Origin of the sequence: Arthrobacter sp. 'calajunan', from assembly GCF_046940185.1 — a bacterium.
Classification (GTDB): Bacteria; Actinomycetota; Actinomycetes; order Actinomycetales; family Micrococcaceae; genus Glutamicibacter; species Glutamicibacter soli.
The window spans coordinates 283,878-326,205 of sequence record NZ_JBKZDY010000005.1; the positions used below are offsets into that span (position 1 = coordinate 283,878).

A 42,328-nucleotide genomic window follows, 5' to 3' on the forward strand; every position below is an offset into this window, starting at 1 on the left:
CCCCGGGCTGCAGCCGCCCAAAGGGTACGGAAAAGGCCCCGCCACCCGGGAAAACTTCCCGGGTGGCGGGGCCTGATTCCGGCCGTCTACAGGGTAGACAGGGCCTTCTTCGGATCGGTCATCGCATCGGCGACGTAGCGCAGGAATCCTGCAGCGGTGCCACCATCGCAGACACGGTGGTCGAAGCTCAGGGTCAGTTCGCAGATGGAACGGACCTTGATCTTGCCGTTGACAACCCATGGCTTCTCAACGATCCGGCCCAGGCCGAGGATGGCAGCTTCCGGGTAGTTGATGATCGCCGCGGAGCCGTCCACGTTGAACACCCCGTAGTTGTTGATGGTGAAGGTGCTGCCGGACAGGTCGGAGACCCCGGCCTTGCCTTCGCGGGCCACGCCGGCCAGTCGGGCGAACTCGGCCGACAGCTCGTTGGCGTTCAGCTTGTGGGCGTCGCGCACGTTCGGGACCACCAGACCGCGGTCGGTCTGGGCCGCGAAGCCCAGGTTGACCCCGTCGAAGATGGTGTGGCGCAGCGAGCCGTCGTCCTCCACGTCGATGCGGCTGTTCAGCTCAGGAAAGCGCTGCAGGCCGGCCACGGCGAAGCGGGAGATCAGCGCCATGATGCTTGGCGCCTGGCCCTCGGATTCCTTGATCTTTCCGCGCAGCTTCAGCAGCTTGGTGACATCCACGTCCACCCACACTGTCGCTTCCGGGATTTCCCGGCGCGAGGTGCTCATGGCGGCGGCAATGGTCTTGCGCACGCCGGAGAGCACCTGGCTGGAAGCGACCGGCAGGCCGGTGCGCTTGTCTGCGCCTGCGGCAGCGCCCTCGGACGGCTTCTGCGGTGCCGGCGCGGCGGCCGGAGCGGGAGCTGCCGCCGGGGCTGCCGGGACAGCGGCCGCTGCGGCTGGCTGGCCCTGGCTGATCAACGCCTCCACGTCGGCACGCAGGACCAGGCCCTCGGGGCCGGTGCCGCGCACTGCGTGGAGGTCGATGGAGTTCTCGCGGGCCAGCTTGCGCACCAGCGGGTTGATGACGCGCACGGCCTGCGTGGAGGTCTCGCTGGACGCGGCCGCGGTGGTGATGCCTGCGCGCGGGCGGCGACGGCGGCTGGTGCTCGGCTTGGAGGCGCCGGTGCCGTAGCCGATCAGCACGTTGCCGCTGGCTTCGTCCTCTTCGGCCTCCTCCGGCACCTGGGTGCCGGCCATTTCCTCTTCGCGGTAGGACAGCGCGCCCTCGGCGGCAGGTTCGGCGGCCGCAGGGGCTGCGGCTTCCGGCTCGCCGCCTCCGGTGTTCACGGAGATGAACGGTTCGTCCACCAGCATCATCTGGCCGGCATCGCCGTGCAGGGTCGAGACCACGCCTTCGAACGGGCACGGAATCTCCACCAGCGACTTGGCGGTCTCCACCTCGGCGATGGGCTGATCGACGATGACCGAGTCGCCCTCGGCGATCATCCAGCGCACCAGTTCAGCCTCGGTCAGGCCTTCGCCCAGATCGGGCAGCAGGAACGTCTTAATGCTCAATTTAGGCCTCCCACTGGAGCTGGTCGACCGTATCAAGGATGCGCTCGACGCTTGGCAGGTTGTACTTCTCCAGCGTTGGCGCCGGGAACGGGATGTCGAAGCCGGTCACGCGCAGCACCGGAGCCGCCAGCGAGTGGAAGCAACGCTCCTGCACGCGGGCAACGATCTCGCTGGCCACGGAGGCGAAGCCCTGGGCTTCGGCCACCACGATGGCGCGGCCGGTCTTGCGCACCGAGGCTGCCACCGATTCGTCGTCGAACGGAACGATGGTGCGGATGTCGATGACTTCCAGGCTGATGCCCTCCTCCGCGGCGACCTTGGCGGCCTGCATGCAGGTGGAGACGCTCGGGCCGTAGGTGATCAGCGTGGCATCGGAGCCGGCGCGCGCAATACGTGCCTTGCCCTCGGTTTCCGCGGCCTTGCCGGCCTCGTACTGGGCGGCCAGCTCTTCGAGGTTGACCTGCTCCTTGGACCAGTACAGCTTCTTCGGCTCAAAGAAGACCACCGGGTCCTCGGAGTCGATGGCCTCGCGCAGCATCAGGTAGGCGTCGGCCACGGTGGCCGGGGTGAAGACCTTCAGGCCCGGGGTGTGGGCGTAATAGGCCTCGGAGGAATCGCAGTGGTGCTCCACGCCGCCCACGCCGCCGGCGTACGGGATGCGGATGACCATCGGCAGCGGCAGGCGGCCCTGGGTGCGGTTGCGCATCTTGGCCACATGCGAGGCGATCTGCTCGAAGGCAGGGTACGCGAACGCGTCGAACTGCATTTCGATGACCGGGCGCATGCCGTTCATTGCCATGCCCACGGCCATGCCCACGATGCCGGACTCGGCCAGCGGGGTGTCGAAGCAGCGTTCGTTGCCGAAGCGGGCGGTCAGCCCGTCGGTGATGCGGAAAACGCCGCCAAGCGTTCCCACGTCCTCGCCGAAGATGACCACGGACTGCTCTGCGGTCAGGGCATCGGCCAGCGCCGTGTTCAGCGCCTTGCCGAAGGTGACCGGCTGGTTCTCGGTGGCGGCCTTGGCCGCTGCACGGGCGGTAGCGTCGGAGACGTTCGGGTTCACCCGCGAAGTGGTGGTAGTCATGCTAGGCCTCCTCACGGGCTAGTTCGTCGGCGAGCATTGCCTGCTGCTCGGCCATCTGTGGGGTCTTGGAAGAGTAGACGTGCTCGAACAGCTCGCGCGGATCGGTGTCCGCGTCCTGGTTCATGCCGTCGCGCAGGGTCTTGGCCACTGCCTCGGCCTTCTCGGTGATCTCCGCGGTGGCCTGCTCGGTGAGCAGCCCGGCATCGTCCAGGTAGGACTGGATGCGGATGACCGGATCCTTGGCCTTCCACTCGGCGACCTCGGCGTCCTCGCGGTAGCGCTTGTCGTCGTCCGCGTTGGTGTGGGCCTGCATGCGGTAGGTGTGGGCCTCGACCAGCAGCGGGCCGTTGCCCTCGCGGGCCAGGCGCACGGCGCGGGTCATGACTGCCATCAGCGCCATCAGGTCGTTGCCGTCCACGCGTTCGCCGGCCATGCCGTAGCCCACGGCCTTGTGGGCCAGAGACGGGGCGGCGGACTGCTGGGAGAACGGCACGGAGATCGCGTACTTGTTGTTCTGCACGAAGAAGATCACCGGCAGGTTGAACACCGCGGCGAAGTTCAGCGCTTCGTGGAAGTCGCCTTCACTGGTGGCGCCGTCGCCGCACATGGCGACCACAACGGTGTCCTCCCCGCGCAGCTTGGCCGCGTGGGCGACGCCCACCGCGTGCAGCAGCTGGGTGGTCAGCGGGGTGGCCATCGGCGCGCAGTTGTAGGCCTTCGGATCGTACCCGCAGTGCCATTCGCCGCGGAAGCTGGTCATGACTTCCATCGGGGCGACGCCCTTGGTCAGCACGGCCACGGTGTCGCGGTAGGTCGGGAACAGCCAGTCGCCTTCTTCGAGGCACAGCGCGGCGGCGACCTGGCAGGCTTCCTGGCCGTGGCTCGACGGGTAGACGGCCATGCGGCCCTGGCGCACCAGGGCGGAGTTCTGGTCGTTGACGCGGCGTCCGGTCACCAGGGCGGAGTAGGCCTCCATGAGACGAGCGGGGCTCGGCAACGGGTACTCATGGCCCGGTTCGGTGCCCTGCTTGTCCTGTGGACGGAGGGTTCCATCCGGGTCCAGAAGGTTGATCATGTGCCGTGCTGGCAGCATGTAGTCTTCCGGGGTGATACCGAATTTGTCGCTGACTTCAGTCATGCGACCCGCGTGTGCATCGGTGCTCATGTTCTCCCACCTTTCGTAGTGCTGCGAAGGTCCCCCGTCACGCATACCTGTGACTGGCTTCACCCAAACATCATTTGCAACTAATTATGCGTATCAGTGGCAATCTGTATCCACTCCGGGCGCTAATCATGGAAAGTTGAGCATGGGATGCGTATACTTGTAGACGATTCGTATCAAGAAAATGGGTTTGGCGATGACTCGTCCGACCCGCTCGCAAGGAGTACTAATGACCGCTGACGCGGAACTGAAACTGGATGATGTCGACCGCGCGATCTTGGCCGAACTCACCAGCGACGGCCGGCAGTCGGTCACCACGGTCGCACAGAAGGTCCATGTCTCCCGGGCCCATGCGTACTCGCGAATCGCCAAGCTCCAGGATGCAGGGGTGATCACCCGCTACACGGTGGTCATCGACCCGGTGAAAACCGGCCTGAAAGCCAGTGCCTACGTGACATTGAAGCTGCGCCAGCACTCCTGGCGGGAACTGCGCGACCATCTGGCCTCGATCCCGGAGGTGCACCATATCGGGCTGGTTGGCGGAAACTTCGACGTGATCCTGCTGGTGCGTGCCAAGGACAATCTGGACCTGCGCCGGGTGGTTTTCGAGGAGCTGCAATCGCTGCCCACCGTGCTGGATACCCAGACACTGCTGATTTTCGAAGACACCGATACCCGCTAAACGGGCAAGCACGCCCGAAGACGAAACGTCCGCCGGATCAGATCCAGCGGACGTTTTGTCGTTGCTCCGAAAATTCTCGCACGGCAGGCCGCTTCTCGTTCAACATCTAAAGTCGCAGCCGTCCCCTGGCCAATACTTGCTATGCCGAACTGGAACAACAGCGTATTGAGGGGCCCGAGATGAGCACCGCCCCATGGAAGAACGCAAAGCTGTCGACTGGTCCCCGAACGAGATCGATAGCATCGCTGTGCGGATTCCGTTGACCGGTCATGAAGTCTGTTGTTGTCATGCACGGTACATGCGCGGTCCAGCTGGGAAAACTGTGAAACAGGGTGCTTGGTTCTACGCAAGTTCAACCTGCGCGTCGGCAATTTCGTTGCCGGCGTGGCGGCGTTGGCCTGCAAGAAAAAACTTTACGGACGGCAGCCTCGGCGGCCCAGCCTGAAAGTCTATTGATGCACCAAGCGCCCGCCAGAATCAATCTGGCGGGCGCTTGGCTTCAAGTACTTACTTCTTGCCAGTGAACACCGGCGGGCGCTTCTCCTGGAAGGACTTGAAGCCCTCCGCGTAGTCCACGGTGTCGCACAGTGCCGCCTGCGCGCGGTTCTCGGTGCGCATGGAGTTCCACAGGCCCACACGCTGGTCGCGGATTTCCGCCACCAGCTGCTTGGACGCGACGAACGCCTGGGTAGCGCCCTGGGCGACCTTGGCGATGATCTCCTCGCCGCGCTCGGCGAGTTCCTCGGCCGGGAAGGCGCGGGAGAACAGGCCCGAACGCACGGCTTCGGCACCGGAAATCAGCTCTGCGGTGTAGATCATGTCAAGAGTGCGGTGGGCACCCAGGCGCTCGGTGAACAGCCAGTGTCCCCCGGAGTCCAGGGTCGCGCCCAGGTTGGCGAACGGTGAACCGATCTTCGCGTTTTCCGCCACGTACACCACGTCGGTGGCGACTGCCAGGCCAAGTCCAACACCCAGGCAGGCACCCTGCACCAGGGCGAAGGTCGGAGCCGGGAAGCTGGACATCTTCTCCAGCAGCGGCTGCACCTTGCCTTCGAGGTAGCCGATGACGTCGTCATCTGCCGGGTTGACCCCAGAGATGTCGCGTCCTGCGCAGAAGCCGCGGCCTTCGCCGGTCAGCACCAGGGCGCGGACTTCTCCGGTTTCCACGGCCGCCGCGGCCTTGTCATAGGCCTCGGACAATTCGGCAAGTGCCGCCTCGTCCAGTGAGTTCATCTTCTTCGGCGCATTCAGCACCACGCGGGCGATGGAGTCGGCAATCGTCAGTTCGATCATGAAGTCATCCCGTTTCTAGGCGTCAAAGTCGACGCTGAGCTTTTCGGTGGTCGGGTGCGACTGGCACGTCAGCACGTAGCCGGCCTCGACCTCGTCAGGCTCCAGCGCGTAGTTCTCCGCCATGGTGACGGTGCCGCTGGTGACCTTGGCGCGGCAGGTGCCGCACACGCCGCCGGCGCAGGCGAACGGAACGTCCGGGCGGACGCGCAGCGCCGCGTTCAGCACGGTCTCGTTGGCGCGTACCGGCGACTTGACCTCGCCCTGCAGGCCGTCGAGGGTGAAGCTGATCTCGTAGCTGTCCTCGTCTTCTTCGACGTTGACCGGGCGGCCGATATGGCCCTGGGGCTTGGTCGGCTCGCCGGTGGAGAACAGCTCGAAGCGGACCTTCTCGGCCGGGATCTCCATGCCGGTCAGCTGGTCGCGGACCAGCTGCACCAGCTCGAACGGTCCGCACAGGAACCATTCGTCGACGCTCGGCGCCTGAACCACGGTCTCAAGCAGCGTGGACAGCTTGTCCGCGTCGATGCGCCCGGAGAGCAGCGGGGAGATGCGCTGTTCGCGGCTGAGCACGTGGTGCAGGGCCAGTCGGGACGGGTAGCGGTCCTTCAGGTCCGCCAACTCCTCCAGGAACATCACGTCCATGGCTGCCTTGTTCGCGTAGATCAGGTCGAAGCGGGTGTTCTCGTTCGCGGCCAGGATGGTGCGGGCGATGGCGAGCACCGGGGTGATGCCCGAGCCTGCGGCCACCGCGACGAAGCGGTCCTGGTCAGCGGTGTCGATCTTGGACGGATCATTGATCTCGGTCAGGCGGTGCTTGGAGATGAAGGCGCCGGCAGGGCTCATCACGTCCATCTGGTCGCCTGCGGCCAGGTTTTCGTTGGCCCAGGTGGAGAACAAGCCGCCCAGGTCGCGCTTGATGGCGACCTTGATCTCGCTGCCGGTTGGCTCGGCGCAGATCGAGTAGGAACGGCGCAGCTCGTGCAGCTCGCCTTCCGCGTTCGGGATCTCCTTGCGCAGCGCCACGTACTGGCCCGCCACGTAGTCGTATTCCTCGCTCAGTTCCTCGGGAATCGCGAAGGTGACCTCGATGGAGTCCTTGGTCAGGCGGCGGACGTTGGAGACGGTCAGCCGGTGGAAGGAGGCACGGCGACGAGTTGGTGTGGTTTGGTCGGTCATGAGAGCACCTTGAAGTAGTCGAAGGGTTCCAGGCAGTCTTTGCAGGTGTAGAGCGCCTTGCAGGAAGTTGAGCCGAAGCGCGCCAGCTCGCGGGTGTTCAGCGAATGGCAGCGCGGGCACTTGACGCTCATGCCGAGCGTCACGCGTCCGGCATGGCCCCGCCCGGTGGGCGGGGCGATGCCGTAGGCTTCCAGCTTGGCCTTGCCGCTCTCGGTCATCCAGTCGGTCGACCAGGCGGGGGTGAGCACCAAACGGATGTCGACCTGTTCATGGCCTGCCTCCTGGAAGACCCTGTGCAGGTCCTCGGTGATGACGTCCATGGCCGGGCAGCCCGAATAGGTCGGGGTGATGACCACGTGGACCGCGCCGTCCTCGTCCTGCTGGACTTCACGCAGGATGCCGAGGTCGGCGATGGTCAGCACGGGAATCTCCGGATCCGTGACCTTCGAGGCGATGGCGAACAGATCTTCGGTGTTGGCGATCAGGTTGCTCAAGACTGCTCCCCCTTAGCGGGCGAAAGGGTTGGTGTGGTGGCTACCAGCTTGCACCGGGGTGCTTGCGGGCAAGGACTTGCATTTCAGCCAGGATGAATCCGAGGTGCTCGGAGTGCTCTCCGCCGCGGCCGTTGGCCATGGCCTGGCCGGTCTTCGGGATTTCCAGGCCGGATTCTGCCAGGACGGCGTTGATTTCCTTGTCCCAGGCTTCGCGCAGCGAAGACGGAAGCACTGCAATGCCGTCCAGCTTGCGGTGCAGCTCCAGGTCCTGGAACATCTCGTCGACGTATGGCCAGAGGATTTCCAGCGCGTGGCGCATCTTGGCGGCCGATTCCTCGGTGCCAAGGCCCAGGCGGATGGTCCACTGGATGGCGTGGTCGCGGTGGTAGTCGACTTCCTTGACTGCCTTGGCGCAGATCGCGGCCAGGGTCTCGTCTGCGGATTCGGTCAGCTTGGAGTACAGCAGGTGCTGGAAGACCGAGACGATCAGCTGGCGGATGATGGTCACGCCGAAGTGGCCGTTGGGCTGCTCGACGATCCACAGCGAGGTGAAGTCGTCTTCTTCGCGCCAGTAGGCCAGGTCGTCTTCGGTCTTGTCCCAGGCCAGGCCGGCGTAGGTCAGGAACGAACGGGCGTGTCCGAGCACGTCCAGGGCGATGTTGCCCAGGGCGATGTCCTCTTCCAGCTCAGGTGCGCGGGAGATCCAGTGCGACAGGCGCTGGGCCAGGATCAGTGCGTCGTCGCCCAGGGTCAGTGCGTAGCGTGCAACGTCTTCGCTCGGCTTGGCACCGCCCACGGCGATGTCTTCCGGACGCAGCGCGTTGCCCGGGGTGACGCGGGTGGCCGAGGCCAGCGCGTCGCCGAAGCTGTCGAGCTCGGCATCGAGTTCGTCGTGGTTCACAGGTGCTTCACTCCCTCGCTGGCCTTGTAATAGGTCGCGTGGCGGTAGTCCTTGCCCTGCGGGGATTCGAAGAAAGCGTCCTTCTCATCCGGATCGGAGCTGATGATGTCCTCGGACTTCACAACCCACAGGGACACGCCTTCATTGCGGCGGGTGTACAGGTCGCGGGCGTTGCGCACTGCCATCTGGGCATCCGGAGCGTGCAGCGAACCTGCGTGGACGTGCGAGAGTCCACGGGAGGAACGAACGAATACTTCCCACAGGGGCCAATTGTTCTGTTGGCTCATGTTAGGCAACCTCACTTTGTACTTGCTTGGCGGCGTATGCTGCGGCGGCTTCGCGAACCCAGGCACCCTCGCGGTGGGCTTCGCGGCGGCGCTCCATGCGCTGCGCGTTGACTGGGCCGTTGCCCTTGATTACTGCCATGAACTCATCCCAGTTCAGATCCTTGTGGATCCACTGCTTGGTCTCTTCGTCGTACCGCAGTTCGGGATCCGGCAGGGTCAGTCCGAGGACCTTGACCTGCTCGGCGATCATGCCGACGAAACGCTGGCGCAGTTCGTCATTGGAGAAACGCTTGATGTTCCAGGCCATGGACTGCTTGGAGTTCGGGGACTGCTCGTCCGGTGGGCCGAACATCATCAGCGCAGGCTCGTAGAAGCGGTTGACGGCATCCTGGGCCATCTTCTTCTGAGCTTCGCTGCCGCGGGACAGCGAGAGCAGGATCTCGAAGCCCTGGCGCTGGTGGAAGGACTCTTCCTTGCAGACTCGGACCATGGCGCGGCCGTACGGGCCATAGGATGCGCGGCACAGCGGCACCTGGTTGGCGATGGCCGCACCGTCCACGAGCCAGCCGATGGCGCCCATGTCGGCCCAGGAACGTGCCGGGTAGTTGAAGATCGAGGAGTACTTGGCGCGTCCGGTCAGCAGCTGGTCGTTCAGCTCGTCGCGGTCGGTGCCGAGGGTTTCGGCCGCGGAGTACAGGTACAGTCCGTGCCCTGCCTCGTCCTGGACCTTGGCCATGAGGATCGACTTGCGCTTCAGCGACGGCGCGCGGGTGATCCAGTTGGCCTCAGGCTGCATGCCGATGATCTCGGAGTGCGCGTGCTGGGAAACCTGGCGAGTCAAGGTCTTGCGGTAGGCATCCGGCATCCAGTCGCGTGGCTCAATACGCGAATCCTTGCCGATCAGGGCGTCAAAACGCGCCTGCGACTGCTCTTCTTCGTAGCTTGGGACGGCACTCAGTCCCGGCTCCTGCGGTGTGGTCGGGGCCATGGGTTCACCTCACTGAAAACTATTTACATACTGACCGTTCGTTCAGTATGTCAGAGTGGGTTCGGTCACGTCAACATCACCACCGAAACCGGCATCACGCAAGCACCCCAGGCCAGCCAATCGTCCGCTTAAATGCCCGGGCACCCGAAAGATGCTCTTTCGGGTGCCGGGCTTGACTATCTCCTAGGCGTTCGACATCGACCCGACCGGGGCCGTCCGGCCGAAGACCAGACGGTCCACCGAATAGGAGCCCGGGCCGGCCAAGGCCAGAGCCGCGGCAGCGGCAGCCAAGATGGCCACCAGCTCATATCCTCCGTTGTCGACAAAAATGCCGGCAGGAAGGTGGACCAGGAACAGCGCACCGAGCATATCCAGGGCCAGCAGCCCCGCGGCGACACGGGTCACCACCCCGAGGACCAACGCGATGCCGCCGGCGAGTTCAAGGGTGGCCACGGCGGGAGCCACCATCGAGGCCAGCGGGACGCCCATTTGCTCGAAGGAGGCGGTAGCCCCATCGAGGGTGTACTGGAAAAACTTCTGCCAGCCATGGGCGGCCAGGATAATGCCGAGCACGACGCGCAGCATCAGCAGGGCGGCGGAGGTCATCGGCGGGTTGTTTCGGGTGGTCATGTCATTCTCCATCGGCGGATCTTCGGGGATGAGCGGCTTCGCAACAACTCGGGATCAACCCTAGACTTAAAACTTGAAGCTTCAATGATAATTTTCTATGTTGTTCCTGTGGATTGACCCGCACATGGCAAAACCGCCCGGAAATGAACAATTTTTTTGTTCATTTCCGGGCGGCCTGCGGAATAAAGCGTCGCGACTACGGACGCTGCGTCGCTACAGCACCTTGGACAGGAAATCCTGGGTGCGGGCCTGCTGCGGGTTGCCGAAGAGGTCCTCCGGCTTGCCCTGCTCGCAGACCACGCCGTCGGCCATGAAGACCACGCGGTCGGCGACTTCACGGGCGAAGCCCATCTCGTGGGTCACCAGCACCATGGTCATGCCCGAGTCGGCCAACTCCTTGATCACCTGGAGCACCTCCCCGACCATTTCAGGGTCCAGCGCGCTGGTGGCCTCGTCGAAAAGCATGATGCCCGGGGACATGGCCAGCGCGCGGGCGATGGCCACTCGCTGCTTCTGGCCGCCGGAGAGCGAGGCCGGGCGGGCATCGGCCTTCTCCTTCAGCCCCACGCGCTCCAGCAGCTCCAGCGCCTTGGCGCGGGCCTCGGTGCGGTTCATCTTCTTCAGCTCCACCGGGGCCAGCATGATGTTCTCGGCCACCGACATGTGCGGGAAGAGGTTGAAGTGCTGGAAAACCATACCCACGTGGCGGCGAACCTCGTTGATGTCCACCTTCGGGTCGGTCACGTCGAAGCCGTCGACAACCACCGTGCCGGAGGTGATGTCCTCCAGCTTGTTCAGGCAGCGCAGCAGCGTGGACTTGCCCGAGCCCGACGGGCCGATCACGCACAACACCTCGCCCTCGCGGATCTCCAGGTCGATGCCCTGGAGCACGTTGTTGGATCCGAAGGACTTGTGCAGGTCGGTGACCTGGATCTTTACCTGCGAGTTCATCTCGCTTGCGGTGCTCACTTGTTGAACCTCTTATCGGCATAGTTGGCCAGCTTGGTCAGGGCCATGATGGCGACGAAGTAGATGACGCCCACGATCAGCAGGGTCTCGGTGACGCGGAAGTTCGCCGCGTAGATCTGCTGACCCTGGTAGAGCAGTTCGGCGAAGCCGATGGCCAGCAGCAGCGAGGAGTCCTTCAGGCTGATGATCAGCTGGTTGATCAGCGACGGGGTCATCATCTTGAAGGCCTGCGGGATCACGACCTTCTGCATGGACTTGCCGTAGCCCAGGCCCAGCGAGCGGGCGGCTTCCAGCTGTCCCGGATCCACCGACTGGATGCCGCCGCGCACGATCTCGGCCACGTAGGCGCCGGCGTTCAGCGACAGGGTGAGGATGCCGGCGGTCCAGACGCTGATGTCCCATCCGGTCAGCTGCGGCAGGCCGAAGTAGAACATGAACGCCCACAGCAGCAGGGGGGTGCCGCGGAAGATGTTCACGAAGGTGGTGGCGATGCCGCGCAGCACGATGTTGCCGGAGATCTTGAAGAAGCCGAAGATCAGGCCCAGCGCCATGGCGATCGCGAAGGAGATGGCGGTGACGCCCAGCGTATTGCCCAGACCGGTCATCAGCGCGGGGAACGACTTGACCGCCAGGTCGAAGAAGTTGCCAGGAGTGCTGGCGGTGGGGTCGGCCAGGTACTTGTCCAGGATCTTCTGGTATTCGCCGTTGGCCTTCAGCTCGGCCAGGCCGTCGTTGAAGGCGGCCAGCAGCGCGGTGTTCTCGCCCTTGTTCACGGCGAAGCCGTAGGAGCCGCCGGGCACCTTGTCGGTGACGGTCTTCAGGCCGTTGCCCTGCGCGATGCCGTAGGCCAGCACCGGGTAGTCGTCGAAGACGGCGACGGCGGAGCCGGCCTTGACCGACTCGTACATGGTGGCCGACTGGTCAAGGGACTTGACGGTGAAGCCGTACTGCTCGGCAATCGACTTCGCGTAGGTCTCGCCTTCGGAACCGGTCTTGGCGACAACGGTCTTGCCCTTGAGGTCCTCGTAGCCCTTGATGGCCTCGTCGTCCTTGGCCACCGCCATCTGCACGCCGGACTCGAAGTACGGCTCGGAGAAGTCGTAGATCTGCTTGCGTTCGTCGGTGATCGACATGCCGGCGATGACGCCGTCGACCTGGTTGGCGGACAGCGCGGCCAGCGCCGCGCTGAAGCCCAGCGAGCGGACTTCGACCTGGAAGCCCTCGTCCTCGGCGATGGCATGGAGGATGTCCATGTCGATGCCCGTCAGCTCGCCGTTCTGGCGGAACTCGAACGGGGCGAAGGTGGTGTCGGTGCCGATGACGTAGGTCTGGCCTTCGACGCTGTCGGCGCCTTGGGCCATGGACGCCGGGGCTCCGACCACCAGCGCCATCAGACCGATGGCCACGCCGGCGATCCACCGGGCAAGGCGACCTGTCCGGGTCGGTGTGTGTTTATTTTTCACTTATCTCAATCGCTTTCTCATGCTGTAGGGGCGAGTAACCCATGGGGCAGATTGATTCACTCTGCTTGCTAGCCTATGGCCAATGCGCGCATGTCGAAACCTTTTCCGCCCAACCGAGCGCGTCAGCGCACGAGGCCCTGAAGGCTGTCCGCGCTGAGCTTAGCGGCCTGCCAAACAGCGGACCGGTGGGATTGAATAGGTATATGACTCCAGAACCGCTTACCGCCAGCGCGCCGATCGCCGCGAAGAATCCAGTCACCCGCACCTTCCACGGGGACACCTTCACCGATGACTACGAATGGATGCGCGAGAAGACCAGCGAGCAGGTCCTGGACCACCTGAAGGCTGAAAACGCCTACACCGACGCGGTCACTGCCGACCAGGAGCCGCTGCGCCAGGCCATCTTCGACGAGATCAAGGCCCGCACCGTGGAGACCGACCTGTCGGTGCCCACCCGGCGCCGGGGCTGGTGGTACTTCACCCGCTCGGTCGAGGGCAAGCCCTACACCATCCAGTGCCGCGTCGCAGCGGAGCAGACCGGGGACCCGCGAGCCGACTGGACCCCGCCGGTCATCGACCCGGAAACCGCGCTGGAGGCCGAGCAGGTGCTGCTCGACGGCAACCAGCTGGCCGAGGGACAGAGCTTCTTCGCACTGGGCGGCATGGCCCTGAACGAGGAAAGCAACCTGCTGGCCTACTGCATCGACACCGCAGGCGACGAGCGCTTCACCCTCTACGTCAAGGACCTGGCCACCGGCCAGCTGCTGCCCGACGTCATCGAGGGCGTGTTCTACGGGTTGGCGTTCTCCCCCGATTCCTCGACGGTCTTCTACGTCGTGGTGGACGAGACCTGGCGCCCGCACCAGATCAAGGCCCACGTGCTGGGCACCGATCCCGCCACGGACACCGTCCTCTACCAGGAAGACGACCCGGGCATGTGGCTGGGCTTCGATTTGAGCACCGATCGGACCAAGCTGCTGATCTCCAGCGGCAACTCCGAATACTCGGAGACCAGCGTGCTGGATCTAACTGATCCGGCGGCCCAGGTGCGGCTGCTGGTGCCGCGCTCGCTGCGCCTGCTGCACGGGGTGGACCTGCTGCCCGGGACCGACGGCGCGGCAGTCATCACCCACGATTTCCAGGCGCCGAACAACATGGTGTCGATGGCCGGACTCGACCAGCTCGGCGAGCAGACCGAGCCCGCGCAGTGGCGCACGGTCATCGAGCACCAGCAGACCGTGAAGATCGAGGGCACCGTGCTGACCGGCACGCACCTGGTGCTCTCGGTGCGCCGCGACACCTGCGAGCGCGTCCAGCTCATCGCCCTGGACGGGCTGGGCACCGCCGCGCAGCAGGCGGCCCTGGAGCCGGCCTTCGAGGACGAGCTGTTCACCGCCTCCCCGACCTTCGCCTCGCTGGAAGCTCCGCTGATCCGCATCGGCTACACCGCGGACTTCACCCCCGCCCGCGTGTACGACCTGTGGCTCGAGGACCAGTCGCTGGTGCTGCGCAAGCAGACCCCGGTGAACAACTACGACGCCGCGGACTACCTGTCCACCCGCGAATGGGCCGTGGCGGCCGACGGCACGCGCATCCCGCTGACCATCATGCGCCGCGCGGACCTGGACACCTCGGTGCCCAACCCGGTGCTCATCTACGGCTACGGCTCCTACGAGGCGTCCATGGATCCGGGCTTCGGCATCCCGCGGCTGAGCGTGCTGGACCGCGGGGTCGTGTTCGTCATCGCCCATGTGCGCGGCGGTGGCGAGCTGGGCCGCGACTGGTACCTGCAGGGCAAGAAGCTGCACAAGAAGAACACCTTCACCGATTTCATCGACGCCACCAAGTACCTGCTGGACTCCGGGTGGGCCGACCCGCAGCGCCTGGTGGCGCTGGGCGGTTCGGCCGGCGGCCTGCTGATGGGCGCCATCGCGAACATGGCCCCGCAGCTGTACACCGCGATCGTGGCGCAGGTGCCGTTCGTGGACGCGCTGACCTCGATCCTGGATCCCGAGCTGCCGCTGTCCGCGCTGGAATGGGAGGAATGGGGCAACCCGATCGAGGACAAGGAAGTCTACGACTACATGAAGTCCTACTCCCCCTACGAGAACGTCACCGCGCAGTCCTACCCGAAGATCGCGGCGGTCACCTCGCTGAACGACACGCGTGTGCTCTACGTGGAGCCGGCCAAGTGGGTGGCCAAGCTGCGCGAGCTGAACACCGGAGAGCAGCCGATCGTGCTGAAGACCGAGATGGAAGGCGGCCACGGCGGCGCCTCGGGCCGCTACGAGTCGTGGAAGTCCCGCGCCTGGGACTACGCATTCATCTTGGACGCGCTGGGCTGCCGCGAGATCGTGAAGTAGACACCCACCACCGGAAAGACTGCCATGCGCCACATCCAGATCTCCGAGTACCGCCAGGATCCCGCCGTGCGCGAGCTGCTGGCGCTGGCCGCCGACCCGGTGGACGAGCCGGCCCTGCAGGTACTGATCGATGACTGCCGGCAGCTGCAGGTCCTGGCAGCCTTCGGCGCGGACGGCGGCCCGGTGGCGCTGGCAGCCTACCGGCTGGGCGACGAATACAGCCTGTGCATCGAGTACCTCGCCGTGCTCGGGACGCACCAGCGCCGGGGCCTGGCCTCGGCACTGGTGAGCCGGCTGCAGGAACTGCACGGCCGCTGCATCTGGGCCACCACCGACGCGGATGCGGTGGACTTCTACCGCGCGCTGGGCTTCCTCATCAGCGACAGCGCTGCGGATCCACGCTGGCCTGCGGCGCGCAGGCACCTGTGCACGCTGCCCTACGCTCCGCTGCTCGGCCTCCAGCCGACCTCGGACCCGGGCTACGAGGATGTCGATGGCGCACCCTCGCGCGGACTCATCGAGCTGGCCCCGGCGGATCCGCGCTGGCCTGGGGACTTCGAGAAGATCCGCGCGGCGCTGTCCGCAGCGCTGGGGTCCAGCGCCCTGGCCATCGAGCACACCGGCTCCACCTCGGTGCCGGGATTGCCGGCCAAGCCGCTGATCGACGTGGCCCTGCTGGTTCCCGATGCCGATGATGAAGGGCGGTACGTCCCGCAGCTGCGCGCGGCGGGCATGGTCTTCTGGCACCGGGAACCTGGCTGGTACAAGCACCGCATGTTCAAGCCCGGGGCCGGCACCGGGCTGGCGGCCGGCAACATCCATGTCTTCAGTCCCGGCAGCCCGGAGTTCCTGCGTATGGTCCTCTTCCACGACCACCTGCGCGGCCACCGCGCGGACCGCGAGGCCTACGCCGCGGCCAAACGCGAGGCGGCCAGCCAGCTGGCGGCGACGCACGGGGCACAGGGGCTGGTGATGGACTACAACCGGATCAAGGAGCCTTTCATCCTTGACCTCCACCGACGGATTTTCGGCAGCTAAGACTTTTCCCCGCGATAGCCAGCCATTCGCAGACGATTCACCACCAGAACTTGACTTGCCTCACATTTTGTTATTACCTAATGATCGTTCGGTAAATAATTCGGCGAAGGAAGTCCATGAGCGAAACACAGGTCGAGAAACCTCTTCCGCACGCAATTCTCGAGAATGACTATGCCACGCAGTGGATGGGCATCGAGGTTGTCGAGGTCTCCGACGGCAAGGCCGTCATCACCATGGAGCTGAAACGGGAGATGCTCAACGGCTTCGGCATCGCCCACGGCGGAATGATCTTCGCCCTTGCCGATACCGCTTTCGCACTGAGCTGCAACCCTCCCGAGGGGTCGGAGGACACGATCACAGTCGCCTCCGGAGTGGACATCAATTTCCTCAAGCCGGGCATCCCCGGACGCTTGTTGACCGCATCAGCACGCCGGGTCTCCCAGCAGGGCCGCAGCGGACTCTACGACATCACCGTCACCCAGCCGGGCCGCGACGGAGCCACCGAAACGGTGGCCGAGTTCCGCGGGCGCTCACGAACCGTCCCAAAGCCCAAGAGCCGCTAGACCTTTCCGCCACCACCACACGAAAGTACGAGCATGTCACAGAATATCGATCGCGACAGCCTGCCGAATCCGCTGGATGCAGAAGAGACCATGAGCCGTGATCAGATCGAATCGATCCAGCTCACCCGCCTGAAGGAAACCCTGCACCTGGCCTACGACAAGGTGCCGTACTACAAGGAAAAGTACGACGCAGCCGGTGTGCACCCGAACGACCTGAAGGAACTGGATGATCTGAAGATTTTCCCGTTCACCGAGAAGGAAGACCTGCGCAAGACCTACCCGTTCGGCATGTTCGCCGTGCCGCAGCACGAGGTCGCCCGCATCCACGCTTCCTCGGGCACCACAGGCCGCGCCACCGTGGTCGGCTACACCCAGCAGGACCTGGACGACTGGGCCAAGCTCGGTGCCCGATGCCTGCGCCTGTCCGGCGTCAAGCCGGGCTGGAAGGTGCATAACGCCTACGGCTACGGCCTGTTCACCGGTGGCATGGGCGCCCACGCCGCGGCCGAGCGCCTGGGCACCACCGTGATCCCGATGTCCGGCGGCCAGACCGAGAAGCAGATCACCCTGATCAAGGACTTCGCCCCGGATGCCATCCTGTGCACCCCGACCTACCTGCTGACCATTGGCGACGCCATGCAGCGCCAGGGCCTCGACCCGCGCGACACCTCGCTGAAGGTCGCCGTGCTCGGCGCCGAGCCGTGGACCGAGGAAATGCGCCACGAGCTGGAAGAGATGTTCGGCATCGACGCCTGCGACATCTACGGCCTGTCCGAGGTCATGGGCCCAGGCGTGGCCGGCGAATCACGCGAGCGCAAGGACGGCAGCCACATCTGGGAGGACCATTTCCGCCCGGAGATCCTGGACGCCTACGACCCGACGAAGGTGCTGCCGGACGGCGAGCACGGCGAGCTGGTCTTCACCTCGCTGACCAAGCAGGCGCTGCCGATCATCCGCTACCGCACCCACGACCTGACCCGTCTGATGCCGGGCACCGCGCGTCCGGGCCACCGCCGCATGGGCCGCATCACCGGCCGCAGCGACGACATGATCATCCTGCGCGGCGTGAACCTGTTCCCGAGCCAGATCGAGGAACTGATCTTGAAGGTGCCGGCCCTCTCCGCGCATTTCCAACTCGTGCTCACCCGTCCTGACCGCATGGACCAGCTGGCCGTCAAGGTCGAGCGCCGTTCGGATGCCTCGGCCGAGGACGCGGCCGACGCCGCCAAGACCCTCGCCAAGCTGATCAAGATCCATGTGGGTTCCTCCTGTGCCATCGACGTGGTGGATCCGGAGACTCTTGAACGCTCCATGGGCAAGCTCAAGCGCATTTACGACCTGCGCAACAGCTAGCCGTCACGGAGACGTGAAATAATCGAGGAATTATGCAGACAACCCCAGCAGTGACCCCACCGGTCAAACGCGGCCGTCCCGGTTACGACCAGGAAACCGTGCTCCAGACCGCCGTCGAGGCGTTCAACGAGTACGGCTACGATGCAACCTCGATGGGCAAGCTCGCCGACCGGCTGGGCATCAGCAAGTCGGCGATCTACCACCACGTCCCCTCCAAGGAGGATCTGCTGCGCCTGGCGCTGGACGAGGCGCTGATCCCGCTGGAATCCATGATCGAGCAGGTGCACGGGCATGAGGGAAACGCCGACGAGCGCCTGGAATTCTTCCTGCGCTCCACGGTGCGCATCCTGATCGCCAAGCGTTCCTACGTGACCTTGCTGCTGCGCCTGCGCGGGAACACGGAGCTTGAGCGCGCCGCGCTGCAGCGCCGACGCCAGATGGACCGCGAACTCTCGCAGTTGGTGACCTTGGCGCAGCGCGAGGGTCAGCTGCGCGAGGACCTGGAGCCTCGCGCCACCGCCCGCCTGCTGTTCGGCATGATCAACTCGGTGGTGGATTGGTACCGCCTGGACGGCGTGATCGATGCGGTGACCTTGGAGAACCAGGCGATTTCGCTGCTGTTCAACGGCCTGCATGCGCTGCCCAAGGACCAGACCTCCTGAACCCCGGCGCTATCGGCCCCGGTTCGCCCTGCGGGGCGGGCCGGGGCCTTTGCCGTGCATCGAGGTGCACCGGGTTCCTGCGGACCGGACTGGCTGCCGCGCTTGTGTTCCTCACAGGATTCACAGCTAGCATCGTAGGGGTGCGTTTTGCGCCCGCGCAGCCGTATACAACTCAACACAAAGAAGCATCGTGGAATCAATTATTGATAGTCTCTTCCAGCTGTCCTTGAGCACCAGCTCTGGCGTGCAGATCCTGCTGTTCGCGATCAGCGCCCTGTTCGTGGTCATCGCCGCGTTGCTGCTGGCGCACCGCAACGACCTGGGCTGGTGGGCCCTGATCATGGCGGTATTCTCCGGACCGACCATCAGCGCCATGAAGTACGACCTGTACGCGCTGTTCTACGGCGTCCCGCTGCTTCTGCTGGCGATCTTCGGACTGTGGCGCTTCTCCCGATTCGAGCTCAAGGGCAAGTTCATCCGCATGGTGACCCGCACCCAGCTCACCGTGACCTCAGTGGTCGGCCTGCTGGCCGGCATCATCCTGCTGGTGGCCCTGCACTTCAACGTCTTCCTGTTCAACGGCAGCTACCTGAGCGCCACCCCGGAAGTCTGGGCCATGTACGTTTCCGACGCAGTGATCTTCGCGTCCTTCGTGCTGATCGCCCGCGGCGTGCGCAGTGGCTGGCTGCTGCTGGCCGCCGGCGCGATCTCCTATGTCGTGGTGTATTTCCTGGTCAGCCCGATGCTGGGCATGTTGGGCCTGTACGTGTTCACCGCCCTGGCGGCACTGTACGGCTGGTATCAGTGGCGAGCGCTGCCCGAGGCCTCGCAGCCGGAACCGACCCAGGAAGAGATCGCCCTGGAAGCAGCCGCCAAGGCCGCCTTGGACAAGCTGAACTCCGCAGACGACAAGTAAATACTTCCCGGAACAACACCACGCCGGCCTTCGAGAATTCTCGAAGGCCGGCGTGGTGTTTATGGCGCTACCGCGGAGCGGGGCTCAGCCCTGCCAGTTGGCGTAGGTGGAATCGGTCTTCTCCACCAGGGTCAGCACGTCGTAGGTGGCCACGATCTCGTCGTTCTGGTTGTGCAGCACGGCGTCCCAGGCGACCTCTCCGTACTCGTCGGTCACGCGTGGGGTGATCTTCTTGGCGGTCAGGGTCACGCGGATCGAGTCCCCGGCACCGACCGGGGTGATGAAGCGCAGGCTCTCCAAGCCGTAGTTGGCCAGCACGGGTCCCGGAGCGGGCTCCACGAACAGCCCCGCGGCCCAGGAGACCAGCAAGTAGCCGTGCGCCACGATGCCCGGGAAGAACGGGTTGGCTTCGGCGGCCTTCGCGTCGGTGTGCGCGTAGAAGGTATCGCCGGTTTCATTCGCGAACGCGGTGATTTCCTCGAGGCTCACCTCGCGCAGGTCCGAAACGAAGCCGTCGCCGATCTTCAGCTCGGCCAGCGACTTGCGGAACGGGTGCACGTTCGAGGCCTGGCCGCCGAACTTCTCGCAGCCGGCCAGCGACTGGGCCGCGCCGGTGTGCCACACGCCGGTCAGGGCAGTGAGCATGTTCGGGGAGCCCTGCACCGCGGTGCGCTGCATGTGGTGCTTGACCGAGCGCACGCCGCCCAGTTCCTCGCCGCCGCCGGCGCGGCCCGGGCCGCCGTGGACCAGGTGCGGCACCGGCGAGCCGTGGCCCGTGGTGCTGCGCGCGGTTTCGCGGTTCAGGATGTGCACGCGGCCGTGGTGGCCTGCAATGCCCAGCGAGAGCTGGCGCATGGCTTCGGCGTCATTGGTGCAGACGGTGGCGACCAGCGAGCCGGCGCCCAGCGCGGCCAGGGCCACAGCCTCGTCCACGGTGTCGTAGCCGACCACGGAGCTGACCGGGCCGAAGGCTTCGCGGGAGTGCAGGATCGGGTTGCGGGCGTCGTCCCAGCGCAGCACCATCGGGGCCATGAAGGCGCCCTGCTCGGCCACTGCGTCGGTGTCCGGGGCCACGCGGACCTTTGGCGCGTCCAGCGCGCCGTAGGCCAGCTCGCCGCCGGCGGCCAGCATATCCTCGACCGCGGCGCGCACGTCGCGCAGCTGGTCAAGGGAGGCCAGCGCGCCCATGGTCACGCCTTCGACGCGCGGGTCGCCGACGACCACGCGCTCGTCGATGCGCTTGCCGATGGCTGCGATGACCGCGTCCACCTGGCTGGCCGGAACGATGTTGCGGCGGATGGCGGTGCACTTCTGGCCAGCCTTGGTAGTCATCTCGTTGACGACGACCTTGATGAAGGCGTCGAACTCCGGGGTGCCTTCCACTGCGTCAGGGCCAAGGATGGCGGCGTTCAGCGAGTCGGTCTCGGCGCTGAAGCGTACGCCACCGTCGATGACGTTCGGATGGGCCTTCAGCTTGCTGGCGGTGGCCGCCGAGCCGGTGAAGGCGAACATGTCGCGGTAGTCCAGGTGGTCCATCAGGTCGCGGGCCGAGCCGGAGAGCAGCTGCAGCGAGCCGTCCGGCAGCAGGCCGGAGTCGAGCATCAGGCGCACCACGGCTTCGGTCAGGTAGCCGGTCGGGGTGGCCGGCTTGACGATGGTCGGCACGCCGGCGATGAAGGCCGGGGCGAACTTCTCCAGCATTCCCCAGACCGGGAAGTTGAAGGCGTTGACCTGGACCACAACACCGGTCAGCGCGGTGTAGATGTGGGTGCCCAGGAACGAGCCGTCCTTGCTCAACGGCTCGGTCGGGCCGTCGAGGATGACATTGCTGTTGGGCAGTTCGCGGCGGCCCTTGCCGGAGAAGGTGAACAGCACGCCGATGCCGCCATCGATGTCCACCATGGAGTCGATTTTGGTGGCGCCGGTCTTGTAGGAGATCTCGTAGAGGTCCTTGCGGTGCTCGTTGAGGTGCAGGGCCAGCTCCTTGAGCTTCAGCGCACGCTCATGCAGCGAGAGCTTGGCCAGTTCGCGCTGGCCGGTGGTGCGGCCGTAGGCTACGGCGCCGGCCACATCGAGGCGGTCCTTGGTGACGGTGGCGAGCAGTTCGCCGGTGTTGGCATCAAGTACTTCGGTGCCTCCCTCGGCTGCTGGGGTCTGCCATTGACCGGCAATGAAACTTGGGACTACACCAATCTGGGCTGTCGTCATCGACGCAATTCCTTCCTGAACGGTCGGTCAGTATTAGTGTTAACCATAACAGCAATGACGTGATCGACGACACCCGTAAAGGACCGTGAAAATGACCGACGTACAGCACCAGGCCCGGAACCTCGAACCGTGGACGATTGAGCTGGGCGAATTGGACCGCAAGATGGGTGTGCGCATCATCGAGGAGTCCGTGGACAAGGTGGTGGCCACCATGCCGGTGGAAGGCAACACCCAGTCCTTCGGGCTGCTGCACGGCGGCGCCTCGCTGGCAGTGGGTGAAGCGGTGGGCTCCTGGGCCGCCGTGAAATTCGCCTCGACCTTCGGCAAGGTCGTGGTGGGAGTCGACGTCAACGCGACGCACCACCGCTCGGCCACCGAAGGGCTGGTCACCATCACGGCCACGCCGATCAAGCTGGGCCGGCGCATGACCAGCCACGAAGTGCTCATCACCGACGAGCAGCAGCGCCGCATCTGCACCCTGCGCATCACCAACCTGGTGGTGGATAAGCCCAAACACTAGGCTCCTGCGCTCGGTTTACGCCGAGACAAGGAAAGAACGGCTGGCTGCTCCGGGAAACGGAATCCCACGAACAAGCGGGCTCGCCATCGGCGGGCCCGCTTTCAGATGAAATCCGCGTGGAGTCCCAACACCTCAAGTTTTCCGAAGAGCAACAAGATCACCTAGGAATGGCGCGGAATATTTCCGCGGAGACTCTGGATTTCATCCCTTCTGCAAACCGCGGTGGAAACTACCCATCCACAACTCGGCCGAGGTGCTCGGGCAAGCGAATTTGGGAAAGCTCAATGACTGACTCGGACGTCTTGCGACCCAATCGGCGATCAAGCGCAACCTTAAGCTTGGCTGCCTCGATTTCCTCGCCCAGCACCCTGAAGACTTCTTCGGCGTTATTGGGGTCGTAAGTCCGCGCCCTAGGTGCGGTTGCCGGCTCCGACATGTTTTCCTCCTTTCACTCTTGGTCCCCATTGTCCCGCTCGGTTGATTTCTGGTCTACAGTTTCTTCCGACGCGGGATCCCCACCCCCGAGAAAACCAAACCTATTGGCATCCTGCAAAAGTAGCTGAATCTTGGATTCAACCAAACCCGTGTTGCCACCCTTCCAAACGGCATCAAGCAATATCTTGTCTGAATCGCTGGTAAGGGGACTGTCTACAAGTTGCTCCAGTACTTCCTTCCCGAACTTTTTCATCGAAGGGTCCCGAGATGTGCTGGCTTCCAGCGCCCATTGGGTTCGCCGCCACCATTCGGAGCGGGACTCATTGGCATTGGACGAGGCGAGAACTTTTCGTTGATGCGCAAGATTCAGCAAAGCAACCACCGCAACTACGGCCGCAGCAAGGAATGCGGCCCACGGAGCCAAGGCTTGCACGACAGTCCAGAAATTCGGCCCACCCGGTTCAAGTGCTTCCAAAGCGACCACGCCTCTGTCAGCGATATCTCTCCAGAATGCCTCGTCGTCTTGGCCCAGAGACACGATCAGATCATCACCGCCGCGCGGGATTGAGTCACCAATGCCCATTTCCCGTGCTCCTTTCTTTACGATCATCCGCCGGTCAGCGAAGCTGATGGATCGAAATAGTGCCATTGATCGTGCTGGATCAAGGCCATGGGTGCCACGTTCCTATGCGGAGGCCCAAACTCCCAGCTCGTTTCCGGAAGGATCGGTGAAATGCAGCCGGCGGCCTCCGGGGAACGGATAGGCAGGCTCGTCGATCCAGCCTCCGGCGGCCGCGATGGCGCGCGCCGTGGCGTCCAGGTTTTCGGAATACAGCAGCACGACGGGCCCGCCGACGGGCCGCGGCTTGTCGGCCAACAGCAGTCCCCCGGACTCCTCCGCAGTAGCTTCCGGCATGAGGATGCCGGCGTATTGGTCGCCGTAGTCGACGAACTTCCAGCCGAAGGCGGCCGCGTAGAAGTCCTTGGCCGCCTGCAGGTCGGTGACGGTCAGTTCAACATAGTTCAAGGCATGATGCCGCAGCTTTCCATCCATGCCCCGAGCCTACAGTTCGATTGCGGCTCTGTCATGGGTTTTCGCGACGTGCCAGCTGTCGCAATGCAGCCAAGCTGCTTTCGCCCACGCCCTGCCCGCGCAAGTAGTCCTCGGCATAGCCGAGCCAGTCGAGGAACTTCTCCAGTTCGGCGGCGCGGCCGCGGATGATCGAGTCCAGCTCGCCGTCCGCCTGGTGGGACTCATAGGGGTGCTTGCGCGGCGAGACCCGATGCCATTCGTTGATGCCGCGCACCGCCGCTTCGTCGTGGGCCAGGATCTCGTCGCGCCGCCCGGCCAAATCCAGCAGCAGCGTTGCCACAAGTCCGGAGCGGTCCCGTCCGGCGGAACAGTGGATCACCGCGCCGCTACGCGTTGCGGCCAGGTTCTCGAAGACCGAGGCCAGATGCCCGCCGAATTCCTCGCAGACCAGCCGGAACATTCCGGTGTGGTTCATGTACGGCACCGCGATCGCCTCGAAGCGCTTGTTGCCCGGGGATTCCAGCGGGAGGTTGAACAGCTCGATGCCCTGCATGCTCAACTCATCCACCACCGGGTCGTGCTCGCGGCGGCTGATCTCCCCCGGGTTGCGCAGGTCGATCACCCGGTCGATACCGTCCGCCTGCAGCTGCCGCCAGCCTTGGGCGGTGAGCCATTCGTGGCGGCCCATGCGGTAGAAGACTCCGCAGATGTGGCGGGCATTGATCGCGCCGTCCCAGTGGACGTCCATCGACTGCTTGCGGTACTCGGGGGCGTGGCTCATGAGTCCATTGCAACACATTCGCCATCTGCTGTAAGGTATTAGTCATTGGCAAATGCCAATGAGTCTATCTAAGGAGGGGTACCGATGAATGTCCGTGACCTTGCTATGCCATCTCCCCTTCTCACCAAGGACTCATTGTGTCTCATTACCCCGGCGGCAACACCGCCTTTTCTCCCCTAGCGCGCAACGGCTATGACGAGGCCGACACCCAGCTGAAAACCCGCCGCGGCCAGCCGACCTGGGACGAAACCACCCAGGACGATCTAATCGAGGGCCAGCGCTACTCCACCTGGCCGTCCATCGAAAAGGGCTGTCGCGGACCGCAGCCCTACCCCTCGTGGCTCATCGAGGACGCCGCGGCCTTGGATACCGAGCTCGGAATCCTCAAAACCGGCAAGGAAGGCGATGTCTTCCTCGTGGAGCGGGCCACCGAAACACGCAGCACGCTGCTGGCGGCCAAACGCTACCGCGGCCGGGAGCACCTGCAGTTCAGCCGTTCGCAGGCCTACAGCGAGGGCCGCTCGGCCCGGCGCTCGCGCGATAACCGCGCGGTGAAAAACAACTCCAGCTACGGCCGCGAGGTGGCGGCCCTGCAGTGGGCGAGCGCCGAGTGGTCCTATCTGCGGCGCTGCCACGAAGCGGGGATCCCGGTCCCCTATCCCGTGCAGATCGACGGCACTGAAATCCTCATGGAATTCATTGCGGACCCGGAGATCCCCCGGGCCGCCGCGCCCCGGCTGCAGCAGATCTCCCGCAACGATCCGCGGCTTCCGGCCCTCTGGGACCAGCTGGCCGACGCCCTGGAGAAGTTCGCCGCGCTGGGCATCGCACACGGCGACCTGTCGGCCTACAACCTGCTGGTTGCGGGCGACCGGCTGGTGGTCATCGATGTGCCGCAATGCGTGGATCTGGCCGGCAACGTGCAGGGCCTGGATTACCTGCACCGCGACTGCGTCAACATGTGCGACTGGTTTACCGCCAAGGGCCTGCCGCGCGACGCCGAGGCGCTGTTCACCTCGCTGCTGGCCAGCATGTTCGCTTAGCCCCAGACGGACGGCAGCCCGCCGACCCGGGATCCTCCGGGTCGGCGGGCTGCCGTTGTTTGCGCTCTGCTCAGCTGCGGGCTACTTGGCCCACATCGGCAGCACCTCGCGCTTCCAAGTGGCGTTGGTGACGACGGCGAAGGAACCGTACGCGGCCAGTGCCGCGGTGACCAGGCCCAGCCAGCCGCCGAGCTCGTGGATCAGCTGGTTGCCGGTGAACGCGCCGATGGTCAGCGCGACGAAGGCGGTGCACAGCACAATGAACACGGTAACCAGGACCCCATTGGTTTTCAGCGAGGCGATGGTCATGTAGATGGTGAAGAGGGTCCACCCCAGCAGGTAGACGCCCATGCCGACGGATCCCACGGCGGCGGCGATTTCAGGGTTGCTCTCGATCCACCAGAAGCCCATCCAGAACATTCCGTAGGAGGTGAAGGCGGTGGCCCCGAAGACGTTGCCCTTGAAGAATTCAATGACGCCGGCAATGATCTGTGCAATGCCGCCGTAGAAGAACGCCAGCGCCAGGACCGCGAAACCGGCCTCGGGAATCAGCCCGGCATTGGCCAGGCTCAGCACGAAGGTGGTCATGGCGAAGGCGCCCAGGCCGAGGGCCGCCGGATCGGCAATAGCGGTCGTGGCGGCTGGCTGTTCGCGCAGCGGCAACTCCAGGTCCGGGCGAGTCAGGGTCGCAGTCATGGGGCACACTCCGATGTGTAGTTGTACGGAACAATCGTCGACCGGTGACCTGCGTCACCAACTCTCCTGCAGGTATCCCAGGGAGGCAGTGAGACGCGTCACTACCATCTAAAGGAGGTAGCAGTTGACCACCGATTCCTTGCCCCAGGTGGCCCTGCTGGAGCGTACGCTGAACACCCTGGCCGCCCGCACCGGCTTCCCCGTGGCCTTCGGCGGCTTCGCGGAATCCGGCGGCACGGTGCTGACAAGTTTCGCCGGCACCCGCACCGGCGCGTTGCGCGGATTGGTGATCCAGCCCGGACAGGGGCTGGGCGGGCTTGCCCTTGCCCGCCGGGAGCTGACGGCCACCGGGGCTTACCACCAGTCCCCCGACATCATCCACAGCTACGACCGGGAGATCGGCGTGGAAGGGATCATCACCCTGCTGGCGATCCCCGTGGTGGTCGACAACCAGGTGCGCGCATTGATCTACGCCGGGCTGCGCGACCGTTCCCAGCTCACGGATGAAACGCTGGCCGCCGCGGCCGGCGAGGCGCGGCGCCTGGCCTGGGAACTGTCGGTCCACGAGGAGACCGAACGTCGTCTGGCGGTGCTGTCCGCCTCGGAGGCCCACGCCACCCACGCCTCGGATCTGGCGTTGAGCCAGGAGGACCTGACAGTGCTGTACACCGAGCTGCGCGACATCGCCCGGCTGATCGAGGATCCGGAATTGGCGCAGCGATTGAGCACCGCGGGATCCATGCTGCGCGCCAGGCAGCCGCGCGAGGTCGCCGGTTCACGCGGCGCGGGCCCGCTGTCGACCCGGGAGCTGGATGTCCTCACCCACTTGGCGCTGGGCAAGCGCAACGCGCTGATCGGTGCGCACCTTGACCTGGCCGAGAGCACGGTCAAGAGCTATATCGCCTCGGCGATGCGCAAGCTGGAGGCGGCCAACCGCTTCGATTTGGTGCTGCGGGCCCGAAGCCGCGGCCTGATTCCCTGAAACGCCCGCCGGATATGCGAAAAGGGCCGCTTGCGCAGCCCTTTCCATCGGTTGTCGTGCTCTTGGGTTCCTACCAGGTGTAGAAGCCCTGTCCGGTCTTGCGGCCCAGCTTGCCCTCGGCCACCAGGTCCTTGAGGATCTGCGGCGGAGCGAAGCGGTCGCCAAGGGTTTCGTGAAGGTATTCGGCAATGCCCAGGCGCACATCCAAGCCCACGATGTCGGTGGTCTTCAGCGGGCCAGTCGGGTGCTTGTAACCCAGCACCATCGCGTTGTCGATGTCCTCGGCGCTGGCCACGCCCTCTTCGACCATGCGCATGGCTTCCAGCGCGATGGCCACGCCCAGGCGGGAGGAGGCGAAGCCCGGGGCGTCGTTGACCACCACTGCGGTCTTGCCCAGCGCGGAGACCCAGCCGCGCGAGGCGTCAACCAGCTGCGGGTTGGTCTGCTTGCCGATGACGACCTCGATCAGCGTGGACGCCGGGACCGGGTTGAAGAAGTGCAGGCCCAGGAAGTTCTGCGGGCGCGCCAGTTTCTCGGCCATGCCGGACACGGACAGCGAGGAGGTGTTGGAGGCCAGCACGGCGTCCTGGGACAGCTCGGCTTCCACCGCCTGCAGCGAGGAGATCTTCAGGTCCCAGATTTCCGGGACGGCTTCGATGACCAGCTGTGCCGAGGCGAAGTCGGCGTAGTTGGTGCTCACGGCGAAGCGCGCCAGCAGCTGCTCGCGGGTTTCGCTGACCGCGCCGCGGGCGATGGATTTGTCCACGGACTCCACCACGCGCTCGTAGGCGCCCTTGGCGGATTCCTCGTCGCGCTCAACCACGGTCACGGCGCTGCCGCTGACCAAAAAGCCGTGGGCGATGCCAGCGCCCATGCGCCCGCCGCCGAGCACGCCCATGGTGGCAGGCAGTGCGCCGTCGATAAAGTTTGTCGCTTCACTCATGCTTACTTCTTCTTTCGGTCTAGGAATGCCTGCATGCGGTCGAACTTGGCCTGGGACTCGAAGAGCATGCCCTGGGCCAGGTTGTCGATGATCGGGTGCACCTCGCGCGGGGTGTGGAAGACCGACTTGCTGATGCGCACTGCCAGCGGGTCCTGCGCGGCGATGCGGTCGGCCAACGCGTCGGCGGCGGCGTCCAGCTCGGCGGCGGGGTGCAGCTCGGTGATCAGCTGGACTTCCAGGCACTGCGCTCCGGTGAGCACCTTGCCGGCCAGCAGGATCTCCTTGGCCAGCGGCTCGCCGACCAGTTCCTTCAGGCGCCAGGTCGCGCCGGCGGCGGCCATGATGCCCAAGTTGGTTTCAGGGTTGCCCATGCGCAGATCCTCGGTGCCGATGCGGAAGTCTGCCGCGTAGGCCAGTTCCGCGCCGCCGCCCAGAGCGAAGCCGTCAAGCGCGGCCACCACGGGCATCGGCAGCTTGGCGATGCGGTCGAAGATGCCGGAGTTGATGCCTGCCAGCGCGTCGTCGCGGCGGCGCTCGCGCAGCTGCGCGATGTCGGCGCCGGAGGCGAAGATGCCCTTGGAGCCGCGCGGTTTTTCCTCGGTCGGCGCGGTGCCGGGGGTGCCGGCCAGGATCATGATCTTCGGGGTGCGCTCAAGGTAGGCGCAGACCGCGTGCAGTTCGTCGACCATGACCTGGTCGATCGCGTTGCGGACCTCGGGGCGGTGCAGGCGCACCCACACGCGGTCATCGGTCTCGGTGATCTGCAAGGTAGTGAAGTCTTCGGGAGTCAGGCTCATGGAGTTAGACGCCCTCCACCAGCAGGGCGGTGCCCTGGCCGACTCCCACGCACATGGTGGCCACGCCGAGCTTGCGCTCGGCTCCGGCCAGTTCGCGCTCCATGCGGCCCAGCAGGGTGATCACGATGCGCGAGCCCGAGGAGCCCAGCGGGTGGCCCAGGGCGATGGCGCCGCCGTCGCGGTTCACGATGGACGGGTCCACGCCCAGCTCGTTCATGCTGGCCAGCGACTGGCTGGCGAAGGCCTCGTTGATTTCCATGGCGCCGATGTCCGAGATGGACAGGCCCGCGCGGGAAAGCACCTTGTTGGTGGCCGGGACCGGGCCCATGCCCATGATCTCCTGTGCCAGGCCGGCGGCCTGGCCGTCGACGATGCGGGCGCGCGGGGTCAGCCCGTACTTCTGGATGGCACGTTCGGAAACCACCAGGATGGCCGAAGCGCCGTCGTTCAGGGTCGAGGCGTTGCCGGCGGTGACCACCGAGCCGCCCTTGACGACCGGGCGCAGACCGGCCAGCACCTCGGCGGTGGTGCCCGGGCGCGGGCCCTCGTCGGTGTCCACGATCGTGTCGCTCTTGCGGCCCTTGACGGTCACCGGGACGATCTCGTCCTTGAAGCGTCCGGCCTCGATGGCGGCGATGGACTTGGCGTGCGATTCCACGGCGAACTGGTCGGCGTCCTCGCGGGAGATGTTGTAGACGCGGGCGACTTCCTCGGCCGTCTCCGGCATGGAGTAGGTGGCCTTGCCGTCGCGGGAAAGCTCCCCGGACAGGAAGGCGGGGTTGGTGAAGCGCCAGCCGATGGAGGTGTCGAAGGTGGCGCCCGGCTTGGCGAAGGCCTTGGCAGGCTTCTCCATGACCCATGGGGCGCGGGACATGGATTCCACGCCGCCGGCTACCACGATGTCCGCGGCGCCGGACTTGACCATGTGGCTTGCCATGGTGATGGCGCTCATGCCAGAGGCGCATAGGCGGTTCACGGTGATGCCCGGAACCGTGTTCGGCAGGCCGGCCAGCAGCCATGCCATGCGGGCCACGTTGCGGTTTTCTTCGCCGGCGCCGTTGGCGTTGCCGAAGATGACTTCGTCAACCAGCTCCGGATCGATGCCTGCGTCGTCGATGACGCGGCGGATCGTCAACGCCGCTAGGTCGTCCGGACGCACGCTGCTCAGCGCTCCGCCGTACCGTCCAACTGGGGTACGTGCTCCGCCTACGAGAAATGCCTCGGCCATGATTGCTCCTTGCGACAAAAAGTAGTGATGCTCAGCACTCTAACTTACCGACCATTCGTTCAATAATACAAGCTCGGCTCGACACAAACTGTACGTGAAACCCGCGGCTGTTTAGGAGCTCCGTCTGTTGATCACGTGATACCCGATCGAATATGTCCGTGGGGAGTTCCAATGAATTCCATGTCAAACATTGAATTTCGATTGATGACGGCGTAGCCTCGGTCACTTGACCGACTCCGGGCCTGCCCGGATCGTGGACCGTAACCGGGACGGCAAAGTTTTCCATTGCCAGCCCGGGCATCCGGTCGACGGAAAGCTGAGACGCATCGGAGCAGTTGTGCAACCGGAAAACAGCCAACCACAAGACAATTCGAATACCGCCTCCTTCTCCCCGGACCTGACCCAGGACATCGGCCCGGACATGTCCACCGTGGAAGGCCGGCAGGAAGTCCGCAAGGCCACCGCCGCCTCGGCCATGGGCAACATGACCGAATGGTTCGACTACGGCGTCTACGCGGTCGCCGTCACTTATATCACCGCCCATTTCTTCCCCACCGAGGGCGGCACCGTGATGGCGCTGGCCACCTTCGCCCTGTCCTTCCTGGTTCGCCCCTTGGGCGGATTCGTCTGGGGCCCGCTGGGCGACAAGCTCGGACGCAAGAAGATCCTGGCCCTGACGATCCTCATGATGTCCGGCGCGACGTTCCTGATCGGCGTGCTGCCGACCTATCAAATGGTCGGCGTGCTGGCCCCGGTGCTGCTGGTGCTGCTGCGCATGATCCAGGGCTTCTCCACCGGCGGCGAATACGGCGGCGCGGCGACCTTCATGGCCGAATACGCCCCTGACCGCAAACGCGGATTCTTCGGCTCCTTCCTTGAATTCGGCACCCTGGGCGGTTTCGCGCTGGGTACCGCGGTCATGCTGTTCCTGCAGCTGGGCCTTGGCGAGGAAGCCATGATGGCCTACGGCTGGCGCATCCCGTTCTTCCTGGCGCTTCCCATGGGCCTGATCGGCCTGTACCTGCGAAGCAAGCTGGAGGACACCCCGGTCTTCCAGGAGCTGGAGGAATCCGGCGAAAACCAGCAGGGCGGCTCGCTGAAGGAACTGCTCACCACCTACTGGCGCCCCATCCTGACCATGGGCGGACTGGTCATCGCGCTGAACGTCGTGAACTACACGTTGCTCAGCTACATGCCGACCTACCTGGAAACCCAGCTGGGCCTGGATTCCACCGCTTCGCTGGCGACCATCCTGATCGGCGAGGTGGCCATGATGGCGGTCATCCCCTTCGCCGGATCGCTCTCTGACAAGATCGGGCGAAAACCCATGTGGTACACCTCGGTGATCGGATTGTTCGTCCTGGCGCTGCCGATGTTCTGGCTCATGGGCCAGTCCTTCGCCTGGGCCATCGTGGGCTTCGCGGTGCTGGGCCTGCTCTACATCCCGCAGCTGGCCACCATCACCGCGACGTTCCCGGCGATGTTCCCCTCGCATGTGCGCTTCGCCGGCTTCGCCATCACCTACAACGTGGCCACCGCGATCTTCGGCGGCACCGCGGCCATGGTCAACGAGGCGGCCATCAACTCCACCGGCTTCCTGCTGTTCCCCGCCGTGTACATGATGGCCTCCTGCGTGATCGGCGTGATCGCCGTCAAGTTCATGCCGGAGACCGCCGGCGCCTCGCTGCGTGGCACCGAGATCCCTGATGCCCACGACACCGGCATCCTGGCCACGGTCCCTCCGGCGGGCGACAGCCCGCGTTCCTAGCGCCTGAGCCAATGTCCCGGCCACGGCGGCGGTGCTTCCCATTGGGGAAGCGCCGCCGCCGTTGTTTGCGCCGAACGGGCAACAAAGCCGGCCCGGCGGTCGAAGTGCTGAAGAACGCGCGGCAAACGGCTAGCATTTACAGGGTGAGTAGCCAGAATAATTCCGCATTGCCCCGCAAGGTTTCCGATATCTTCGACCCGACCCGGTGGCGGGTCATCGAGGGATTCGACTTCACCGACATCACCTACCACCGCCAGGTCGAGCGCGACGCCTCCGGTGCGATCCTGCGCGACCTGCCCACCGTGCGCATCGCCTTCGACCGGCCCGAGGTGCGCAACGCGTTCCGCCCGCATACCGTGGACGAGCTCTACCGCGCCATGGACCACGCGCGCATGACCGGGGACGTGGCCACCGTGCTGCTCACCGGCAACGGCCCCTCCCCCAAGGACGGCGGCCACGCCTTCTGCTCGGGCGGCGACCAGCGCATCCGCGGGCGCGACGGCTACCGCTACGCCGAGGGCGAGACCCGCGAGACCATCGACCCGGCCCGCGCCGGCCGCCTGCACATCCTGGAGGTGCAGCGCCTGATGCGCACCATGCCAAAGGTCGTGGTGTGCGTGGTCAACGGCTGGGCCGCCGGCGGAGGGCACTCGCTGCACGTGGTCTCCGATCTGACCATCGCCTCCAAGCAGCACGGCAAGTTCAAGCAGACCGACGCGACCGTGGGCTCCTTCGACGCCGGCTACGGCTCGGCGCTGCTGGCCCGCCAGGTCGGGCAGAAGACCGCCCGCGAAATCTTCTTCCTGGCCCGCGAGTACTCGGCCGAGGACATGGTGCGCATGGGCGCTGTCAACGAGTCGGTGGAGCATGAGCGCCTCGAGGAAGTGGCCCTGGAATACGCGGCGGACATCGCCGCCCAGTCCCCGCAGGCCATCCGCATGCTCAAGTTCGCCTTCAACCTGGCCGACGACGGCCTGGCCGGCCAGCAGGTCTTCGCCGGCGAGGCCACCCGCATGGCCTACATGACCGACGAAGCGGTGGAGGGGCGCGACGCGTTCCTGGGCAAGCGCGACCCTGACTGGTCCAACTACCCGTACTACTTCTAGCCGCGCACCGCACCACCACCGATCCACCCATCGACCCGAGCTAGGAGACGGCTTTGGACGCACCCCATCTGGCACTGTTGGAGGCGCTGGCCGCCGTCGTGAACGAGGACGGCCCGGCCGTGGAGGTCGTGGTGGATCCCGGCGCCCCGGAGGGCTGGGTCCTGAACCGGCTGGATCGCTCCGAGCTCGCGGGCTTCGAGGAGCCGATGGTGGTGGTGCGCACCTCCGGGTCCACCGGGCGCGCCAAGCGCACGGTGCTCAGCGTCTCGGCGATGGCCTCCAGCGCGCAGGCCACCGCCGAGTTCCTGGGCTTCGAGGGCCAGTGGCTGCTGGCCCTGCCGGTGCACTACGTCGCCGGGCTCAGCGTGCTCACCCGCTCGCTGTTCGCCGGAACCAAGCCGGTTCTCATGAAGCAGAACGGCAGCTTCTCCGCCGAGGAGTTCACCGCGGCGGCCGAGCAGATGGTGGACACCCGCCGGCTGACCTCGCTGGTCCCCACCCAGCTGGCCCGGCTGCTGGACCACCCCAGCGAGCGGACCGTCGCCGCGCTCAAGCGCTTCGACGCGATCCTGCTGGGCGGGGCGCGCGCCAGCAAGGACCTGCTGGCCAGCGCCCGGCACCACGGGCTGAAGATCTTCCAGACCTACGGCTCGGCGGAGACCTCCGGCGGCCTGGTCTACAACGGCACCGCCCTGCCCGGGGTGAAGCTGCGCGAGCAGGACGGGCGCATCCTGGTTTCCGGCCCCATGCTGGCCGACGGCTACGCCAACGACCCGCAGGCCACCGCCGAGCACTTCGTGGAGCACGACGGGCAGCGCTGGTACCTGACCGACGACCTGGGCAGCGTGGACGGCTCCCGGCTGCGCATCGCCGGACGCATCGACGACGTGATCAACACCGGAGGCGTGAAACTCTCCGCGGCGAAGATCGAGGGACTGCTGGAGGAGTTCTTCACCCAGGCGCTCGTGGTAGCAGTTCCGGACGCGCAGTGGGGCCAGGCCGTGGGGCTTGCCTACTCCGGGCCCACCCGGACCGAGGACGCCTTCGAAGCGGTGCGCCGCACCCTGGGCAAGGAAGCGGTGCCGAAATACGTGCTGCACTACCCGCAGGGGCTGCCGTTGCTGGCCAACGGCAAGTTCGACCGCCGGCTGGTCGTGACCCGGCTGGCCGAGGCCCGCTAGCCGCCCGATTCGCCTTGCCCGCCGATTCGCGGGAAACTAGAGGGTACGGATTTTTGTGTTCGCCCGAAAGGACTGAAAGTGGCCACACTTTCCCAATGGGTTGCCGGCGCGCGCCTGCGCACCCTTCCCATCGTCATTGCCCCGGTCGTCATCGGAACCGCCGCAGCAGTGGGCGAAACCGGTCTCTTCCACTGGTTCCGCTTCCTTTTGGCGCTGTGCGTCGGGCTGCTGCTGCAGATCGGCGTGAACTATTCCAACGACTACTCGGACGGCATCCGCGGCACGGACGACGAGCGCGTCGGGCCGCTGCGCTTGACCGGCTCGAAGCTGACCGATCCGAAGAACGTGCGCAACGCCGCGTTCACCTGCTTCGGCCTGGCCGCCGTGCTGGGCCTGGTCCTGGTGATCCTCTCCCAAGCCTGGCCGCTGCTGCTGATCGGCGTGGCGGCGATCTTCGCCGCCTGGGGCTACACCGGCGGCAAGAACCCCTACGGCTACCGCGGCTGGGGCGATGTCTACGTGTTCATCTTCTTCGGCCTGGTGGCCACCTTGGGCACCACCTTCACCCAGAGCGGCACGTTGACCCTGACGGCGCTGCTCGGCGCGGTGGGCACCGGCCTGATCGGCTGCGCGCTGCTGATGGCCAACAACGTGCGCGACATCCCCACGGACACCGAGGTTGGCAAGATCACCCTCGCCGTGCGCCTGGGCGAGCACAACGCCCGGCTGAGCTACGTGCTGATGCTCGCCGTGGCGATCCTGCTGCCGCTGCTGGTCACCGGAACCTTCCCGTGGATGTGGCTGATCCTGGTCACGTTCCTGCCGGCGGTGGCCCCGAGCCTGACCATGCTGCGCCAGGCCGAGCTGTCCAAGCTGGTCATCGTGCTCAAGCAGACCGGCATCGTGAACATGGTCTATGCGGTGCTCTTCGCCGGCGCCATCCTGGTCCCCATGTGGCTGCGCTGAGCCCGGCACACCACGCTTAAAACCCAACGCCCCCTCCGCCAGCATGCTGGCGGATGGGGCGTTGGGTTTCCCGGCGGTCAGGTACCGGGTTACGCGCTGGGATCCTGCGGGCGGCGCTGGGATTCGTCGTAGGAATCCTCGGCGGCCTCGTCCGCCAGCTGCTTTTCGGACTTGCTGGCGGTCGTCTTGTTGAACGCCTTGCCCACGTCCTGGTTCGCACGCAGGCGCAGGTCATTGAAGAACAGGTAGGACACCGCGAAGGCGATGGCCAGGCCCACGAGGCCCGCCACAAAAATCGGCCATTTCAGGCCCCACCAGAGGCCAAGGAAAACGACCAGGAAAATTCCCAGTCGAAGCACGGTATATTTCAGAAGCTGCATAGCTTAAAGTCTACCGATGAACCTGTGAAGAGAGTTTGCCGATGAACCAGCGGGGAAAATAGTCACTAGACTGGAGTCATGGTCCGCTTCATTATTTTCGCCGCATTGATTTCGGTAGCGCTGATGATCTACACGGTCATCGAATGCGCTCGGTCCGAGGCACATCAGGTGCGCTCGCTGCCCAAGGCTGCCTGGTTTGCAGTGATCGTCTTCCTTCCGCTAATCGGAGCCGCTTTGTGGTTCACCCTGGGCCGCCCGCTGAGTGCCGAGACGAGCACCGCCCAAACCTCGCGGGCCCCGGACGATGACGAGGACTTCCTGCGCCAGCTGGAGGTGTGGCGCCGCCAGCAGCAGCGTGATGCCGAGCTGACCGCACGTGAGGAAGAGCTCAAGCGCCGCGAGGCAGATCAGCAAAAGAACCAATCCACGGAGCGTCCTTCCAAGGAAACCAAGGACCACAAGAACAAGTCCGACGGAAACGGCACCGCCGCTCCCGAAAGCTAGCGGAAAACGCTGCACAACCTGCAGCCGACAGCCCTTCAACCCTCGCCAGATCACAGCTGGCGGGGGTTGTGTTTTGCCTTGGCCAGGGCGGGCCGGACAATGCGCTCCGTGCCCCGTGCTCAAAGCTTCAATGGGCCACGGAGGGAAAGCCTTCGCTCCGGTTCGCGCCAGCGGGCATGCGGCAGTTGGATTGCTGGCGCTCCCGCGGATCCGCAGACAGCGTCCTGGAGCTTCCAGAGGCCCTGTCCAACGCATGTCAGGCTCTGGGAAGCCGTGGAAGCCCCGTCAAGGCGCATAAAACAGGGATCCGGCGGCCCACCAGTTGGCAGGTCGCCGGATCCCTGTTGACGCTTCTGCGCTGTTTAGACGCCGGCGTAGGAGTGCAGGCCGTTGAAGAAGATGTTCACGATGGTGAAGTTGAAGACCACGCACAGGAAGCCGATGATCGACAGCCATGCAGAGCGCGGGCCGGTCCAGCCGCCGGTGGCGCGGGCGTGCAGGTAGCCTGCGTAGACAACCCAGATCACGAACGACCAGACTTCTTTCGGGTCCCAGCCCCAGTAGCGGCCCCAGGCGGCTTCAGCCCAGATCGCTCCGGCGATCACGGTGAAGGTCCACATGGCGAAGCCGATGGTGTTCAGGCGGTAGGCGAAGTTCTCCAGCGCGCCGGCGCCCGGCACCACGCGCATGAACGGCATCTTGTCCGGCTGGCCGTCGGCAATGCGCTTCATGCGGGAGTGCTGCATCAGCTGCAGGACGTTCATGGCGAAGCTGATGGCGAACAGGGCCGAGGCGAAGACCGCGATGGACACGTGGATGACGATCCACGGCGACTGCAGGGCAGGCACCAAGTGGCCGACCGGGGTCGGGAAGCCGATGGTGGCGCCGCAGAGCATCAGGGTCACCAGACCCGAGATAAACGCACCCATGAAACGCAGGTCCTTGAAGAACAGCGCGACGAGGTACACTACGGAAACCACCAGCGCGCCGGTGGACATGAACTCGTACATGTTGCCCCACGGCACGCGGTTCGCGGCGAACGCGCGGGCGAAGACGGCGAAGCCGTGCAGCGCGACGGCCAGGCACATCAGGACCACGGCGATGCGTGCCATCTTGCGGTTCGACGAGAGCTTGGTGTACTCCATCTTGTCGGTCACGATGTGCTCGCCGACGTTGTCCGCGCGGACCTCCTGGCCACGGCGGCCGCGGGCCGGACGGGTCACCGCGCCGGCGGAGACCAGGAGCTTCTCGTCTTCCTTCAGCGCCGCGGCGTCCATCTCGCTGATGGACTTGTTGGTCTTGGCCAGATCCAGCGCGAAGAAGATGAAGACGACCATGTAGACCATGGCTGCCAGCAGCATGAACAGCTGGCTGTAAACGCCCAGCGTTTCATTGATTGGCTCAAGTGCAGCGTTGCTACCCATTTACGGCTCCTAGGTCCTGTTCCTGGCTTGCCAGCGGCCAAGCCTTGTCAAAGATTTTCTGCAATTCATCGGATTCACGTTCAAGCCTCGGATCCTCGCCACGGGCCAAGAGCGCGTATTCGATACTACGCCTGCCGTCCTCGTTGCGGAGCTTCACCCAGACGCGGCGGCGCGGAGTGAACATCGAGATGATCAAGCCCAGCAGCGCCAAGCCGGAGAAGATCGCGATCGGCATCTTGCCCGGATCGTAGTTCACGTCCAGGGCAATATAGCGCTTGAGGTCGTCGAAGGTGATGCTGCCCATGTTGTTGGGCAGCTCGTAGGTGTCTCCCGCACCGAGCACGATGCCGCCGGCATCGAGATTTCGGTTGTTCAGCTCCGTCATCTTTTCGGTGTCCAGCACGTACACGTTCTGCGGCTCGCCCGAGTCAAGTCCCAGGTCGCCGTAGTAGGAGTTCAGCTGGAGCTGCGGGTTGATGGCGTTCGGGTCTCCGGAGAATGCCACGTTGTCCTCGCCGACCAGGGCGGTCGGCAGCAGGAAGCCCTGGAAGCCCAGCTGCTCGGGCTTGGCGTCGGGGACCTTGATGACCATCAGCGAGGTGTATACGGAGTCCTGAGGGACGGCTACCAGCGGGCCCGAGTAGGACACGTTGCCGTCGCCGTCGCGCACGGTGACCACCGGCGCATAGCCGTTGCCCACGAGATAGACGTCCGCGCCGTCGATGCGCAGCGGGTGGTTGACCTTCAGCTCCTGCTTGACCGGTTCGGCGTCGGGATTCTCGCGGACTTGGACATGCGCGGTGAAGTCCAGCGGCTGGCCGAAGTAGTCCTTCGAATCGCGGTCGAAGATGATGTCGAACTTGTCCAGCTTCACCGAGTAGCCTTGGAGGTCGTCGGCGGAGAAATTGCTGCCGGGGCTGAAGGAGTCGTAGGAGACCAGCGAGTTCACGAAGGTCTCGCCTTCGACAACCACGCGCTGGCCTCCGTAGCCGTAGGCCTGGCCGAGGCCGGCGGACGCGAGGATGCCCAGCAGCGAGATGTGGAAGAGCAGGTTGCCGATCTCACGGGTGTAGCCGCGTTCGGCGGCGACCGAGCGGCCGGTCGCGTCTTCACGGCGTTCCACGCGGTAGCCGCGCTTCTTCAGGATCTTGTAGGCGTCGTCGATCAGCTCGTCGTCGGTAGGCGTATCCGGCTGGCCCTCCATGACGTCCATGGAATGGTACTGCGGCAGCCGCTGCAGCCGGGCAGGGGTGCGCGGAGGCGGGGTGCGCAGGGCCTTGGCATGCTTCTTGATGCGCGGGGTGATGCAGCCGACCAGCGAGATGAACAGCAAGATGTAGATGGCTGAGAACCAGGCCGAGGAGTACACCTCGAACATCTGGAAGCGGTCAAGCCACGGGCCGGCTACCGGGTGCTGGTCCAGGTACTGTGCGACGAGTTCGGGGTTGACCGAACGCTGGGGGAAAATCGATCCCGGCACGGCGGCGACCGCCAGCATCAGCAACAGGAACAGCGCCGTCGGCATCGACGTCAGCTGCGTCCAAATCCACCGCAGGGATCCGACAAGGCCAAGGGCCGGGGCGTCGCCCCGGTTCTTGGCCTTCTGCTTGTTCTTCGCCATTAGATTGGCAACCTCACTTCATTGGCAAACCAGTTTTGCAGTTCAGTTACCCAGGTGCCCCACAGGCCGGTAACCATAACAAGACCCAATAGAATCAGGAGTCCACCGCCCAGCCGCATGATCAGCAGCTGGTGGCGGCGGAAGAAGTTCAACGCCTGCATGCCGCGCTGCAGACCCAGCGCGATCAGGATGAACGGCAGCCCCAGGCCCAGGCAGTAGAACGCGGTCAGCAGCGTTCCGCGCCCGACGTTCGCATCCACGCCGGTGGACATGATCAGCACGGCGCTCAGGGTCGGGCCGATGCACGGAGCCCAGCCCAGCCCGAAGGTCAGGCCCAGCACCGGTGCGCCCCACAGGCCTGCCGGCGGCTTCCGGTGGATCTTGCGGTCGCGTTGCATGAAGGAGAATCCGCCCATGAACACGACGCCCATGAACATCACCACCAGACCCAGGACCTGGGTGACCCAGCCGCCGTTGAAGCGAAGCCATGCGGTCGCTTGGCTGAACAGCACTCCCACGGCAATGAACACCACCGAGAAGCCCAAGACGAACAGCAGCACGCCTGCCAGCACGCGTCCGCGGCGGTGGTCCTTTAGATCGGCGCCGGTCAGTCCGGTGACATAGCCCAGGTACCCGGGCACCAGCGGAAGCACGCAGGGCGAAAGGAAGGAGACCAGTCCGGCCAGCAGCGCTACCGGCGCAGCCAGCAGCAGCGAACCGTCCAGAACGATGTCCGCGAATGGATTAGAGGTCAATGCTCAGCTCACAACTCTTCGGTCAGAGCGGTGCCGATCAGCGATTTCAGGGTGCTCGGCTCGACGGCCCCGATGACGCGGGCACGGACCCGGCCCTTGCGGTCCAGGATCAGCGTGGACGGGACGGCCTGCAATGGGACGTACTTGGTCATGGCCAGCTGGATGTCGCCGCTGGTGTCCTGGACTGATTCGTACGGGATCTCGAAGGTGCGTTCGAAAGCCTTGGCAGCTTCCGCTTCGTCTCGGACGTTGACGCCGAGGAAATTGACCTTGCCCTTGAATTCCTCGGCCAGTTCCTTTAGGTGAGGTGCTTCGATACGGCATGGTGCGCACGCGGCGTACCAGAAGTTCAAGACCACCGGCTGGCCCTGCCAGTCAGCGGTAGCCACCGCAGTTCCCTGATAGGTCTTGGCTTCGATTTTCACTGGATCCGTGCGCAGGTCAGGGGTGTATTCCTGCACTGCCCCGTCGCCTGCGATGTAGTTCTTGCCGTCGCCGCTGTTGGCCTGAGCGGTGAGATTATCCTCCTTGGCCGAACACGCCGCCAACGGCACCACAGCCGCCGCCACTATCAACGTACGCAACATGGTGCGCCGAGACAGCGGACGAGAATTCTGCACGGGATCAATCATTTTGCTTCAGGCTCCAGGGATGTTTGCCGCGCCCGCAAGAAGCTCGGGGCTCGGTTCGGTGTAACGCACGGAGAGGATGTCATCTCCATCGAATTCAAAGCTGGTAATTGAGGTCAGCGTGCACTCGCGCTTGCGCGGATCGTGCCACAGCGGCTTGCCTTCGGCGGCGCGCCGGGTGACCCAGATGGGAAGCTGGTGGCTGACAATCACGATTTCGACACCGTCGCCGTGCTCTTCGAGCGCGGCCTTGCGGTGGAAGTCCATGGCCTCGCGCATGCGGGCGACCTGCTCGACGTAGGGTTCGCCCCAGGACGGCTTGAGGGGGTTGACCAGCAGCGGCCAGTAGCGAGGGCTCTTCAGATGTTGCGCGACCTTGGACAGTCCCTGCAGTTGGTTGTCTGCCTCGATGACCCGGTCATCGGTGAGAATCGGCAGCTCCAGCGCCTGCGCCGTGGGGGCTGCGGTCTGCTGGGCCCGGACTAGTGGCGAGGCGACGATCCGGACGATGTTTCCACCGGAGGCCTGGTGCTTGGCGAAGTAGTCGCCGGCCCCATCGGCCATCTTGAATCCCAGCTCTGACAGGCCGAAACCGGGGATTCGTCCATAAAGAACGCGATCCGGGTTGAAAACTTCCCCGTGGCGCAGCAAATGAACAGTCGAGATTGGCATGTTTCCAGTGTCTCAAAGAATCAACCTAAAAGATGAATAATGTGCTCACCGTCAACGATTCACAGGGCTTGCATGGGAATCGCAAATGGAAAACCATCCTTTCGGATGGGGTGTATCACAAAGCTCGGCGACTAGTCTTGAGAGTACGAGAATGCACACGGAATCAGGCATGTGGAACCTTCGTGATTTCCTGCCGGTTCAACCTTTGAGGACACAGATGAGCAACTACGATCCGAACCAGCCGGGCCAGCCCTACGACCCCAATTCCGGGTCCAACGCTTCGAACCCGAATCCCTATGGACAAAACCCCTACGGCCAGAACCAGCCAGGCGGGAATCCCTATGGCCAGAACCCGTACGGGCAGCCGCAATCCCCTGCGCCGTCGTTCGACCCCTACGGCCAGCAACAGGGAGGCTACACGCCGGTCCAGCCTCCGGCGCAGCGTCCCAAGACCCTGCAGTGGGCCTTCTTGCTGATCCTGCTCTCGGGAATCGTCAATGCCATTGCCACCTGGTTCATGTTCAATTCGAACATGTTCGCCAACATGATCACCTCGCAGTGGTCGCTGTTGCAGGAGCAGATGCAGAACGACCTGCAGGCGAATCCGCAGTTGGCCGATGACCCGTTCCTCGAGCAGATGCTCAGCAGCCCCGAAGCATTCATGGCCGAGTTCAACTCCGTGATGTCCGGCTTCATGATCACCTCCGCTGTCGTCAGCATTGCCCTGTACTTCCTGGTGGGCTTCTTCGTGGGCCGCGGCGTGAGCGCCATGCGCATCATCGCCACCGTGCTGGCAGTGCTTTCGCTGCTGGGACTGTCGATGTCCATTGCCACGGTGTCCATGTTCGGTGATGCCCAGGCAGGCTTGCTGAACGCGCTGATCGTGCTGGCAGTCGGTCTCGGCGTAGCCGGCGTGGTCTTCTCCTGGTTGCGTCCATCCTCGGAATACATCGTTGCCCGACGCATGTCGCGTCGGGCCGGCTACCGCTAAAAGCGGCAGCGCAGACAACGCAGAGGCGGCCTGAACCCGGAAGGGTTCAGGCCCGTATCTTATTAAAATAAAAACCTGACCCCCACCAGGAGATATTATAAATATAGTTGTGGCGGGT

The 42,328-nt window shown here is 64.9% G+C and carries 43 protein-coding genes; 16 read left to right on the forward strand and 27 right to left on the reverse strand.

Annotation, left to right across the window (positions count from 1 at the left end):
- Positions 1–86: 86 nt before the first annotated feature.
- The 3 genes from RF641_RS10515 to pdhA are packed head-to-tail and all read right to left on the reverse strand — an operon-like array spanning position 87 to position 3,772.
- Positions 87–1,523, reverse strand: a complete 1,437-nt coding sequence (locus RF641_RS10515; protein ID WP_424573124.1) for a dihydrolipoamide acetyltransferase family protein — start codon at positions 1,521–1,523, stop codon at positions 87–89.
- Position 1,524: 1 nt separating this feature from the next.
- Entirely contained in the window at positions 1,525–2,607 is a 1,083-nt protein-coding gene (locus RF641_RS10520; RefSeq protein ID WP_047119782.1) for an alpha-ketoacid dehydrogenase subunit beta, read from the reverse strand.
- A 1-nt stretch (position 2,608) separates the two neighbouring features.
- On the reverse strand, positions 2,609–3,772 hold the full coding sequence (gene pdhA / locus RF641_RS10525; protein ID WP_047119783.1) for a pyruvate dehydrogenase (acetyl-transferring) E1 component subunit alpha: 1,164 nt from the start codon (positions 3,770–3,772) through the stop codon (positions 2,609–2,611).
- 226 nt (positions 3,773–3,998) lie between these two features.
- Here pdhA and RF641_RS10530 point away from each other — a divergent pair, with 226 nt between their 5' ends.
- Complete coding sequence (locus RF641_RS10530; RefSeq protein WP_047119784.1) at positions 3,999–4,451, forward strand: Lrp/AsnC family transcriptional regulator; 453 nt, start codon at positions 3,999–4,001, stop codon at positions 4,449–4,451.
- Between the two features lie 507 nt (positions 4,452–4,958).
- Here RF641_RS10530 and RF641_RS10535 read toward each other — a convergent pair.
- The 9 genes from RF641_RS10535 to RF641_RS10575 all read right to left on the reverse strand — a co-directional run bounded on the left by RF641_RS10535 (position 4,959) and on the right by RF641_RS10575 (position 12,580).
- Positions 4,959–5,744 (reverse strand): enoyl-CoA hydratase/isomerase family protein, encoded by a 786-nt coding sequence (locus RF641_RS10535; RefSeq protein ID WP_047119785.1) that lies wholly within the window; start codon positions 5,742–5,744, stop codon positions 4,959–4,961.
- Between the two features lie 15 nt (positions 5,745–5,759).
- Positions 5,760–6,920 carry a 1,2-phenylacetyl-CoA epoxidase subunit PaaE gene (gene paaE / locus RF641_RS10540; RefSeq protein WP_047119786.1) on the reverse strand — a complete coding sequence of 387 codons (1,161 nt, stop codon included), beginning with the start codon at positions 6,918–6,920 and terminating at the stop codon, positions 5,760–5,762.
- Positions 6,917–7,414 carry a 1,2-phenylacetyl-CoA epoxidase subunit PaaD gene (paaD, locus tag RF641_RS10545; RefSeq protein ID WP_047119787.1) on the reverse strand — a complete coding sequence of 166 codons (498 nt, stop codon included), beginning with the start codon at positions 7,412–7,414 and terminating at the stop codon, positions 6,917–6,919. The genes paaE and paaD overlap by 4 nt, the downstream gene beginning before the upstream one ends.
- Before the next feature lie 40 nt (positions 7,415–7,454).
- Positions 7,455–8,315: a 1,2-phenylacetyl-CoA epoxidase subunit PaaC gene (gene paaC / locus RF641_RS10550; protein WP_424573125.1), complete on the reverse strand. Its 861-nt coding sequence runs from the start codon at positions 8,313–8,315 to the stop codon at positions 7,455–7,457.
- Positions 8,312–8,602, reverse strand: coding sequence for a 1,2-phenylacetyl-CoA epoxidase subunit PaaB (gene paaB, locus RF641_RS10555; protein ID WP_047119789.1), 291 nt, complete (start codon positions 8,600–8,602; stop codon positions 8,312–8,314). Before paaB ends, paaC begins: the two co-directional genes overlap by 4 nt.
- Before the next feature lies 1 nt (position 8,603).
- Positions 8,604–9,590, reverse strand: a complete 987-nt coding sequence (paaA, locus tag RF641_RS10560) for a 1,2-phenylacetyl-CoA epoxidase subunit PaaA (protein ID WP_047119790.1) — start codon at positions 9,588–9,590, stop codon at positions 8,604–8,606.
- Between the two features lie 183 nt (positions 9,591–9,773).
- On the reverse strand, positions 9,774–10,220 hold the full coding sequence (locus RF641_RS10565; protein ID WP_082344811.1) for a DoxX family protein: 447 nt from the start codon (positions 10,218–10,220) through the stop codon (positions 9,774–9,776).
- Positions 10,221–10,433: 213 nt separating this feature from the next.
- Positions 10,434–11,171, reverse strand: coding sequence for an amino acid ABC transporter ATP-binding protein (locus RF641_RS10570; RefSeq protein ID WP_047120861.1), 738 nt, complete (start codon positions 11,169–11,171; stop codon positions 10,434–10,436).
- Between the two features lie 14 nt (positions 11,172–11,185).
- Complete coding sequence (locus RF641_RS10575; protein WP_082124069.1) at positions 11,186–12,580, reverse strand: amino acid ABC transporter substrate-binding protein/permease; 1,395 nt, start codon at positions 12,578–12,580, stop codon at positions 11,186–11,188.
- 275 nt (positions 12,581–12,855) lie between these two features.
- On the opposite strand from RF641_RS10575, the gene RF641_RS10580 reads away from it, so the two are divergent.
- The 6 genes from RF641_RS10580 (at position 12,856) to RF641_RS10605 (ending at position 19,547) form a co-directional block, all read left to right on the forward strand.
- Positions 12,856–15,015 carry a S9 family peptidase gene (locus RF641_RS10580; RefSeq protein WP_047119791.1) on the forward strand — a complete coding sequence of 720 codons (2,160 nt, stop codon included), beginning with the start codon at positions 12,856–12,858 and terminating at the stop codon, positions 15,013–15,015.
- Between the two features lie 24 nt (positions 15,016–15,039).
- Complete coding sequence (locus RF641_RS10585; protein WP_424573126.1) at positions 15,040–16,053, forward strand: GNAT family N-acetyltransferase; 1,014 nt, start codon at positions 15,040–15,042, stop codon at positions 16,051–16,053.
- A gap of 116 nt (positions 16,054–16,169) precedes the next feature.
- Positions 16,170–16,616, forward strand: coding sequence for a hydroxyphenylacetyl-CoA thioesterase PaaI (gene paaI / locus RF641_RS10590; protein ID WP_047119792.1), 447 nt, complete (start codon positions 16,170–16,172; stop codon positions 16,614–16,616).
- 33 nt (positions 16,617–16,649) lie between these two features.
- Entirely contained in the window at positions 16,650–17,969 is a 1,320-nt protein-coding gene (locus RF641_RS10595) for a phenylacetate--CoA ligase family protein (RefSeq protein WP_053798573.1), read from the forward strand.
- Between the two features lie 32 nt (positions 17,970–18,001).
- The gene (locus RF641_RS10600) at positions 18,002–18,631 is read left to right on the forward strand and encodes a TetR/AcrR family transcriptional regulator (protein ID WP_053798574.1); all 630 of its coding nucleotides are present in this window, start codon (positions 18,002–18,004) and stop codon (positions 18,629–18,631) included.
- Positions 18,632–18,821: 190 nt separating this feature from the next.
- A complete protein-coding gene (locus RF641_RS10605; protein WP_424573127.1) occupies positions 18,822–19,547 on the forward strand; it encodes a nicotinamide mononucleotide transporter in 726 nt (241 codons plus the stop codon).
- A gap of 84 nt (positions 19,548–19,631) precedes the next feature.
- Here the strand turns inward: RF641_RS10605 and paaZ are convergent, their stop codons facing one another.
- Positions 19,632–21,755 (reverse strand): phenylacetic acid degradation bifunctional protein PaaZ, encoded by a 2,124-nt coding sequence (gene paaZ, locus RF641_RS10610; RefSeq protein WP_424573128.1) that lies wholly within the window; start codon positions 21,753–21,755, stop codon positions 19,632–19,634.
- 91 nt (positions 21,756–21,846) lie between these two features.
- Here paaZ and RF641_RS10615 point away from each other — a divergent pair, with 91 nt between their 5' ends.
- A complete protein-coding gene (locus RF641_RS10615) occupies positions 21,847–22,275 on the forward strand; it encodes a hotdog fold thioesterase (RefSeq protein ID WP_424573129.1) in 429 nt (142 codons plus the stop codon).
- Between the two features lie 229 nt (positions 22,276–22,504).
- Here the strand turns inward: RF641_RS10615 and RF641_RS10620 are convergent, their stop codons facing one another.
- From RF641_RS10620 to RF641_RS10635, 4 genes are all read right to left on the reverse strand, one after another.
- Positions 22,505–22,711 carry a hypothetical protein gene (locus RF641_RS10620; RefSeq protein WP_047119798.1) on the reverse strand — a complete coding sequence of 69 codons (207 nt, stop codon included), beginning with the start codon at positions 22,709–22,711 and terminating at the stop codon, positions 22,505–22,507.
- 12 nt (positions 22,712–22,723) lie between these two features.
- The gene (locus RF641_RS10625; protein WP_424573130.1) at positions 22,724–23,293 is read right to left on the reverse strand and encodes a hypothetical protein; all 570 of its coding nucleotides are present in this window, start codon (positions 23,291–23,293) and stop codon (positions 22,724–22,726) included.
- A gap of 102 nt (positions 23,294–23,395) precedes the next feature.
- A complete protein-coding gene (locus RF641_RS10630) occupies positions 23,396–23,764 on the reverse strand; it encodes a VOC family protein (protein WP_424573131.1) in 369 nt (122 codons plus the stop codon).
- 31 nt (positions 23,765–23,795) lie between these two features.
- Positions 23,796–24,524: a tyrosine-protein phosphatase gene (locus RF641_RS10635; RefSeq protein WP_053798579.1), complete on the reverse strand. Its 729-nt coding sequence runs from the start codon at positions 24,522–24,524 to the stop codon at positions 23,796–23,798.
- Positions 24,525–24,661: 137 nt separating this feature from the next.
- On the opposite strand from RF641_RS10635, the gene RF641_RS10640 reads away from it, so the two are divergent.
- Entirely contained in the window at positions 24,662–25,567 is a 906-nt protein-coding gene (locus RF641_RS10640; protein WP_424573132.1) for a serine protein kinase RIO, read from the forward strand.
- 81 nt (positions 25,568–25,648) lie between these two features.
- Here RF641_RS10640 and RF641_RS10645 read toward each other — a convergent pair whose 3' ends face one another.
- Positions 25,649–26,263 carry an acetate uptake transporter gene (locus tag RF641_RS10645; protein ID WP_424573133.1) on the reverse strand — a complete coding sequence of 205 codons (615 nt, stop codon included), beginning with the start codon at positions 26,261–26,263 and terminating at the stop codon, positions 25,649–25,651.
- 124 nt (positions 26,264–26,387) lie between these two features.
- Between RF641_RS10645 and RF641_RS10650 the strand changes: the two genes are divergently transcribed.
- Complete coding sequence (locus RF641_RS10650; protein ID WP_424573134.1) at positions 26,388–27,245, forward strand: LuxR C-terminal-related transcriptional regulator; 858 nt, start codon at positions 26,388–26,390, stop codon at positions 27,243–27,245.
- Positions 27,246–27,315: 70 nt separating this feature from the next.
- On the opposite strand, the gene RF641_RS10655 is transcribed toward RF641_RS10650, so the two are convergent.
- Genes RF641_RS10655 through RF641_RS10665 form a run of 3 tightly spaced genes read right to left on the reverse strand, consistent with a single transcriptional unit; the run spans position 27,316 to position 30,213 of the window.
- The gene (locus RF641_RS10655; RefSeq protein WP_047119802.1) at positions 27,316–28,188 is read right to left on the reverse strand and encodes a 3-hydroxyacyl-CoA dehydrogenase family protein; all 873 of its coding nucleotides are present in this window, start codon (positions 28,186–28,188) and stop codon (positions 27,316–27,318) included.
- 2 nt (positions 28,189–28,190) lie between these two features.
- Positions 28,191–28,985: an enoyl-CoA hydratase/isomerase family protein gene (locus RF641_RS10660; RefSeq protein WP_047119803.1), complete on the reverse strand. Its 795-nt coding sequence runs from the start codon at positions 28,983–28,985 to the stop codon at positions 28,191–28,193.
- Positions 28,986–28,989: 4 nt separating this feature from the next.
- On the reverse strand, positions 28,990–30,213 hold the full coding sequence (locus tag RF641_RS10665; protein WP_113607470.1) for a thiolase family protein: 1,224 nt from the start codon (positions 30,211–30,213) through the stop codon (positions 28,990–28,992).
- 337 nt (positions 30,214–30,550) lie between these two features.
- On the opposite strand from RF641_RS10665, the gene RF641_RS10670 reads away from it, so the two are divergent.
- The 4 genes from RF641_RS10670 to RF641_RS10685 all read left to right on the forward strand — a co-directional run bounded on the left by RF641_RS10670 (position 30,551) and on the right by RF641_RS10685 (position 35,234).
- A complete protein-coding gene (locus tag RF641_RS10670; protein ID WP_053798583.1) occupies positions 30,551–31,981 on the forward strand; it encodes an MFS transporter in 1,431 nt (476 codons plus the stop codon).
- A 143-nt stretch (positions 31,982–32,124) separates the two neighbouring features.
- On the forward strand, positions 32,125–33,087 hold the full coding sequence (locus RF641_RS10675) for a 1,4-dihydroxy-2-naphthoyl-CoA synthase (RefSeq protein WP_424573135.1): 963 nt from the start codon (positions 32,125–32,127) through the stop codon (positions 33,085–33,087).
- Positions 33,088–33,140: 53 nt separating this feature from the next.
- Positions 33,141–34,268 (forward strand): AMP-binding protein, encoded by a 1,128-nt coding sequence (locus RF641_RS10680; RefSeq protein WP_424573136.1) that lies wholly within the window; start codon positions 33,141–33,143, stop codon positions 34,266–34,268.
- 78 nt (positions 34,269–34,346) lie between these two features.
- The gene (locus RF641_RS10685) at positions 34,347–35,234 is read left to right on the forward strand and encodes a 1,4-dihydroxy-2-naphthoate polyprenyltransferase (protein ID WP_120989102.1); all 888 of its coding nucleotides are present in this window, start codon (positions 34,347–34,349) and stop codon (positions 35,232–35,234) included.
- Between the two features lie 89 nt (positions 35,235–35,323).
- On the opposite strand, the gene RF641_RS10690 is transcribed toward RF641_RS10685, so the two are convergent.
- Entirely contained in the window at positions 35,324–35,614 is a 291-nt protein-coding gene (locus RF641_RS10690; RefSeq protein WP_047119807.1) for a DUF4229 domain-containing protein, read from the reverse strand.
- 78 nt (positions 35,615–35,692) lie between these two features.
- Here RF641_RS10690 and RF641_RS10695 point away from each other — a divergent pair, with 78 nt between their 5' ends.
- Positions 35,693–36,118 (forward strand): PLD nuclease N-terminal domain-containing protein, encoded by a 426-nt coding sequence (locus RF641_RS10695; RefSeq protein WP_424573137.1) that lies wholly within the window; start codon positions 35,693–35,695, stop codon positions 36,116–36,118.
- 362 nt (positions 36,119–36,480) lie between these two features.
- Here RF641_RS10695 and ccsB read toward each other — a convergent pair whose 3' ends face one another.
- From ccsB to RF641_RS10720, 5 genes are read right to left on the reverse strand one after another with little or no spacing between them, the layout of a single operon-like run.
- Complete coding sequence (ccsB, locus tag RF641_RS10700) at positions 36,481–37,542, reverse strand: c-type cytochrome biogenesis protein CcsB (RefSeq protein ID WP_047119808.1); 1,062 nt, start codon at positions 37,540–37,542, stop codon at positions 36,481–36,483.
- Positions 37,535–39,163, reverse strand: coding sequence for a cytochrome c biogenesis protein ResB (gene resB, locus RF641_RS10705; protein WP_047119809.1), 1,629 nt, complete (start codon positions 39,161–39,163; stop codon positions 37,535–37,537). Before resB ends, ccsB begins: the two co-directional genes overlap by 8 nt.
- The gene (locus tag RF641_RS10710) at positions 39,163–39,918 is read right to left on the reverse strand and encodes a cytochrome c biogenesis CcdA family protein (RefSeq protein ID WP_047119810.1); all 756 of its coding nucleotides are present in this window, start codon (positions 39,916–39,918) and stop codon (positions 39,163–39,165) included. The genes resB and RF641_RS10710 overlap by 1 nt, the downstream gene beginning before the upstream one ends.
- Before the next feature lie 8 nt (positions 39,919–39,926).
- Positions 39,927–40,550, reverse strand: coding sequence for a TlpA family protein disulfide reductase (locus RF641_RS10715; protein WP_183043073.1), 624 nt, complete (start codon positions 40,548–40,550; stop codon positions 39,927–39,929).
- A 6-nt stretch (positions 40,551–40,556) separates the two neighbouring features.
- On the reverse strand, positions 40,557–41,219 hold the full coding sequence (locus tag RF641_RS10720) for a histidine phosphatase family protein (protein ID WP_053798587.1): 663 nt from the start codon (positions 41,217–41,219) through the stop codon (positions 40,557–40,559).
- Between the two features lie 217 nt (positions 41,220–41,436).
- Between RF641_RS10720 and RF641_RS10725 the strand changes: the two genes are divergently transcribed.
- Positions 41,437–42,210, forward strand: coding sequence for a hypothetical protein (locus tag RF641_RS10725; RefSeq protein WP_424573138.1), 774 nt, complete (start codon positions 41,437–41,439; stop codon positions 42,208–42,210).
- Positions 42,211–42,328 lie beyond the last annotated feature (118 nt).

Excerpts from the sequence above, each read along its gene's own strand:
- RF641_RS10520 (WP_047119782.1), bottom strand. The coding sequence starts at position 2,607 with ATGACTACCACCACTTCGCGGGTGAACCCGAACGTCTCCGACGCTACC.
- pdhA (WP_047119783.1), bottom strand. The coding sequence starts at position 3,772 with ATGAGCACCGATGCACACGCGGGTCGCATGACTGAAGTCAGCGACAAA.
- RF641_RS10530 (WP_047119784.1), top strand. The coding sequence starts at position 3,999 with ATGACCGCTGACGCGGAACTGAAACTGGATGATGTCGACCGCGCGATC.
- RF641_RS10535 (WP_047119785.1), bottom strand. The coding sequence starts at position 5,744 with ATGATCGAACTGACGATTGCCGACTCCATCGCCCGCGTGGTGCTGAAT.
- paaE (WP_047119786.1), bottom strand. The coding sequence starts at position 6,920 with ATGACCGACCAAACCACACCAACTCGTCGCCGTGCCTCCTTCCACCGG.
- paaB (WP_047119789.1), bottom strand. The coding sequence starts at position 8,602 with ATGAGCCAACAGAACAATTGGCCCCTGTGGGAAGTATTCGTTCGTTCC.
- paaA (WP_047119790.1), bottom strand. The coding sequence starts at position 9,590 with ATGGCCCCGACCACACCGCAGGAGCCGGGACTGAGTGCCGTCCCAAGC.
- RF641_RS10565 (WP_082344811.1), bottom strand. The coding sequence starts at position 10,220 with ATGACCACCCGAAACAACCCGCCGATGACCTCCGCCGCCCTGCTGATG.
- RF641_RS10570 (WP_047120861.1), bottom strand. The coding sequence starts at position 11,171 with ATGAACTCGCAGGTAAAGATCCAGGTCACCGACCTGCACAAGTCCTTC.
- RF641_RS10575 (WP_082124069.1), bottom strand. The coding sequence starts at position 12,580 with ATGGCGCTGGTGGTCGGAGCCCCGGCGTCCATGGCCCAAGGCGCCGAC.
- RF641_RS10580 (WP_047119791.1), top strand. The coding sequence starts at position 12,856 with ATGACTCCAGAACCGCTTACCGCCAGCGCGCCGATCGCCGCGAAGAAT.
- RF641_RS10585 (WP_424573126.1), top strand. The coding sequence starts at position 15,040 with ATGCGCCACATCCAGATCTCCGAGTACCGCCAGGATCCCGCCGTGCGC.
- paaI (WP_047119792.1), top strand. The coding sequence starts at position 16,170 with ATGAGCGAAACACAGGTCGAGAAACCTCTTCCGCACGCAATTCTCGAG.
- RF641_RS10595 (WP_053798573.1), top strand. The coding sequence starts at position 16,650 with ATGTCACAGAATATCGATCGCGACAGCCTGCCGAATCCGCTGGATGCA.
- RF641_RS10600 (WP_053798574.1), top strand. The coding sequence starts at position 18,002 with ATGCAGACAACCCCAGCAGTGACCCCACCGGTCAAACGCGGCCGTCCC.
- paaZ (WP_424573128.1), bottom strand. The coding sequence starts at position 21,755 with ATGACGACAGCCCAGATTGGTGTAGTCCCAAGTTTCATTGCCGGTCAA.
- RF641_RS10615 (WP_424573129.1), top strand. The coding sequence starts at position 21,847 with ATGACCGACGTACAGCACCAGGCCCGGAACCTCGAACCGTGGACGATT.
- RF641_RS10620 (WP_047119798.1), bottom strand. The coding sequence starts at position 22,711 with ATGTCGGAGCCGGCAACCGCACCTAGGGCGCGGACTTACGACCCCAAT.
- RF641_RS10625 (WP_424573130.1), bottom strand. The coding sequence starts at position 23,293 with ATGGGCATTGGTGACTCAATCCCGCGCGGCGGTGATGATCTGATCGTG.
- RF641_RS10630 (WP_424573131.1), bottom strand. The coding sequence starts at position 23,764 with ATGGATGGAAAGCTGCGGCATCATGCCTTGAACTATGTTGAACTGACC.
- RF641_RS10635 (WP_053798579.1), bottom strand. The coding sequence starts at position 24,524 with ATGAGCCACGCCCCCGAGTACCGCAAGCAGTCGATGGACGTCCACTGG.
- RF641_RS10645 (WP_424573133.1), bottom strand. The coding sequence starts at position 26,263 with ATGACTGCGACCCTGACTCGCCCGGACCTGGAGTTGCCGCTGCGCGAA.
- RF641_RS10655 (WP_047119802.1), bottom strand. The coding sequence starts at position 28,188 with ATGAGTGAAGCGACAAACTTTATCGACGGCGCACTGCCTGCCACCATG.
- RF641_RS10660 (WP_047119803.1), bottom strand. The coding sequence starts at position 28,985 with ATGAGCCTGACTCCCGAAGACTTCACTACCTTGCAGATCACCGAGACC.
- RF641_RS10665 (WP_113607470.1), bottom strand. The coding sequence starts at position 30,213 with ATGGCCGAGGCATTTCTCGTAGGCGGAGCACGTACCCCAGTTGGACGG.
- RF641_RS10690 (WP_047119807.1), bottom strand. The coding sequence starts at position 35,614 with ATGCAGCTTCTGAAATATACCGTGCTTCGACTGGGAATTTTCCTGGTC.
- RF641_RS10695 (WP_424573137.1), top strand. The coding sequence starts at position 35,693 with ATGGTCCGCTTCATTATTTTCGCCGCATTGATTTCGGTAGCGCTGATG.
- ccsB (WP_047119808.1), bottom strand. The coding sequence starts at position 37,542 with ATGGGTAGCAACGCTGCACTTGAGCCAATCAATGAAACGCTGGGCGTT.
- resB (WP_047119809.1), bottom strand. The coding sequence starts at position 39,163 with ATGGCGAAGAACAAGCAGAAGGCCAAGAACCGGGGCGACGCCCCGGCC.
- RF641_RS10715 (WP_183043073.1), bottom strand. The coding sequence starts at position 40,550 with ATGATTGATCCCGTGCAGAATTCTCGTCCGCTGTCTCGGCGCACCATG.
- RF641_RS10720 (WP_053798587.1), bottom strand. The coding sequence starts at position 41,219 with ATGCCAATCTCGACTGTTCATTTGCTGCGCCACGGGGAAGTTTTCAAC.
- RF641_RS10725 (WP_424573138.1), top strand. The coding sequence starts at position 41,437 with ATGAGCAACTACGATCCGAACCAGCCGGGCCAGCCCTACGACCCCAAT.